Annotated in this window: 58 protein-coding genes (1 of these 58 running past the window's edge); 36 read left to right on the forward strand and 22 right to left on the reverse strand. The window is 60.1% G+C overall.

Annotated elements, in window-relative coordinates:
* Positions 1-29: 29 nt before the first annotated feature.
* Positions 30-1184 carry a succinyl-CoA:mesaconate CoA-transferase gene (gene mct, locus LIX15_RS07665; protein WP_227773153.1) on the reverse strand — a complete coding sequence of 385 codons (1155 nt, stop codon included), beginning with the start codon at positions 1182-1184 and terminating at the stop codon, positions 30-32.
* A gap of 152 nt (positions 1185-1336) precedes the next feature.
* Here mct and glmS point away from each other — a divergent pair, with 152 nt between their 5' ends.
* From glmS to LIX15_RS07725, 12 genes are all read left to right on the forward strand, one after another.
* Positions 1337-1777 (forward strand): methylaspartate mutase subunit S, encoded by a 441-nt coding sequence (gene glmS, locus LIX15_RS07670; protein ID WP_227773154.1) that lies wholly within the window; start codon positions 1337-1339, stop codon positions 1775-1777.
* Positions 1778-1792: 15 nt separating this feature from the next.
* Positions 1793-3256 carry a methylaspartate mutase subunit E gene (locus LIX15_RS07675; RefSeq protein WP_227773155.1) on the forward strand — a complete coding sequence of 488 codons (1464 nt, stop codon included), beginning with the start codon at positions 1793-1795 and terminating at the stop codon, positions 3254-3256.
* Entirely contained in the window at positions 3253-4560 is a 1308-nt protein-coding gene (locus tag LIX15_RS07680) for a methylaspartate ammonia-lyase (protein ID WP_227773156.1), read from the forward strand. The genes LIX15_RS07675 and LIX15_RS07680 overlap by 4 nt, the downstream gene beginning before the upstream one ends.
* A 6-nt stretch (positions 4561-4566) precedes the next feature.
* Entirely contained in the window at positions 4567-5637 is a 1071-nt protein-coding gene (mch, locus tag LIX15_RS07685) for a 2-methylfumaryl-CoA hydratase (RefSeq protein WP_227773157.1), read from the forward strand.
* A gap of 9 nt (positions 5638-5646) precedes the next feature.
* Positions 5647-6669, forward strand: a complete 1023-nt coding sequence (gene citE, locus LIX15_RS07690; protein WP_227773158.1) for an L-malyl-CoA/beta-methylmalyl-CoA lyase — start codon at positions 5647-5649, stop codon at positions 6667-6669.
* Positions 6670-6776: 107 nt separating this feature from the next.
* Positions 6777-8711: an acetate--CoA ligase gene (gene acs, locus LIX15_RS07695; RefSeq protein WP_227773159.1), complete on the forward strand. Its 1935-nt coding sequence runs from the start codon at positions 6777-6779 to the stop codon at positions 8709-8711.
* 136 nt (positions 8712-8847) lie between these two features.
* Entirely contained in the window at positions 8848-10695 is a 1848-nt protein-coding gene (locus LIX15_RS07700) for a bacterio-opsin activator domain-containing protein (protein ID WP_227773160.1), read from the forward strand.
* Positions 10696-10854: 159 nt separating this feature from the next.
* Positions 10855-12846 carry an acetate--CoA ligase gene (gene acs, locus LIX15_RS07705; RefSeq protein WP_227773161.1) on the forward strand — a complete coding sequence of 664 codons (1992 nt, stop codon included), beginning with the start codon at positions 10855-10857 and terminating at the stop codon, positions 12844-12846.
* A 47-nt stretch (positions 12847-12893) separates the two neighbouring features.
* A complete protein-coding gene (locus tag LIX15_RS07710) occupies positions 12894-13322 on the forward strand; it encodes a DUF4212 domain-containing protein (protein ID WP_227773162.1) in 429 nt (142 codons plus the stop codon).
* Positions 13319-14962, forward strand: coding sequence for a VC_2705 family sodium/solute symporter (locus tag LIX15_RS07715; protein ID WP_345411540.1), 1644 nt, complete (start codon positions 13319-13321; stop codon positions 14960-14962). The genes LIX15_RS07710 and LIX15_RS07715 overlap by 4 nt, the downstream gene beginning before the upstream one ends.
* A 28-nt stretch (positions 14963-14990) precedes the next feature.
* Positions 14991-15464 (forward strand): universal stress protein, encoded by a 474-nt coding sequence (locus LIX15_RS07720; RefSeq protein ID WP_227776869.1) that lies wholly within the window; start codon positions 14991-14993, stop codon positions 15462-15464.
* A gap of 1 nt (position 15465) precedes the next feature.
* A complete protein-coding gene (locus LIX15_RS07725; RefSeq protein WP_345411555.1) occupies positions 15466-15684 on the forward strand; it encodes a DUF8119 family protein in 219 nt (72 codons plus the stop codon).
* A gap of 47 nt (positions 15685-15731) precedes the next feature.
* On the opposite strand, the gene LIX15_RS07730 is transcribed toward LIX15_RS07725, so the two are convergent.
* From LIX15_RS07730 to LIX15_RS07745, 4 genes are all read right to left on the reverse strand, one after another.
* Positions 15732-16349: a class I SAM-dependent methyltransferase gene (locus tag LIX15_RS07730; RefSeq protein ID WP_227773163.1), complete on the reverse strand. Its 618-nt coding sequence runs from the start codon at positions 16347-16349 to the stop codon at positions 15732-15734.
* A 240-nt stretch (positions 16350-16589) separates the two neighbouring features.
* The gene (locus tag LIX15_RS07735) at positions 16590-18782 is read right to left on the reverse strand and encodes an APC family permease (RefSeq protein WP_345411553.1); all 2193 of its coding nucleotides are present in this window, start codon (positions 18780-18782) and stop codon (positions 16590-16592) included.
* Positions 18783-18855: 73 nt separating this feature from the next.
* A complete protein-coding gene (locus tag LIX15_RS07740) occupies positions 18856-19287 on the reverse strand; it encodes an NAD-binding protein (RefSeq protein ID WP_227773165.1) in 432 nt (143 codons plus the stop codon).
* 140 nt (positions 19288-19427) lie between these two features.
* Positions 19428-19889: an Lrp/AsnC family transcriptional regulator gene (locus tag LIX15_RS07745; protein WP_227773166.1), complete on the reverse strand. Its 462-nt coding sequence runs from the start codon at positions 19887-19889 to the stop codon at positions 19428-19430.
* 313 nt (positions 19890-20202) lie between these two features.
* On the opposite strand from LIX15_RS07745, the gene LIX15_RS07750 reads away from it, so the two are divergent.
* Genes LIX15_RS07750 through LIX15_RS07790 form a run of 9 tightly spaced genes read left to right on the forward strand, consistent with a single transcriptional unit; the run spans position 20203 to position 28131 of the window.
* Positions 20203-21243, forward strand: a complete 1041-nt coding sequence (locus tag LIX15_RS07750; RefSeq protein ID WP_227776870.1) for a monovalent cation/H+ antiporter subunit E — start codon at positions 20203-20205, stop codon at positions 21241-21243.
* Entirely contained in the window at positions 21240-21515 is a 276-nt protein-coding gene (locus LIX15_RS07755) for a cation:proton antiporter (protein WP_227773167.1), read from the forward strand. The genes LIX15_RS07750 and LIX15_RS07755 overlap by 4 nt, the downstream gene beginning before the upstream one ends.
* Complete coding sequence (gene mnhG / locus LIX15_RS07760) at positions 21515-21829, forward strand: monovalent cation/H(+) antiporter subunit G (protein WP_227773168.1); 315 nt, start codon at positions 21515-21517, stop codon at positions 21827-21829. The genes LIX15_RS07755 and mnhG overlap by 1 nt, the downstream gene beginning before the upstream one ends.
* Entirely contained in the window at positions 21826-22359 is a 534-nt protein-coding gene (locus tag LIX15_RS07765) for a DUF4040 domain-containing protein (RefSeq protein WP_227773169.1), read from the forward strand. Before mnhG ends, LIX15_RS07765 begins: the two co-directional genes overlap by 4 nt.
* Positions 22356-22835, forward strand: a complete 480-nt coding sequence (locus tag LIX15_RS07770; protein ID WP_227773170.1) for an MnhB domain-containing protein — start codon at positions 22356-22358, stop codon at positions 22833-22835. The genes LIX15_RS07765 and LIX15_RS07770 overlap by 4 nt, the downstream gene beginning before the upstream one ends.
* The gene (locus LIX15_RS07775; protein WP_227773171.1) at positions 22832-23188 is read left to right on the forward strand and encodes a cation:proton antiporter subunit C; all 357 of its coding nucleotides are present in this window, start codon (positions 22832-22834) and stop codon (positions 23186-23188) included. The genes LIX15_RS07770 and LIX15_RS07775 overlap by 4 nt, the downstream gene beginning before the upstream one ends.
* A complete protein-coding gene (locus LIX15_RS07780) occupies positions 23181-24704 on the forward strand; it encodes a monovalent cation/H+ antiporter subunit D family protein (RefSeq protein WP_227773172.1) in 1524 nt (507 codons plus the stop codon). Before LIX15_RS07775 ends, LIX15_RS07780 begins: the two co-directional genes overlap by 8 nt.
* Positions 24701-26419 (forward strand): cation:proton antiporter, encoded by a 1719-nt coding sequence (locus LIX15_RS07785; RefSeq protein ID WP_227773173.1) that lies wholly within the window; start codon positions 24701-24703, stop codon positions 26417-26419. Before LIX15_RS07780 ends, LIX15_RS07785 begins: the two co-directional genes overlap by 4 nt.
* On the forward strand, positions 26419-28131 hold the full coding sequence (locus LIX15_RS07790; protein WP_227773174.1) for a Na(+)/H(+) antiporter subunit D: 1713 nt from the start codon (positions 26419-26421) through the stop codon (positions 28129-28131). The genes LIX15_RS07785 and LIX15_RS07790 overlap by 1 nt, the downstream gene beginning before the upstream one ends.
* 53 nt (positions 28132-28184) lie before the next feature.
* Here LIX15_RS07790 and LIX15_RS07795 read toward each other — a convergent pair whose 3' ends face one another.
* On the reverse strand, positions 28185-28970 hold the full coding sequence (locus LIX15_RS07795; protein ID WP_227773175.1) for an HAD-IIA family hydrolase: 786 nt from the start codon (positions 28968-28970) through the stop codon (positions 28185-28187).
* A 205-nt stretch (positions 28971-29175) separates the two neighbouring features.
* Here LIX15_RS07795 and LIX15_RS07800 point away from each other — a divergent pair, with 205 nt between their 5' ends.
* On the forward strand, positions 29176-30642 hold the full coding sequence (locus LIX15_RS07800; RefSeq protein WP_227773176.1) for an extracellular solute-binding protein: 1467 nt from the start codon (positions 29176-29178) through the stop codon (positions 30640-30642).
* A 134-nt stretch (positions 30643-30776) separates the two neighbouring features.
* Positions 30777-32411: a potassium channel family protein gene (locus tag LIX15_RS07805; RefSeq protein WP_227773177.1), complete on the forward strand. Its 1635-nt coding sequence runs from the start codon at positions 30777-30779 to the stop codon at positions 32409-32411.
* A 64-nt stretch (positions 32412-32475) separates the two neighbouring features.
* On the opposite strand, the gene LIX15_RS07810 is transcribed toward LIX15_RS07805, so the two are convergent.
* Both LIX15_RS07810 and LIX15_RS32735 read right to left on the reverse strand, forming a co-directional pair.
* On the reverse strand, positions 32476-33948 hold the full coding sequence (locus LIX15_RS07810; RefSeq protein ID WP_227773178.1) for a stage II sporulation protein M: 1473 nt from the start codon (positions 33946-33948) through the stop codon (positions 32476-32478).
* Positions 33949-33960: 12 nt separating this feature from the next.
* A complete protein-coding gene (locus LIX15_RS32735; RefSeq protein WP_265338365.1) occupies positions 33961-34092 on the reverse strand; it encodes a hypothetical protein in 132 nt (43 codons plus the stop codon).
* 200 nt (positions 34093-34292) lie between these two features.
* On the opposite strand from LIX15_RS32735, the gene LIX15_RS07815 reads away from it, so the two are divergent.
* The 4 genes from LIX15_RS07815 to LIX15_RS07830 all read left to right on the forward strand — a co-directional run bounded on the left by LIX15_RS07815 (position 34293) and on the right by LIX15_RS07830 (position 37558).
* Positions 34293-34430: a hypothetical protein gene (locus LIX15_RS07815; RefSeq protein WP_227773179.1), complete on the forward strand. Its 138-nt coding sequence runs from the start codon at positions 34293-34295 to the stop codon at positions 34428-34430.
* 504 nt (positions 34431-34934) lie between these two features.
* On the forward strand, positions 34935-36278 hold the full coding sequence (locus LIX15_RS07820) for an MmgE/PrpD family protein (RefSeq protein WP_227773180.1): 1344 nt from the start codon (positions 34935-34937) through the stop codon (positions 36276-36278).
* A 329-nt stretch (positions 36279-36607) separates the two neighbouring features.
* A complete protein-coding gene (locus tag LIX15_RS07825) occupies positions 36608-36943 on the forward strand; it encodes a hypothetical protein (RefSeq protein WP_227773181.1) in 336 nt (111 codons plus the stop codon).
* A 318-nt stretch (positions 36944-37261) separates the two neighbouring features.
* Positions 37262-37558, forward strand: coding sequence for a hypothetical protein (locus tag LIX15_RS07830; protein ID WP_227773182.1), 297 nt, complete (start codon positions 37262-37264; stop codon positions 37556-37558).
* Positions 37559-37606: 48 nt separating this feature from the next.
* On the opposite strand, the gene LIX15_RS07835 is transcribed toward LIX15_RS07830, so the two are convergent.
* A complete protein-coding gene (locus LIX15_RS07835; protein WP_227773183.1) occupies positions 37607-37756 on the reverse strand; it encodes a hypothetical protein in 150 nt (49 codons plus the stop codon).
* On the opposite strand from LIX15_RS07835, the gene LIX15_RS07840 reads away from it, so the two are divergent.
* The 5 genes from LIX15_RS07840 to LIX15_RS07860 all read left to right on the forward strand — a co-directional run bounded on the left by LIX15_RS07840 (position 37741) and on the right by LIX15_RS07860 (position 39772).
* Complete coding sequence (locus tag LIX15_RS07840; protein WP_227773184.1) at positions 37741-38568, forward strand: phosphosulfolactate synthase; 828 nt, start codon at positions 37741-37743, stop codon at positions 38566-38568. The two genes, LIX15_RS07835 and LIX15_RS07840, sit on opposite strands and share 16 nt — an antisense overlap.
* Positions 38569-38710: 142 nt before the next feature.
* Positions 38711-39214, forward strand: a complete 504-nt coding sequence (locus tag LIX15_RS07845) for an MBL fold metallo-hydrolase (protein WP_227773185.1) — start codon at positions 38711-38713, stop codon at positions 39212-39214.
* Entirely contained in the window at positions 39201-39473 is a 273-nt protein-coding gene (locus LIX15_RS07850; protein ID WP_227773186.1) for a hypothetical protein, read from the forward strand. The genes LIX15_RS07845 and LIX15_RS07850 overlap by 14 nt, the downstream gene beginning before the upstream one ends.
* Positions 39474-39501: 28 nt before the next feature.
* Positions 39502-39654 carry a hypothetical protein gene (locus LIX15_RS07855; protein WP_227773187.1) on the forward strand — a complete coding sequence of 51 codons (153 nt, stop codon included), beginning with the start codon at positions 39502-39504 and terminating at the stop codon, positions 39652-39654.
* Positions 39614-39772 (forward strand): hypothetical protein, encoded by a 159-nt coding sequence (locus LIX15_RS07860; RefSeq protein WP_227773188.1) that lies wholly within the window; start codon positions 39614-39616, stop codon positions 39770-39772. The genes LIX15_RS07855 and LIX15_RS07860 overlap by 41 nt, the downstream gene beginning before the upstream one ends.
* Positions 39773-39957: 185 nt before the next feature.
* On the opposite strand, the gene LIX15_RS07865 is transcribed toward LIX15_RS07860, so the two are convergent.
* Complete coding sequence (locus LIX15_RS07865; RefSeq protein WP_227773189.1) at positions 39958-41532, reverse strand: acetolactate synthase large subunit; 1575 nt, start codon at positions 41530-41532, stop codon at positions 39958-39960.
* A gap of 315 nt (positions 41533-41847) precedes the next feature.
* Between LIX15_RS07865 and LIX15_RS07870 the strand changes: the two genes are divergently transcribed.
* A complete protein-coding gene (locus tag LIX15_RS07870) occupies positions 41848-42645 on the forward strand; it encodes a succinate dehydrogenase/fumarate reductase iron-sulfur subunit (protein ID WP_390185053.1) in 798 nt (265 codons plus the stop codon).
* 379 nt (positions 42646-43024) lie between these two features.
* Here the strand turns inward: LIX15_RS07870 and LIX15_RS07875 are convergent, their stop codons facing one another.
* The gene (locus tag LIX15_RS07875; RefSeq protein WP_227773190.1) at positions 43025-43303 is read right to left on the reverse strand and encodes a hypothetical protein; all 279 of its coding nucleotides are present in this window, start codon (positions 43301-43303) and stop codon (positions 43025-43027) included.
* Between the two features lie 642 nt (positions 43304-43945).
* Between LIX15_RS07875 and ctaD the strand changes: the two genes are divergently transcribed.
* Together ctaD and LIX15_RS07885 are read left to right on the forward strand one after the other, a co-directional pair.
* Positions 43946-45691: a cytochrome c oxidase subunit I gene (gene ctaD / locus LIX15_RS07880; protein WP_227776872.1), complete on the forward strand. Its 1746-nt coding sequence runs from the start codon at positions 43946-43948 to the stop codon at positions 45689-45691.
* Entirely contained in the window at positions 45691-45927 is a 237-nt protein-coding gene (locus tag LIX15_RS07885; protein ID WP_227773191.1) for a DUF6684 family protein, read from the forward strand. Before ctaD ends, LIX15_RS07885 begins: the two co-directional genes overlap by 1 nt.
* A gap of 41 nt (positions 45928-45968) precedes the next feature.
* Here the strand turns inward: LIX15_RS07885 and LIX15_RS07890 are convergent, their stop codons facing one another.
* From LIX15_RS07890 to LIX15_RS07920, 7 genes are all read right to left on the reverse strand, one after another.
* On the reverse strand, positions 45969-46991 hold the full coding sequence (locus tag LIX15_RS07890) for a Gfo/Idh/MocA family protein (protein WP_227773192.1): 1023 nt from the start codon (positions 46989-46991) through the stop codon (positions 45969-45971).
* 114 nt (positions 46992-47105) lie between these two features.
* Positions 47106-48347 (reverse strand): outer membrane protein assembly factor BamB family protein, encoded by a 1242-nt coding sequence (locus tag LIX15_RS07895; RefSeq protein ID WP_227773193.1) that lies wholly within the window; start codon positions 48345-48347, stop codon positions 47106-47108.
* A gap of 93 nt (positions 48348-48440) precedes the next feature.
* Positions 48441-50069, reverse strand: coding sequence for a putative glycosyltransferase family protein (locus tag LIX15_RS07900; protein ID WP_227773194.1), 1629 nt, complete (start codon positions 50067-50069; stop codon positions 48441-48443).
* A 207-nt stretch (positions 50070-50276) separates the two neighbouring features.
* The gene (locus LIX15_RS07905; protein ID WP_227773195.1) at positions 50277-51536 is read right to left on the reverse strand and encodes an ABC transporter permease; all 1260 of its coding nucleotides are present in this window, start codon (positions 51534-51536) and stop codon (positions 50277-50279) included.
* 132 nt (positions 51537-51668) lie between these two features.
* A complete protein-coding gene (locus tag LIX15_RS07910; protein WP_227773196.1) occupies positions 51669-52100 on the reverse strand; it encodes a universal stress protein in 432 nt (143 codons plus the stop codon).
* A gap of 113 nt (positions 52101-52213) precedes the next feature.
* Positions 52214-53512 (reverse strand): MFS transporter, encoded by a 1299-nt coding sequence (locus LIX15_RS07915; RefSeq protein ID WP_227773197.1) that lies wholly within the window; start codon positions 53510-53512, stop codon positions 52214-52216.
* Entirely contained in the window at positions 53512-53949 is a 438-nt protein-coding gene (locus LIX15_RS07920; protein WP_227773198.1) for a CopD family protein, read from the reverse strand. The genes LIX15_RS07915 and LIX15_RS07920 overlap by 1 nt, the downstream gene beginning before the upstream one ends.
* A 75-nt stretch (positions 53950-54024) precedes the next feature.
* Between LIX15_RS07920 and LIX15_RS07925 the strand changes: the two genes are divergently transcribed.
* Complete coding sequence (locus tag LIX15_RS07925) at positions 54025-54660, forward strand: DUF8102 family protein (protein WP_227773199.1); 636 nt, start codon at positions 54025-54027, stop codon at positions 54658-54660.
* A gap of 69 nt (positions 54661-54729) precedes the next feature.
* Here the strand turns inward: LIX15_RS07925 and LIX15_RS07930 are convergent, their stop codons facing one another.
* The 4 genes from LIX15_RS07930 to LIX15_RS07945 all read right to left on the reverse strand — a co-directional run.
* On the reverse strand, positions 54730-55128 hold the full coding sequence (locus LIX15_RS07930) for a helix-turn-helix domain-containing protein (RefSeq protein ID WP_227773200.1): 399 nt from the start codon (positions 55126-55128) through the stop codon (positions 54730-54732).
* 97 nt (positions 55129-55225) lie between these two features.
* Positions 55226-55708 carry a DUF6691 family protein gene (locus tag LIX15_RS07935; protein ID WP_227773201.1) on the reverse strand — a complete coding sequence of 161 codons (483 nt, stop codon included), beginning with the start codon at positions 55706-55708 and terminating at the stop codon, positions 55226-55228.
* Positions 55705-56223 (reverse strand): YeeE/YedE family protein, encoded by a 519-nt coding sequence (locus LIX15_RS07940; protein WP_227773202.1) that lies wholly within the window; start codon positions 56221-56223, stop codon positions 55705-55707. The genes LIX15_RS07935 and LIX15_RS07940 overlap by 4 nt, the downstream gene beginning before the upstream one ends.
* An 18-nt stretch (positions 56224-56241) precedes the next feature.
* Positions 56242-56687 carry the end of an MBL fold metallo-hydrolase gene (locus LIX15_RS07945; RefSeq protein WP_227773203.1) on the reverse strand. It continues 760 nt past the right edge of the window, so 446 of the gene's 1206 nt are visible here — the last part of the coding sequence; its start codon lies off the right edge, out of view; its stop codon occupies positions 56242-56244.

The raw sequence follows: 56687 nt of genomic DNA on the forward strand, positions 1-56687 counted from the left end.
TTCTCACCCTGCGACCGTCGCTTCCGACTTCAGACGGATTTTTCCTCGCCGAGCAGTTCATCGCGGTGTTCGTCTAGCAATGGTGCGCGCGTACCGGGTTCAGGCGGTGTTTCGCTCATCTTGATGGGCGACCCCGCGATGGTCACCGACTCGTCCGTTCCCGGTTGCTCGACGTCCACGAGCATTTCGCGGGCATCGACGTGGTCGTCTTCGAACACGTCTGCCACGTCCTGCACCGGGGCACAGGGAACCGAGCCTTCGAGGACGGCACACACCTCGTCGTCGGTTCGCTCGCGCGTCCATGCGCCGAGTTCCTCGCGAAGCAACTCGCGGTTTCGCAGTCGATCGGCTGTCGTGGGATAGTCCGCGGCGAGGTCGGGGCGTCCCATCGCTTCGCAGAGCGCAGTCCAGTGATTGTCGCCGAATGCGGCGATGACAACGTGGCCGTCTGCGGTTTCGAAGGCGTTGTAGGGAAACAGCGTCGGATGGGAGTTTCCGCGTCGATTCGGAACCTCGCCCGTGTAGGAGTACTGATAGACGGTTCGCTCGCACAGCGAAACCATCGAATCGTACATTGCGGTATCGACGTACTGTCCCTCGCCGGTTCGGTCGCGGTGGTGGAGCGCGGCGAGGATGCCGATAGCGTTCAAAGTGGCGGTGAACACGTCGCCGATTCCGGGGCCGACCTTCGTCGGCGGGCCGTCTTCGTCGCCGGTAATCTGCATCACGCCGCCGAGGGCTTGGGCGATGAGGTCGAAGGACGGTTGCCCTTGTCGGTTCGTTTCGCCCGTACGCGGGTCGCCGAACCCACGGATGGACGCGTAGACGAGTTCGGGGTTACGTTCACGGAGGGTTTCGTATTCGAGGTCGAACTTCTCCATCGTCCCTGCGCGGAAGTTTTCGACGACTACGTCGGCATCGTCGGCCAACCGGAGGAAGTCCGCGCGGTCATTCTCGTCGGTCAGGTCGAGTTCGAGGCTTCGCTTGCCACGATTGATGCTCTGGAAGTAGCCGCCGTAGGCGTCGCCCTCGCCGACGAACGGCGGATTCGGTCTGATGAGGTCGCCGCCGGGACGTTCGATTTTCACGACGTCGGCCCCTAAGTCTGCGAGGAGCATCGTGCAGTACGGTCCGGCGAGCACCTGTGTGAGGTCGAGAACGCGCAGGTCATCGAGCGCTGGCATCGCTCCACTCGTCGCCAACCCGAAACAAAAACCTTCGCAATTAATAATGTGGTTTGTGAATTAGGCACACACTAGTCCCCTAAATGGCCTTAACGGCATTAATCATGAAAGAACATTATCTTTAAGTTCTGTCCATTGTATGTACCAGTGCGATGTCTGCTACAATAATCCTCGGTGTTATCGGGTCCGACGCGCACGCCGTCGGCATCACGATACTCGACCAAGCGCTTTCGACGGCTGGTTTCGATGTCGTCAACATCGGCGTCCAGTCCAGCCAAGAAGACTTCATCAGCGCGGTGGAAGCACACGAGGGTGATGCGGTACTCATCTCCTCGCTGTACGGCCACGCCGAACAGGATTGTCGTGGCTTTCACGAGGCCATCGAGGCCGCCGGTCTCGACCTCATAACTTACATCGGCGGCAACCTCGCTGTCGGTCAGGACGACTTCGAGCAGACGAGAGCTCGTTTCCGCGCGATGGGGTTCGACCGCGTTTTCGACTCCGAAACGGAGCCGATGGAGGCCATCGCCGCCCTCAAAGCGGACATGAATATCACCGAGTCCGAAGCCGAACGAACGAGGCTCACGTCCTGAGTTTTCCTCTTCCACATGTTACGTGATACACGACTTTCCGCGGAGAACCTGTCGCGAATCGACGACCAGATACGGGAGGATTGGCCGACCGAAGCGGTCGATTTCGAGGAAGCGGTCGCCTACCACGACTCGCTCCCCGAGGAAAAACGGTTCGCGAGCGTCCTCCAGAGCGCCGACCGACCGCTCCTCCAACCTCGCGCTGGCGTCCCGAGACTGGACGACCAAATCGCCCTCCTTCGCCATCTCGAAGGCGCGGGGGGCGCGGATTTGCTCCCGACGACCATCGACTCGTACACGAGGGACAACGAGTACGAGAAAGCCCAACAGGGCCTCGAAAACGCCCGCGAAAGCGACACCGACACCCTCAACGGCTTTCCAGCCGTCAACCACGGCGTCGAAGGCTGTCGCAAACTCATCGAGGGGGTGGATGCTCCAATCGAAGTGCGCCACGGGACTCCCGACGCTCGCCTCCTCGCGGCCGTCACCTTCGCCGGCGGCTTCCAGAGCTTCGAGGGCGGCCCCATCTCGTACAACATCCCGTACACGAAAGAACGAGACCTCGCACAGACCATCGAACACTGGCAGTATGTTGACCGCCTTGCCGGTGCCTACACCGCACGCGGCGTCGAAATCAACCGCGAACCGTTCGGGCCGCTAACCGGCACGCTCGTTCCGCCGTGCATCGCCATCGCCATCGGCGTGGTCGAAGGGCTGCTCGCCGCCACACAGGGCGTTCGAAGCATCACGCTCGGCTACGGACAGGTCGGCAATCTCGTGCAGGACATCGCCGCCCTGCGAGCGCTCCGCGAACTCGGCGAGGAGTACCTTCCCGACGACGTGACCGTCACCACCGTTTTCCACGAGTGGATGGGCGGATTTCCGCCCGACGAGGCCCGCGCAAACGGCGTCATCGCACTCGGCGCGGCCACCGCAGCGATTGCGAAACCGGACAAGGTCATCACCAAATCACCGCAGGAGTTCGGCGGGGTTCCGACCAAGGAGGCCAACGCCGCGGGTCTCCGAACTACGAGGCAGATAATCGATATGATGTGCGAGCAGGACATCGACGTGGACGGCATCGAAGAGGAACGGGAGTTCATCGAAGCCTCAGTGCGGTCGCTGATGGAGACGGTTCTCGAACTCGGTGACGAAGACGTTGCGCGAGGAATCGTCGCGGCCTTCGAGACGGGCAACATCGACGTTCCGTTCGCCCCGAGCGAGAGCGCACAGAGCGCGGTGTTACCTGCCCGCGACGACGACGGTCGGGTTCGTATCCTCGAATTCGGCGACCTCGCGCTCGAATCGGAACTCATGTCGGTTCACACTAACCGACTCGACCGCCGCGCACGGGCGGAGAACCGAACCACCTCGTTTCAGATGGTCGCCGACGACGTGGACGCCATCAGCGACGGCCGACTCATCGGCCGTCGCGGGGAGACCGGGAGCAAAAGCAACCAGCGCGGAGGTGACCGAGCGTGACGTCCGTCGAATCAGGCCGCACGAAAATCATCGAATCGGTTCGCGCGGTGCCCGCCGTCTCCGGATTCTTCTTCGACGACCAACGGGCCATCAAAGCGGGCGCGGAACAGGACGGATTCGCCTATCGCGGCGACCCGGTGACGCCCGGATTCGACCGCGTTCGACAGGCCGGAGAGGCGGTCAGCGTCCTGCTTGAACTCTCCGACGGCACGGTCGCTCGCGGCGACTGTGCCGCGGTTCAGTATTCGGGCGCGGGCGGCCGCGATTCGCTGTTCCGCGCCGAGGAGTTCGCGCCGGTGGTCGAAGGAACCGTCGCGGACGCGCTCGTCGGACGCTCCGCGGAACGGTTCCGCGACAACACGGACGTCCTCGAAGGACTCACCACCGACGGCGAACGGCTTCACACCGCGCTCCGGTACGGCGTCTCACAGGCACTGCTCGACGCCGCCGCGAGCGCCCGCCGCGGTACTAAAACCGACGTACTCGCCGACGCGTACGGAACCGTTCCCGCAACCGACCCGGTTCCCGTCTTCGGACAGTCGGGCGACGATAGGCGCGGCAACGCCGAAAAAATGCTGTTGAAGGGCGTGCCGGTTCTCCCGCACGGTCTGTTCAACAGCGTCGAGAAGGTCGGTTCGGACGGTGGACGGTTGGTCGCCTACCTGGACTGGCTTTCGAAGCGGGCGGTCGAACTCGGCCCGGAGGGTTACACCCCGCGATTCCACGTTGACGTGTACGGCGTCCTCGGCGAGGTCTTTGGGCCCCCATACGACCGTGCGGAATTTACGGACTACTTCGCCGACCTTCGGGAGGCCGCGGCCCCGTTCCCGCTACAGGTCGAGGGGCCGATGGACGAAGGCGGTCGGGAAGAACAGATTTACGCCATGGTCGAACTCCGCGACGGACTCGCCGACGCGGGCGTCGGCGTGGACATCGTGGCCGATGAGTGGTGCAACACGTTCGCGGACGTGCGGGCGTTCGTGGATACGGGCGCGGCCGATCTCGTCCAAATCAAGACGCCCGACCTCGGCGGTATCGGGCGGAGCGCCGAAGCGGTGCTGTATTGTGACGGCACCGACACCCGTGCGTACCTCGGCGGGACGTGCAACGAAACGGTCACGTCAGCGCGAGCGTGCGCGCACGTCGCGCTCGCCACCGACGCGGCCCAGACGCTCGCCAAACCCGGTATGGGTTTCGACGAGGGGTACATGGTGATGGAAAACGAGATGCGGCGGGCGATTTCGCGCCTCGAATCACGAACGACGGTGAGAGAAAATGAAAGACGGCGACAGGAACAACGGTAACCAACAATGACCGACTGGACAGACTCAAGGACGTTTTCGAACGCGCTGGAGCGAGCGGTGACGCTGGAAAAGGGGAACTGCTTCGAAGACTTCAGCGATGGACAGACTATCGAACACGCGCCGGGACTCACGCTCTCGGCGCACGCGAACGAACTGTGGATGAGTCAGACGCTCAATCACGACCCGGCGTACTGGCGGTCTGACGCCGCGCAAGCGGTCGGATACGACGACTGTCCCGTTCATCCCGATTACCTGCTCGCCTGCGTGATGGGACCGAGTGTTGAGGATTTGAGCGAGAAAGGCGGCTACTTCCTGGGCAGGGACGCCGTGTCGCTTCACGACCCGGCGGTCGCGCCGGGTACCGAGGTTCGCGTCGAATCGACGGTCGAAGCCAAACGCGAATCGAGTTCTCGGCCCGACTACGGCATCGTGACGTGGGAGACGGCCGGATTCGACGCCAAGACGGGCGACCGCCTCCTGTCGTACACCCGGACGAACATGATTCCGCGTCGGGAACCCATGGCCGCGGACGGCGGTTCCGCGAGTCCGGGGGAATCTCGTCCGTCCGCGGAAACGGACGGTTCGGGCCTTCCGAGCGAATTCGTCGCTCCCGACGGCCCCTACTTCGAGGATTTCCGCGACGCTCACGAGCGGACGGCGAACCGCGATGCGGCGGTCGCCTATCGCCACGAACGCGGGCGGACGATGGACGACGTGATGGTAGCGACGCTTCCACTCGTGACGCTCAACACCGCGAAACAGCACCACAACGACGATTACATGGCCGACTCGCCCTCCGGCGAAATCGTCGCCTACGGCGACGTGACCCGGTCGGTCGCCCTCGGCCACGCTCGCTCGGACGAGCGAACGTATCGCGAAATCGAGTACGGTGACGAACGGTTCCACGACTTCGTAACCGTCGGCGACACTGTGTACGGATTCACGCGCGTCCTCGATATCGAAGAGACGGACGACCCGGAGGCGGGTACAGTCACGTTCGAGCACTACGCGTTCAACCAGTGCGACGAACCGGTGTACTCCGGCACCCGAACCGCATTGATTCAGAAACGAACTTAGATCTTACCAATGACGAAAACGAGACTCTGCCGAACGTTCCAGACCGCGCCCGCTGCCGTCCCCCGGGACGACAGCGCGAAATACCTCCGCTCCGGCCTCACCGCCGAGGGCTTTGCAGCACCGGACTGGTTGGTGCCCGACCTCGAAGACGGCACCGCGCCGGACATGAAGGACGAGGCGCTCGAAAACGTCCGGGAGTTGCTTCCGGAGTACGCACCCGAATTCCCCGGCGAAATCTGGCCGCGCGTCGAGTGGGGGTACGACAGCGAATCGCTCCGCGAGCGCGGCGTCGAGCAGATCGAGACGCTCTCCGAAACCGTCGGCGAACACGTTGACGGATTCGTCGTTCCGAAGGTCGGGCGGCTCGAAGATGTAAGAGCCGCCGAATCGGCGGTCGCCGCCGCGGCGCGCGAAACTGGCGCAGATATCGAACTGGCCGTCATCGTCGAATCCGCACGAGCCCGTTCCGACCTCCGCGAAATTTCTGGGTTTGGGCACGAATCGCTCCTCACCGCGCTCGTGTTCGGGCCGGTCGATTACACCGCGGAACTCGGCGGGCGCGAAGTCGGCCAGCGCCCTCAGTGGTCGGGACTCTACGAAGCCCTGTCGAACGAAGCGAGTGCGAACGGCCTGCTCTCGATTGGCGGGCCGTTCGACCGCCTGTTTCGCGAGCGCGCAGGGGTTACGTTCTACAACGGCGACGGCTACGCAGACCACGTCGAGCGCGAAGCGCGGGTCGGTCTCGACGGCAGTTGGTCGCTCCACCCCAACCAGACCGCGCAGGCGAATCGCATCCACCTGCCGACTGACGACGAACTCCGTACTGCGGTGTCGAAAATCGAGACGTTCGTCGAAGCGAAAGGAACCGGTACGGGTGCGGTTGCAATCGACGGACAGATGGTGGACGAAGCGACGTTAAAGAACTTCGAAAACACGGTCGAGACGGTTAGTATCGTCCACGAAACGAACGACGAGCAGACGACGGAACGCTACGATGAGGAGCTGCTCGACCGGGCGCTCGCACTCCGGTAACCCGAACCGACGGAAACGCGATTATTCTTCCATTTTTTCACTTTTCACGCCCGCCGACCCCCGAGTAGGCGAACGATTTTTGTCTTTTTGCACGAACCTCGAAACGAATGGTTCACGGCAGTAGAAAGGAGACGCCCCGCGAACGTAGATGGAAAACGCCGCCTCCGCCGTTCGTCAGCGGGGCGAACGTCACCACAGCCGACCGCAACGCACTTCGCGACGCAGGCTGGCCGACGTGTTGGTCGGGTGCCGCCGAACTACTGGATTGGTGTCGTCCGTTCGACGCGGTGCTCGATACCGACGGCACGACGCGCTGGTTCCCCGGCGGTCGGTTGAACGCCTCGTACAACTGCATCGACCGCCACGTCGAAGGCGGTCGCGGCGACGAAGCTGCCATTATTTGGGAAGGGAAACTCGGGGAGACGCGAGCCTACACCTACCGACAGCTCGAAGACGAGGTAAACGCGTTCGCGGCGGCCCTCCGCGACCTCGGCGTTGGCGAGGACGACGTCGTCACCCTCTACATGCCGATGGTGCCGGAACTTCCCATCGCCATGTTGGCCTGCGCACGCATCGGCGCACCGCACAGCGTCGTCTTCGCCGGATTCTCCGCAGATGCGCTCGCCACCCGACTGACTGGCGCGAATTCGGAGTACCTCGTCACCTGCGACGGCTACTATCGACGTGGTACCGCGCTCCACCTCAAGAGCATGGCCGATAACGCCTGTCTCTCCGTCGAACAGGACGTCGAACAGATAGTCGTCAATCGTCTCGACGACGGTCGTTCGACCGGCGACCACCACTCCTACGCAGACCTCGTTTCCGACCACGATGGAGCCGAAATCGACCCCGTCGAGCGCGATTCCGACGATTTACTCTTTCTCATCTACACCTCGGGAACGACCGGGGAACCGACGCTGGTCGGCCACACGACCGGTGGATATCTCGCACACGTCGCGTGGACGAGTTACGCGGTGTTCGACCTCGGACCGGACGACACGCACTGGTGTTCCGCCGACGTCGGCTGGATCACCGGCCATTCGTACGCCGTCTACGGCCCTCTCGCGCTCGGGGCAGCGACCGTCCTGTACGAAGGGACGCCCGACCACCCCGAAAAGAACCGTCTCTGGGAGGTTATCGAGCGCAACGAGGTCGATGTCTTTTACACCGCGCCGACATCCATCCGGGCGTTCATGAAGTGGGGAAGCGAGTATCCGGAGCAACACGACCTCTCCAGCCTTCGACTGCTTGGTACCGTCGGCGAACCCATCGACGAAACGGCGTGGCGCTGGTACCGCGAACACGTCGGCGGGGGCGAGTGTCCAATCGTGGACACGTGGTGGCAGACCGAAACCGGCGGCGTCGTTCTTTCGACGCTCCCCGGTGCGGACCGAATGCGCCCCGGTGCCGTCGGTCGGGAGCTCCCCGGAATCGATGCGGCAGTCGTCAACGAAGTCGGTGAAGAGGTCGCCCCCGGTGAATCGGGGCGCTTGGTTCTCACCCGTCCGTGGCCGGGAATGGCCCGGTCGCTCTGCGACGGCTCCGGCTGGGGCGCCCGTCGAACGAGCACCGTCAGGAATCAGTGGCAGTACGACACCGGCGACAACGCCGTCCGCGACGTGGACGGCTATCTTCACCTTCTCGGCCGGGCCGACGACGTGCTCAACGTTTCGGGTCGTCGGTTGAGTACGGCGGAAATCGAATCGGCCATCGTCGGTGTCGAAGGCGTCGCGGAAGCCGCCGTCGTCGGCGGGACGGACACGATGAAAGGGTCGAAAGTCCACGCGTTCGTCAGCCCCGAGTCGAACGTTGCGGGCGACGAGGCGCTTCGAACGCGCGTCCGGTCGGCCGTCGAATCGGCCATCGGGTCGATTGCGGCACCCGATTCCGTTACGTTCACGCCGTCCTTACCGAAAACGCGGTCGGGCAAAGTCGTCCGGCGATACCTGAAAGCCATCGCGAACGGAGAGACCCTCGGCGACACGAGCGCGCTCCGAAATCCGGAGGTCGTCGGCGAACTCGAATCGCTCCTCGACGAGTAGATTTCACCTTTTCGTGCAAAGACGAAATCGCGACCACCCGATTTCACGCGGTGATATTCACCTTCATCGAATAGCGAGGCGATAGACCCCCCGCTGCTCCCGAAGATTTATTCGTCTTTCCATAGAAATACGAAATATGCGCGGCGAGGAAACGACGGAACACTTGACGACGACGGAGTACGAGCACCTCCGTCGTGGGACCGAAACCTACCGCGAAGACCTCGTCGTGGCGCTGGCTGGACGGGTTGGACTCCGACCCTCGGAACTAACTCGAATTTGCCCCGCCGACCTGCGGGAGCGCGAACGCGACGGGAAACGGTTCTATTTCCTCTCCGTTCCCGACGGAGACGGCGAAACGAGGGAGGCATACGTTCCGCCCGACGTCGCCCACGACCTCCGCAAATTCGCCAAAGCGAACGACGTCTCCCGCCACGACCAGTTTATCGCGGTGTCGCCCCGCCGGGTTCAAATGATGGTTAGCGACGTGGCAGACCGGGTTGACGGTCTTCGTGACGTGACTTGCCGCGACCTTCGAAAATATTTCGCGTGGCGGTGCCTCGTCGAGGAAGAAATCGACCCGCGGGTGGTGCAGACCGTCGGCGGGTGGAAAAGTCTCGAAAGCCTCGCCCCGTATCTCGACGCGCCGACCACGAACGCAATCATCGACGCCTTCGAAAGTCGAAATCAGCAGTCGAGACGTGACGGCGGTCGATCCGACCGCCGCCACGGTCACAGGAGAGACGACGGCTGCGCGGGTTCCCGCCGTCCCGAACTTCTTCGATGCATGAACGAGTTGGGGGAAACGCTCGCGGAGGCGTCCACGACGGAAGATGTAGAACGCATCGTTTGCGACCATCTCTCCGGCATCTACCGCGCCGTTTGGATTTGTGATGCGGACGGTTCCTCACGGACGAGCGCCGTGCCCGCGGGAATCGATAGCGACGGCGATGTTCCCGGTGTCGTCCTCGATGGTGTCGATGTGTTCGATGAAGAGATACCCGACGTGACGATAGTCGGCGGAGGGCTAACCGACGACCCGTCGATCGACGGGTCGTCGGTCAGTAGGTCTGTCGATGCGCCGGTCGGTGGGTCGATTGATAGCCCGCTCATCGGGCCGCTGTCCCGGTGCTCGTTCGCCGTCGCGCCGCTCCAGTCGAACGAAACCGTCCACGGATTGCTCTGCGTCGCTACTGACTCCTTTCGGCCGACGGATCGGACGCTGCTCGCGGATATCGGCCGACGAGTCGGTCGAACTCTCACGTCGATTGCGCGCAAACGCCTGTTGTTGGCAGATACCGGTGTGGTGCTCTCCCTGCGGAGTACCGACAGCGACGTTTTTCTCGTCTCGGCCTCCGAGGAACTCGGCTGTCAGTTCGCGCTCGAAGGGGTGGTACCGACGGCGAACCATTCGTTGCTCTACTTCGTCACGGCCAGCGGGGCCACCGTCGGCGATGTCCTCGATAGGGTAACCGCCGCGGACGCCGTGCAGGATGCCCGTCTCATCCGCGACTACGAGGACGACGCGCTTTTCGAGTTCGTCGTTTCCGGCGACTCGCTCGCGACGACTCTCGTCGAACGCGGCGGCACCGTCCGCGAACTGTCGGTCGAATCCGGCGTCCTCGACGTTTCCGGCGTTTTCTCGGAACACGTCGATATCCGCCGCGTCGTGGAGACCGTAGAAAAGTCGTTTCCGGCGACGGACTTGCGCTCGAAGCGCAAAGTTTCCGAACCCGCGCGGAGTACGGTCGATGTCCAACGGACGGTACACGACCGGCTGACCGAACGCCAGCAAACGGTTCTCCGGGCCGCCTATCTCGCGGGATACTTCGAGTGGCCTCGCGGGAGTACCGCCGAGGAGCTTGCGGCCTCGATGGACGTCTCGTCGCCGACGCTCCACAACCACCTCCGAAAAGCCCAGCAAAAGGTGTTCGATACGGTGTTCGAGGACGTAGACCGTCAGGAAACCGACGCCAGCGGACACTAACTGTTTAATTCCGTCCGCGCGCTGGTGTCGGAGGAACATTTCCTCGCCGGTTGCGAATTCTTGTACACCCCAAGGAACGCCTCTGTGTTGGAAAATCGACCGTTTTGTATAGTTAGCTCCACCACTTATATAATATCGTGAGTCTTGTGAACCTGGCCCATGACGGAAGATAACGATGTCGAACTCGAAGCGCGTCTCGAAAACCGAGAGCGGTTCGAACCCCCTCAGTCGTTCGTTGCGCAGGCGAACCTCGTGGACGACACCATCTACGATGAGTTCGAGCGGAACTGGCCGGAGTGTTGGAAACAAGCGGCCGATTTGCTCGATTGGGAAAACGAGTACGAAACGGTTCTCGATGATTCGGATCCACCGTTTTACGAGTGGTTCACGGGCGGTTCGCTGAACGCGTCGGCGAACTGCCTCGACCGCCATCTCGACGACCGGGGCGACGAGGTCGCAATCGAGTGGGTTGGGGAACCCACCGACGAGGACGACCGGGCGTACACCTACGAAGCTCTCCACCGCGAGGTCAACGAGTTCGCGGCGGCCCTCCGCGAGCAGGGTGTCAAGGAGGACGACGTCGTCACCCTCTACATGCCGATGGTGCCGGAACTTCCCATCGCGATGCTAGCGTGTGCGCGCATCGGCGCACCGCACAGCGTCGTCTTCGCCGGATTCTCCGCTGACGCGCTCGCCACCCGTATGAACAGCGCGGACTCCGAACATCTCGTCACCTGTGATGGCTACTACCGCCGGGGCGACCCGCTTCAGCACAAAGAGAAGGCCGACGAGGGGCTCTCGGGGGTAGACCACGACGTAGAGAGCGTCGTCGTGGTAGACCGACTTGGCGATGAGTACGACCACCCGATGGAGAACGGGGAGTTGGATTACGCCGACCTCGTGGCCGAGCAGGAAGGTGCGGAGGTCGAACCGGTGTCGCGGGACGCCGAGGATATGCTCTTTTTGATGTACACGTCCGGAACGACCGGACAACCCAAGGGCGTCAAACACACTACGGCGGGCTACCTGTCCTATGCGGCGTGGACGACGCAGTCGGTGCTGGACGTCAAGCCGGAGGACACGTACTGGTGTTCGGCCGATATCGGCTGGATTACGGGCCATTCCTACATCGTCTATGGCCCGCTCGCGCTGGGAACGACGAGTGTGATGTACGAGGGGACGCCGGATTATCCCGACCGCGACCGCCTTTGGGAAATCGTCGAAGAATACGCGGTAGACCAACTGTACACCGCGCCGACGGCGATTCGCGCGTTCATGAAGTGGGGGAGTCGATATCCGGAGCGACACGATCTCTCCTCACTCCGATTGCTCGGGACGGTCGGCGAACCCATCAACCCGCGCGCGTGGAAGTGGTACTATAAACACATCGGGCAGGAAGAGTGTCCAATCGTGGATACGTGGTGGCAGACCGAAACCGGCGGCATGATGGTCACCACCCTACCCGGAATCGGGACGATGAAGCCCGGCAGTGCTGGCCCACCACTCCCCGGCATCGACATTCGGGTTGTCGATACGCGCGGCGAGGAAGTCGAACCCGGAAAGGCCGGATACCTCACCGTCGACAAGCCGTGGCCGGGGATGCTGAGAACGCTCTACAACAACGACGAGCGCTTCGTCGCAGAGTACTGGGCCGAATACTCGGACACCGAGAGCGACGACCCGGACGACTGGGTGTACTTCCCCGAAGACGGTGCAAAGCTCGACGAGGACGGCTACATCACCGTCCTCGGACGTGTAGACGACGTGCTCAACGTTTCGGGCCATCGCCTCGGAACGATGGAAATCGAATCGGCCATCGTCGGTGTCGAAGGCGTCGCCGAGTCCGCAGTCGTCGGTGGTCACCACGATATCAAAGGTGAAGCAGTGTACGCCTACGTCATCACCGAGGAGGATTCCGAGGGAGACGAAGACCTGCACGACCGAATCGTCGAAGGCGTCGAGGACGCTATCGGTCCGATTGCGCGCCCCGAAGAAATCGTGTTCACGCCGGAACTGCCGAAGACGCGCTCCGGGAAAATCATGCGTCGGTTATTGGAGGATATCGCCAACGACGAGGAGTTGGGCGACACTTCGACCCTGCGCAATCCGGAGGTCGTTGAGGATATCGCTCAAACGGTCGGAGACGCCTGAACGCCGCTCGAATCGGGACGACCACAACTCATCGAAATTAGTCAACAATGACAGACAATAACGCACAATCAGACGGAACAGCTCCCGACATCGAGACGGACGGCGGCGTCCAGACCGGTCGGCGGAACGTCAACTATCTCGATGCGCAAATCAACATCTTCAAACCGGCGACTCCGTTCATGCGCGACCACCTCAAAATCGTCTGGACGATGTTCGTCGCGTGGGCCGTCATCGTTTTCGGGCCGGTAACGGCGACGTTTCTCGCACCCGACGTCATGACGAGCATCACCGTCCTTGGCTTCCCACTGCACTATCTTCTGACCGCGATGGGCGCGCCGAGTGGTGCCCTCATCCTCTCGTTCATCTACGCGCGCAAGCGAGACCAACTGGACGAGAAGTACGGCATCGACCACTCCACCAAACAAGCCGCGCCGGATACCGACACCGTGGCACCTGACGGAGGCGTCGAGCAATGATTCTCACGCCCCTTCAACTGCTGCCGGACGCGCTCAACGCTTCGTTCAAAATTATTCCGGCTGCTATCGTTTCGGCAATGCTGTTGCTCTTTTTGGGCATCGGATACGCGTTCCGCGTGGCCGATACAGAGGACCTGTGGGTCGCCGGTCGTTCGATCGGTAACGTCGAAAACGGGATGGCAATCGGCTCCAACTGGATGTCGGCGGCATCGTACCTCGGCATGGCAGCGCTCATCGCGCTGTCTGGCTACTACGGACTCGCATTCGTGGTCGGCTGGTCGACCGGCTACTTCGTCCTGCTCATCTTCATGGCCGCGCAGATGCGCCGGTTCGGAAAGTACACCGCGCCCGACTTCGTCGGCGACCGGTTTAATTCGGACACCGCGCGAGCAATCGGCGCACTGACAACGATTCTCATCGGGTTCGTCTACTCGGTCGGACAGGCACGCGGCATGGGACTGGTCGGCATCTACGTGTTCGGCGGCGACTACGCAACCATGGTGATTCTCATGATGGGAATCACCGTCGGCTACCTCGCGCTGTCGGGGATGCTCGGCGCGACGAAAAACATGGCCGTCCAATACGTCATCCTCATCGTGGCGTTTCTGGCGGGCTTGTACGCCGTCGGCTACACTCAGGGCTATTCGACCTTCCTGCCGCAAATCGAGTACGGCGCGCTGTTGGGGTCGCTCAACGCCGAGTTCACCGAACCGTTCAGCGGAACCAGCTACTTCCTGTGGATCGCGACGGCGTTCTCGCTCATCGTCGGCACCTGCGGGCTTCCGCACGTGTTAGTTCGATTCTACACGGTCGAGAGTGAGCGAACCGCCCGCTGGTCGACCGTCTGGGGTCTGTTTTTCATCTGCTTGCTGTACCTGAGCGCCCCCGCGTTCGCGGCGTTCGGAACCGATTTGTACGCAAACGAGGTCGGTCCCGTGTACGGAGCCAACGGAATGAGCGGCGCGGAAGGTGACGTTATCGTCGTCCTCGCGTCGCAACTCGCGAATCTCCCGACGTGGTTCGTGGGCCTCGTCGCGGCGGGCGGTATCGCCGCGGCAATCGCGACGACCGCGGGACTGTTCATCGCCGCCTCGTCGGCCGCAGCGCACGACATCTACACGAACATCATCAATCCCGACGCGACACAGCGCCAACAGCTGCTCATCGGTCGCACCACCATCATCGTGCTGGGTGCCATCGTGACGGTTACCGCACTCGACCCGCCGGCGTTGGTCGGCGAACTCGTCGCGCTCGCCTTCTCGCTGGCCGGACTCGTGCTGTTCCCGATGTTCTTCCTCGGCTTGTGGTGGGAGAACGCCAACCGACAGGGTGCCCTCGCCGGGATGACGACTGGACTCCTCATCTGGACCGCCGCGGTGTTCAACGAACTCATCCTCGCCACCGAATCCGGGCCACTCGTGCCTGCCTATGCCGAGGTGTTCCCCGCAGTCGGGGCCGCACTCGTCGGAACGCCCATCGTGTTCGCCGTCACCATCGGCGTCTCGATGGCGACCAGCGAACCGCCGGAACGCATCAAACGAATCGTTCGGCAGTGCCACAGCCCTGAACCGATGGGGCAACAGCAGAGCGCAGAGGACATCGTCGATGCGAAGGGCGGACACCGCCCGGCGGACGATTGACCACCAACGAATCCCAAACTATCAACCAATGTACGAACGCATCCTCATTCCCACGGACGGGAGCAAAACTGCGGAACTGGCGGTCGAATCGGCGCTCGAGATTGCCGAAAAGTTCGATACCGACGTTTACACGCTCTACGTCGTCGATACCGACGCCATGGACGTGAGCCTCGGCACTGAGCAAATCGACCGCATTCGAGCCGGTCGGTTCGGCGAAATGGACGACCTCGAAGACCGAGCGGGAGAGGCAACTCGGTACGTCGTCGAGCAGGGTCGACGCCGAAATATCTCCGTCGAAGAGCATTTCCGCGCCGGACAACCCCATCGAGTTATCGCCGACTTCGCCGACGATTACGACATCGACCTCATCGTGATGGGAAGCCACGGTCGGAGCGGCGTCCGACGGATGCTCCTCGGAAGCGTCACCGAGCGCGTCCTCCGCTCGACCCATCGGTCGGTGTTGGTCGTGGACGAACGGGAAAAAGTGGAGGAAGGTGAGTAACGTGCAGTTCGCCGGAACCGTCCTCGACCACGTCAAAGAACACCGGTCGGGTATGGTCGCGGATCTCGCCTTTGCCGTGATTTGGGTCGCGGTCGTCACCGCCCTGTTCGACGTGCTTCAGGGGCCAACCTGGGCGTACCACCTGACACTGTTCGCCGGCGTCGTCGGTTACTTCGCCTTCTTCATGTCGCTGGAGTCCGCGCTCGACGCCGAATCGTAGCCTGCGGTCGGTATCTCTTCGGTTGCTATTCTCTCGGTCAATACCTATCAGAGCGCCCGGAAGACGCGAACCGTATCGCGACTACCCGGTTCGCAGACGAGTTGGGCGAGGCCGAGGTCGGAGAACACTCGCTTCCAATCGCGGTGATAGAGCGGGAAATCGTCGTGAACGTAGCTTACTTCGAACCCGTCCCGGCCGCGATGTGGGCTGTTCCCTTCGTTTTCGGCGGTTATTAGCAGGTCGCTCGTGACGCGAATCAACTCCTCGAACACCCACTCGTTTTCGGGATGGATGTGTTGGAGCGTTTCCACGGAGTAGACCACGTCGAAGGCATCGTCGGGGTATTCTGGAAGTACATCCTCTATCGCGCCGGTTCGGAACGTCCCCGTCTCCGCGAGTCGCGGATACCGGTCGTCCATCACGTCGAACGACTCGTCGTTGATGTCGATTCCGGTGAGGTTCGTAAAGCCGTCGTCGCGGAGGTGGGCGAGGTGGCGGCCGGAGCTACAGCCGACTTCGAGGATTTCTGCGTCTTCTTCCACGTAGTACTCGAACACGTTGGTGAGAGTTTCGCTCACCTCGTTCGAACCGATTTGGGCGTAGTACGCGGGCGAAAACTCCCCCGAACGTTCGGCCCAACTGCGATGGTTGTCGTCCGGTTCCATACCGTCCGTCTCGTGGCCGGAAAGTTAAGAGTCACCGTCTCGTGTGTCGCAGGACTCCTCCCGACTTTGGAGGGCGATTGGCATCGAGGACGTATTGATTTCAGCCGCTTTGTCGCTCTGCGAAATCATGGTTGATACACCCGCGAAGAAGGTGGTGGGCGTATTTCAACCGGACGGGAAACTTCGTTCTCCGGTCCCTCCTTATCCAAATTTGAACCCAAAACCGGAAAACCGCGACGGTTAGAAGACGAGGCGGTCAATCAGCCGACGCACGAGTCCGGGACGACGGGACTCGTTCGGATAAACCGTCACCTCGGTGCAGTCAACCGTGGTGCGCTGCTGTGAATCCCTTCCCCCCCAGATTCGGGTGGTGGCGCCGCGACGAATGACGACATCCGGATTCGGTAGGGAGTCGCCGCCGTCGAACCGGACGACGTTCGCGGACACCGAGGCAGAGAGCAGTTCGGCGAGTTCGGTTTGGTACTCCTCTATCGTTCGCCGTCGCTGATTCGATTGTCCGTCCGCCATGTTGAACTGGAGGGTGACCTGACCGCCGGTCTCACGGGCGATGGCGTCGGCCACCGCGACCGTCGTCGGGTCGTACGGCCCGCCCTCGCTGGCGAGAACGACCTGCTGTGGTCGGTCGTAGCCGCGGTTTTCGACCAACAACACGTCGCACGGGGCGTGTCGGACGACCCAATCGATTGGGTCGGCCAGTAGCCGCGACCGAAGACGCAGTCGTTCGTGTTCGGCGACGACTGCGGACACGTCGCGCTGGGTCGCGAAATTGACGATTGCGCGCTTCGTGTCGTGACTGACGATTTCACCGTAATCGACGTCCACGTCTAGTTCGTCAACGAGCGTGTCGGTTTGCTCCTCGAATCGGACGTCCGCCGGTGATTGGACTTCCGCCGCGTGGTTGAGCGGCGCTTGGTCGGGAACCTCGTCGAATCGAACGACGACCAAACGACCGTTGTTCGGTCTGGCGAGGTCGGCGGCGAGTCGCAGGAGTGCCCGCTCGCGGTCCAAACTCACGTCGCGCGTGAGCGCGACCAGCACTTCGTTTCCGTTCCGTTCAGTGACTGATTCCGCCGTCATCAGCGTCTCGGTCTCCGCGAGTACGTTTTTGCCGACTCGGCGGCGGACAACGTCGGTGGCGACTCCCTCGCGCTGGATGCGCGGGCGTGCGTAGACGACGTACCAGACGATACTTCCGACGATGATGACGACCGCCCCCGCGAGGGCGATTGTCCCCATCTGCGTGAGCAATAGGAGACCGCTGAGTACGCCGAAGCCCTGCATCCACGGATAGAGCGGTGACTCGAACACCGGTTCGTAATCGGCGGCCCCCTGACGGAAAGCGAAGACTGCGAGGTTCACCAGTACGAACACGAGAATCTGGAACGCGCTCGCCAGTTTGGCGATCTCGAGGATTGGAACGAAGGCGATGAGCAGGAGTACGACGACTCCCGTCAGCGTGATTGACGAAGTCGGGGTGCCGAACCGGTCGCTTATCGTCGCAAACGAGGGTGGGACGAGTTTGTCGCGACTCATCGCAAACGGGTAACGCGACGAGGAAAGGATACCAGCGTTCGCGGTCGAGACGAGCGCGAGAATCGCTGCGCCGATGACCGCCCACACGCCGGTCCGTCCAAGCGTCGCTTCCGCGGCGACTGCCACCGGCGTGAGTGAACCTGCGATACTGCCTGCCTCGGTTACGCCGACCATCACCGCGACGATTGCGACGTACAGCAACGTCGTGAACGCCAGCGACCCGAGAATCCCCAACGGAATGTTCTTCCCCGGATTTTCGACTTCCTCCGCGACGCTAGCGACTTTCGTGACCCCGGCGTACGAGACGAACACGAGTCCGGTTGCGGCCAGCAGACCACTCCAGCCTCCGACGAAAAACGGCTCGTAGTTCACCGTCTGAGTGCTTCCGACACTTCCCGCGACGAACCAGCCGAGCGCCGCGAGCATGACAACGACGATGCCGACTTGGAGTCGCCCGGTCTGTTTCGCGCCGAGCATATTCACGACAATGAGAAACGCGGCCAATCCGATGGCGACCGGTTTCACCGGCAGATCGAACAGCAGTACGAGATACGGTACTCCGCCGACGAGTGCGAGCGCACTTTTGAACGAGAGGGAAAACCACGTTCCGACACCCGCAATCGTCCCTAAAATAGGGCCCATTCCGCGTTCGATGTAGATGTACGTGCCGCCCGCTTCGGGCATTGCAGTCGCCATCTCGGATTTTGAGAGGGCGGCCGGAACGACCAACACCCCTGCGAGCAAGTACGCGAGAATCACCGCGGGACCTGCTATTTTGAGTGCGAGTGCGGGAAGGATGAAGATACCGCTCCCGATCATCGCGCCGATACTGATAGCGAACACCGCACCGATTCCGAGGTCTCGTTCGAGTGTTTTCACCATTGTGTCTAAAACCTATTAATATATTCAAAAGTGACAACGTACGGTGGCACCTGCACGGCATTTCGAGCCATTACCATCGCTCCGTAATCAGACGGCCGAGGGCGGCCGCGGCGTCAACTGTCTCGATATTGAGGTCTTTGAATGCGGTCACACGGCGCGGGTCGTTCACCCGTGCGATAACACGGTCTACGCCGAACTGTGTCCGGGCTAATTGTGCCATCAACAAATTTACGCCATCTTCCGGACAGACCGACAGAATCGTCGTCCCTTCGTGGATATTCACGCGACGTAGTTCGGTTAAACCGAGCGATGCGCCGCAGTGAACCGTCAGTTCAGGGGGCGGGTCGCTCGGAGGCATCGTATCGACGAGCGCAACTGACACCCCCTTGTTGACGAGTCTATTTGCAATCTCGTGACCGACGTAATCTCCCCCGATGATGCATGTGTCGGGATTTCCGGTCTGCCGTGCGTCGTTTATCGTGTCCTTCCATGGTTGACTCATAGGTATCATACTCCGATGCTTCTCGCTTGCTTGGCTACGAGAAGCACCTTAGACTGTTTTGAGAGATGGATGAATATAAAGTTAGCTTATTTTCTGCGTCTATCGGAAAAATACGGGGAAAATTTACTATTATGTCCTCGTCAGCATCTGAAATCAGCGGACGGGCTGGTATATTCGTTCCTGATGAGGTCTTCGTCCACCACCTCCAATCCGAGTTCGTCGAGCTCGCGACCGATGCGACTCAAATCGTCGCTATCGTTCCCTACGACGCTGACGTGAACGTTATTCTCCCCGGTCATCACTTCCGTGACCCGAACGACGCCGGGAACGTCGAGCGCGGCTTCGGCGAGTTCTTCGCGATTACGGACGGACGCGCTACAGATGATGAGCGTGTAAAGCTGATAGCCAGCCTGTTCGTAGTTGACGTCGGCGTCGTACCCCTGCAGAATCCCGTTTTCCTCCAGTCGTTCGATGCGGTTCCGAACTGTGCTCGCAGAAACGCCCGCGGCTTCGGCGATGTCGTTAGAGGTAGTTTTCCGTGCGTCGCACTGGAGCATATAAAGAATCGTTTGATCCAGTTCGTCGATGCCTTCGAGTGTCATGTACCTGTTCTCGAATCCGCGGAATATATGCCTGTTGAATGCGTGAATAGGTGTAGACAGCGATGTGCCGACTTCGTCTGCGAGTCGGCGCGTCGTTCACCGCACTGACGAAAGTAGGAATTAATTCTCCATTTCACCGCGGTCTCGTCGAAGAATGTGGTAATTATTTGACTAGCCCGCAGATTATTCCGCGAGAATTGGCGAAATCAACTCGATAAAGAAACCCTTTAAACTGTGTGGTCAAATTGTTACGCGAAGCATCGATGACACCTACTCTCGTTCGGACGACAACCTCTCCTGCGGGGTGGTCACGCTGACCAGCTCGCGGCTGCTGGTTCCGGTTTCGGAATCGTTTTCCCTCCGGAATACGGTTGCGTATGTCGTTCAGCAGGCTCTCGAACGTGCCAGAGAAACCGGTTCATCGGCGACTATCCACTTCGTCTACCCGCTTTCGGAGCGTCTCACATTCGACACGGAGACGAAAGAGACTAAGACGGCTCACACGCTTCTCGACCGAGTGGCCGTTTGGGCTGAAGAAGACCTTGGTGACGACGCTGACGCCGTGACGATAGAAACCACGATGGTCGGCACTCGCGAATATTTGTTCAGCCCCGCAGATTACGCCGATGTTTTCGTCCGGTACGCTCGCGATCACGACCTCGAACGTGCGGTGTTCGATCCCGGATTCAACCCGCTCGGAACGACGCCGCTACTACCGCCGCTGGAGGCCGAAGTTCGTAGAGCCGGTCTCGACCTTACCGAAGCGCCTGTCCAGCGAGAACGGCGGAGTCCGCTGCTAGTGAAACGCGGGACGGTCGCTCAGTTCTTTTCCCTGTTCAGCGTCTCGTACTTCTTTTACCTCCTGCTCGCGGGCTCCGTCGCTCCGTTCGAACTCGCTACGGGCGCAATCACCGCGAGTATCGTCGCGGTGTCGCTGTGGGGAGTGTCGCTTACGACCCCGGTTCACCCCATCCGGACGACCAAACACCTCGGACGGTTCGCGCTGTACGTGCCGTATCTGCTGTGGCAAATCGCGAAAGCGAACGTCGAAATCGCTCGCGTCGTTCTCCATCCGGATCTCCCGATTGACCCGAAGATGGTGGAGTTCGACGCCGCCGTGTGGTCGGCGCTGCCAGTTACGACGCTCGCGAACAGTATCACTCTCACCCCCGGTACTCTTACCGTAGACGTTTCTCGACGACATTTTACCGTTCACACGCTCACCGGTAGTTCGCGCGACGATTTGTTCGATGGCTCCCTCGAACGAGCAGTCCGATTCGTTTTTTACGGACTGGCAGCCGCACGAATTCCCAGTCCAATTGAGCGCAGGAAGAAGGAGGAGGATAGTTCGTGACGCTCGTCAACGATATCCTGATGGCGGCCGCCGCGGGATTCGTGTTTACCTCACTGGTCGGCGTCTACCGCATCGTCAGCGGTCCGACGATGCCCGACCGCGTCATCGCCATCAACGTTATCGGTTCGAACGTCGTCATCGTCATCGCACTGTTGGCGGCGGCTATCGGTGAACCCGGCGCGCTCGACATCGCACTCGTGTACGCGCTGTTGAACTTCCTGTTGAGCATCGCCATCTCGAAGTTCACCGTCGAACGCGGGGGTGTTCTGTGATGACGCCACGAGAAATTGCGGTTCTCGTACTGGCCGCTGGCGGTGTCTTTTTCGCCGTCGTCGCCGTCGTCGGACTCGTTCGTCTTCCGGACCTCTACACGCGCGCGCATAGTACCTCAAAGAGCGAGACGCTCGGTGCGATTCTGACGCTCTCTGCAGTCGCAATCTCGTTCGGCATCGACCTCTCGACGCTGAAAGTCGTCCTGCTCCTGTTGTTCATGTTCATCACGAACCCAACCGCTGCACACGCCATCACCCGTGCCGCAACCGAACAGGGTATCGAACCGTGGACCGTGGACGAGGAGGAATCATGAGTGCGATAGAAATCGGGCTACTGGTGTTCGTCCTCTCCTGCGCGCTCGCGACGGCACTCCTTCGGGACGTTCTCGGTTCGATTATCGCGTTCAGCGCGTACAGCCTCGGCATCGCAATCGTCTGGGTGTTCCTTCGGGCACCCGACGTGGGTCTCACGGAGGCCGCAGTCGGTGCCGGTGTCATGACGGTGTTGTTCTTGTTGACCATTGCGAAAACCGTCCGTCCGTCCGACGAACGGGCCCTCGAAAACGTCGATTTCCGCGCGTTGGGGGTCGCGGTCGCGCTCGTCGCGGTGCTTTCGACGACGCTATTCGCGCTCCCGCCGGTCGGTGCCGCCGATTCGGCGGTCGCCACCGACGACGTGACGAAGTATTATCTCGACAACGCCTACGAGGAAACGGAGGTAAAAAACAGCGTAACCGCCGTCCTCGCGGCCTACCGTGGGTTTGACACCCTCGGCGAGGCCGTCGTCGTCTATTCGGCGGGCGTCGGTCTCTTGTTGGTACTTCATAAGGAGGCGTTCGAATGAACGACGATACGAACGAGGTCACGACGAACGAGTCACAAACGCCGTACGTCGAAAGTCCCATCATCATGGCGACTGTCCGGATCATCACGCCGTTCGTGTTCACGTTCGGGCTGTTCATTATGTTCCACGGTGCGGACACATCGGGTGGCGGCTTCCAAGGCGGCGTCATCGTCGGTACGGTCGTCCTCATGCTTGGCATCGCGTTCGGCATCGGGACGACGCGCGACTGGGTCGGCCCGAAGCTTCCCGTCGCACTCATCAGTATCGGCGTGCTCGCGTTCTTGTTGACCGGCGTCGGTTCGGTGATACTCGGCGGTGGATTTTTGGAATATTCCGCCTACGGCATCCACCACGCCACCAAATACGGCATCGAGTTTGTCGAGTTAGCCATCGGTCTCATCGTGTCCGGAATCGTCACCGGCCTCTTTTTCGTCATCGCGGCCGGGATGCGGAACAGCGGAGGTGAGACGGTATGATAGAGCTACTTGCGTCTCGAATCTACTACCTCGTCGCGTTCTCCCTGTTAGGTGTTGGAACGTACATGATGATCGGAAATCAGAACCTCGTGAAGAAAGTTATCGGCATGAACATCTTCCAGACAGGGATTTTCCTCTTCTTCATCGTCACCGCGTTCGTCAAGGGAGGAAGCCCCCCGCTGCTGACCGCCGCGGAACCGCACGTCAGCCCGCTCCCGCACGTGCTGATACTCACCGCCATCGTCGTCGGCGTGAGCCTCACGGCCGTCGCGCTCGGACTCATCGTTCGCATCTACAACGAGTACGGGACTCTGAATGAGGAGGCCATCCGGAAGGTGACCGCCGATGAATGACCTCGCTCCGCTGTTGGTTTCGATTCCAATCTTCGGATCCATCATGGTGTTTCTCGCCGGACTCGTCCGGTCGAAATCCGGCTGGTCGATTGCCGCGCTCGCATCGCTCGTCCAAGTCGGTGCCGCGGTGGCGCTCGCGGTTCGAGCGTTCGGCGAACAGCCAGTCCGGTACGTCGTCGGCGGATTCACCGCCCCGTACGGCATCGAACTCGTCATCGACGGCCTCTCCGCGACGATGGCGGTTCTCGTCGCGGTGGTCGCGCTCGGCGTCCTTGGCTACGCGCGAGTTGCGGGGCCGCGTTCGAATTCGTTTTACGCGACGTACCTGCTCCTCGTCGCCGGTCTGACCGGAATGAGTATCACCGGCGACGTGTTCAACATGTACGTTTTCCTCGAAATTACGGGGCTGGCGGCGTACGCACTGGTCGCGAGCGGCAGAGGCGGAAAGTCCGCTCTCGCGGCGCTGAAATATCTCCTCGTCGGCACCGTCGGCGCGTCGCTGTTCCTGTTGGGAATCGGCTACGCGTACGTCGCAACGGGGACGCTGAACATGGTCGATCTCTCCAATCAGCTCGCGGCGGTCGGTTACACGTCGCCGCTCGTGCAGGCGTCCTTCGGCCTCCTCGTAGCTGGCCTCTTCGTCAAGGTCGCCGTCTTCCCGGTTCACACGTGGCAACCGGCCGCGTACGCTGGTGCACCGGATTCGGTGAGCGCGCTCATCTCCGCGCTCGTCTCGACAGTCGCGGCCTACGCGCTGATGCGAATCGTCTTCACGGTTTTCACCGTGGATTTCTTGCTCGAAAACTCGCTCGCTCGCACCGTCCTCGTAGCCGGTGCGGTGGTGAGCATCATCCTCGGGAGTGTTCTCGCGGTCACGCAGACCGACATCAAACGGATGCTCGCGTACTCGTCGGTTTCGCAGTTCGGCCTCGTCGTCGGTGCCATCGCGGTGGCAAACGTCTCCGCGCTAACCGGTGCGATGATTCATCTCGTCGGGCACGCCATCATGAAAGGCGGCCTGTTCCTGACAACCGGATTGGTTGCGAACTCGACCGGCGACCGAACCATCGACAGTTACGAAGGACTCGCCGAGCGCTCGCCCGTGGGCGCGGGGGTGTTCGGCGTTCTCGCGCTCGCGATGGTCGGCGTTCCCCCGGCGGTCGGATTCGTCGGGAAGTGGTACATCGCGGTGGGTGCGGTCGAGGCGGAGGCGTGGCCGCTCGCGGTGGTTATCCTCGCGAGCACGCTCCTGACGCTGGCCTACTTCGTCCGGATTATCGAGCGGATGTACTTCCGCGAACCCGCAAAGCCGTCCTCACCCGTCGAAACGGCGGAAACCGAATCGGCCGCCAGCATCGTCGCGGACGGAAACGGAACCGATGCCGAACTAGCACCGGTCTCGATGGGGATGCGGGCGACGGTTCTGACGGCGGCGGTGCTGGCCATCGCTCTCGGTCTCGCCGCTTTCGGGTATGGAGAGCTCCTCGAACCAACGATTGAACGCCTTCTCGCATGATAGAAATACCATCTTACAGACCGGTCGCGGCAGTGCTCGTATCGGCAGTCGTTATCGTCCCGATTCTCGCATCGCGAGGACGGCCAAACGTTCGGGAGTTTTGGACCATCCTCGCGGCCGTCGCGAACCTCGGGATCGTGGCGAGCATGGTTCCGGGCGTCCTCGACGGGAACGTGTACGTTACCGACTTCGGGACGTTCGTTCCCGGCGTGCAATTTTCCCTTCAGGCCGACGCCCTCGGCATCCTCTTCGGCCTGTTGGCGAGTTTGTTGTGGTTGGTGACGAGCTTTTACAGCATCGGCTATATGCGCGGGTTGGACGAGCACAACCAGACGCGGTACTTCGCGGCGTTCGCGGCCAGCGTTTCGGCGGCGATGGGAATCGCGTTCGCCTCCAACATCCTCGTCCTGTTCGTCTTCTACGAACTGCTCACGGTGGCGACCTATCCCCTCGTCGCGCACGACGAAACCGAAGAGGCGCGCGCCGCCGGGAGAAAGTATCTCGCATACACCTTTAGCGGCGGCGTCGCGGTGCTCTCCGGCGCGATTCTTGTGTTCTGGATGACCGGAACGACGACGTTTACCCCCGGTGGAATCGCCGATTTGGCGACCGCCGACCCGATGTTCGCCCGCGCTGCGTTCGCGCTGTTGATGACCGGATTCGGCGTCAAGGCTGCGCTCATGCCACTTCATTCGTGGCTTCCCGACGCGATGGTCGCCCCGACGCCGGTGTCCGGACTCCTGCACGCCGTCGCGGTCGTCAAATCCGGCGTCTTCGGAATCGCACGCGTCATCCTCGACGTGTACGGACCCGATTTGGTCGCAGACCTCGGCCTCGGTCTGCTGCTGGCGAGCGTCGCGGCATTCACGCTCGTCACCGCGAGCATCATCGCGCTCAGACAGGACAACTTAAAACGCCGACTCGCGTTTTCTACGGTGAGCCAGCTTTCGTACATCGTCCTCGGACTGGCGGTGCTCAACCCGATGTCGCTCGTCGGCGGTCTCCTTCACATCCCCGCGCACGCGTTCATGAAACTCACGCTGTTCTTCTGCGCCGGTGCAATCCACGTCGAGACGCACACCGACGACATCAGCAACATGGCGGGTATCGGCAGGCGAATGCCGCTGACGATGTCTGCCTTCGCGATTGCGTCGTTGGGTATGGCCGGGATTCCGCTGGTTGCGGGCTTCGTCAGCAAATACTACCTGCTTATCGGAACCGTTACCGCCGGAGACGTCGTGTTCACCGGCGCACTGCTCGTTTCGGGCGTTCTCAACATCGCGTACTTCTGGCCGGTCGTCTACACCGCATTCTTCGAATCACCCGGAAAAGCCGACCCGAAACCGGTCGTCGAGAACGTTTTGGGCGGTCGGTACGGCGAACGCGACGCAACCACCGACACGGCCACCGACGGCGGTCGTTCCCCCGACGACGACGTTGAGAGAGACGACCATGGATACGCCCCCGACCACGAGGGGCAAGGAGCGATCGACCGTAGCGAGGCCGCAGTACACATTCGGCCGGAACACGGCCACGACGATAGCCTCGCGTGGGAACATCGCAGATGGAACGGCGACGAATCCACGTGGTTCATGCTGGGACCGATTCTCTTCGCGGCGGCGGGGTCTATCGTTCTCGGTATCGTTCCCGACGCCGCCGTCTTCCTTCGAATTGTTAGGCTCGTCGTTTCCGGCGTGACGGGGGTGACCGTCTAATGGTCGATCCCGTCGTTCCGCCGTTCTTGCCCGTCCTGCTCGCGGCCGTACTGCTACCGTTCGTCGGTCGGAAAATTGGCCACGCGCTTGGTATCCTCGCCACGGCCGCCGTCGTTCCGTACGTCTGGCTGTCGCCGGAGGGCCAACATCTCCCCGTGTCGCTGTTCGGGTTCGACGCGGTTCTCTACAACGTGGATGGGTTTTCCACGTTGATGGGCCTCATCTTCGGCTTTATCGGCGCGGTCGCCGTCCTCTACTCGTTGTACTCGAACGCGGATTCGATTCAGACCGCGTTCGCGCTCTCCTACGTCGGCACGAGCCTCGGAGCGGTGTTCGGCGGAGACTGGCTCACGCTCATCGTCTTCTGGGAGCTGATGGCGGTTACGAGCACCCTGCTCGTCTGGTACTACGGCGGTCGCGCGGTGCGCGCCGGATTCCGGTACGCGCTGTTGCACGGCGTCGGCGGAACGCTACTGCTCGGCGCCGTGGTGTGGCATTACGTCGAGGCCGGGTCGTTCCTATTCTCGGCGACCAGCGGCGGAATGGCGGGCGAAATCGCACCCATCCTCGCCGCCATCGGTATCGGCGTCAACGTCGGATTCGTTGGCCTCCACGCGTGGCTTCCGGACACGTACCCCCGACCGCACATCGCCGCGAGCGTTTTCCTCTGCGTCTACACGACCAAAACCGGCGTGTACGGGATGTATCGGGTGTTCCCGGACGGTGAACTCGCCATCGCGTACATGGGTGCGCTCATGGCCGTCTTCGGCGCGAGCATGGCGCTGCTGCAGAGCGATATGCGCCGACTGCTCTCCTACCACATCCAGTCGCAGGTCGGATACATGGTCGCCGGCGTCGGTATCGGCGGTGCGCTCGCGACCGGCGGTGCGTTCGGCCACGTTTTCAACCACATCCTCTACAAAAGTCTGCTGTTCATGACCGTCGGCGTGATTATTTTCCGGACAGGTGAAGAGAATCTCAAAAAGGTCGGCGGCCTCGCACGGGAGATGCCGATTACCACCATCACGTTCACCATCGCGGCGCTCTCCATCGCCGGATTCCCCGGATTCAACGGCTTCGTTTCGAAAGGAATGGTTCTCAGCGCAGCGCACAAGAAACATCTCGATGTTCTCTGGTATCTCCTGCTGGCGGGCGGTGTTGGGACGTTCCTCTCGTTCATCAAGTTGGGCTACGGCGCGTTCGTCGAGGGCGAGTACGACAGTTCGGTAAAAGACGCAAATCGGGGGCAGTCGGTCGGAATGATTCTCGTCGCCGGTCTGTGCGTGTTCTACGGACTGTTCCCATCGGCGCTGTTCGCCATTCTTCCTACCGAAGGGTTCCATTACACGACCTACACCCTCGGCCACATCGAAGAAGGACTTGCGCTGGCGGCTATCGCCGCCGTCGGTTACGTGTTCTTAAAGAAGCCGCTCAAGAAAGTCGGCCGCGTTCCGGACATCGACAGCCTGTACAATCCGGTCGCGTTGTACGGAACTCGCGCGGTAGTCGTCGGCACCACGAATCTGTACGCTGGCGTTGACCGCGCAGTGGTGAAGGTGTCGCGCGTCTCGACCGACGTCGTCACACACCCAGACTCCGCGCTCGGGCGGCTCACCGGCCACGACCACGTTCGGCTCAGCGCGGGTATCGGAATGAGCGTCGTCCTCGTGGTGCTCGTTCTGGTAAGTATACTGACTCTGATGCTGGTTTAACCACTGTTCGGACCGATTTTGGATATCCGTTTTTGGCGTTCGTATCAAGACGTTCAGTTCTCGAGCAGTTCACCAATCTCCCCGATAGTATCGAGGATATAATCCGGCTGAATCGGCGATTCTTCGAGTATATCCGGTGTTGTCACTCTTGACCGGACGAGTACCGTCGTCGCCCCGATGTGCTCTCCGAGCGCGATGTCGGTGTCCAATCGGTCGCCGATGACGAGACAATCCTCAGCCGGGACGCTGAGGCGTTCGAGCGCCGCCGCCCCCGCCTGAGGTGCCGGCTTTCCGAGTATGTGCGCTGGTTCCCTTCCCGCGACGCCCGCGATGGCGTTGATGATGGCCCCCGACCCGGGGACGAGGCGTTCCGGGGCCGGTATCGTCACGTCCGGGTCGGTGCCGATAAACGGGGAACCGTCTTCGAGCGCCCAGAGAGCGCGCGCGAGTTCGTCGTAATCGAACTCGCGGTCTATGGAACCGACGACCAGTTCCGCCGAATCTGGGTCGTTCCGCACCGTAAATCCTCGTTCGCGCAGCAGGTCGCGGAGATACGTTTCACCGACGACGAACGCGTCGCGTTCGTCGTACTCGGCCTCGAGGAACTCGGCGGTGACGAGCGCCGACGTAAGCACTCGCTCCTCGTCGATACTGATGCCATGTGCGCCGAGTCGCTCGACGTAGCGCTCGGGTGGCTGTGTCGGGTTGTTCGAAAAGAGGAGAAGGCTTATCCCGTTCTCTCGGAGCGCCCGCACACCCGCTTCCGTACCGGAAAGGAGTTCGTCGCCTCGAACTAACGTTCCGTCCATATCCACGATTGCACCACGATAGGTCGCCATTGCACCGAAAAACGTCCCGAGGGGAGTTTAGTAGTCCGCATGTGCGCGAGCTAAAACGCATCCCGGTTGCGTTTCCGTCCGTTCTCCCGTCCGGGACGGAATGTTGAGGTGATCGCGAGCAGTCTTCGGATAACGAGTCGGCGATGCGGAAAATCGCCCTCTTATTGATATTCGTTCGGGAGTATTCGGTATTGGGGGGAGAAAAATGAGTTCATACGACTCGAACAGTGACAACAGTTCAGCACGCGCCGTAACGCGACGAGAATTTGCACGATGGACGGGCGCGCTGGGCGGACTCGGGGTCGCCGGTAGTTCTGTATCGGTCAGTAGCGCTCAGGGGAGAACGACGATACAGTGGGCGTCGAATCGAGATTTCTGGGAGCTGACGGATACGTTTCAGAACGCACTTTGGGAGGCGGGATTGGACAAAAACATCTCGCTCGAAATCATCCCGGGACCGGCCGAAACCGACGAAGTACAACAACAGTACACACGATGGCTCTCGGCCGATTTGAACGAACCCGACCTCCTCATGACGGATAGCGGGTGGACGCTCGACCTCGTCATCCAAAGACAGTTGCTCAATTTGAGCGAACACCTCCCGAACGAACTGCTACGACGAATCGAATCCGACTACTTTCAAACGAGTCTCTCGACGGCTAAAGGGCCAAACGATGACCTCTACGCGGTGCCGCTCTACCCCGACTTTCCGTCGATGCTGTATCGGAAGGACTTGGTCGAGGAGGCCGGATACGACCCCGACGGCGAAAATTGGGCGACGGATTCCATCGAGTGGAGACAGTTCTCCCGAGTGACGCGAGACGTACTCGACCGCAACGGAGACATTCAGTACGGATTCACGTTCCAGGGCAGTCAGTACGAGGGCCTTCCGTGTTGTACCTTCAACGAGTTCATGTCCAGTTGGGGTGGTGCGTACTTCGGCGGACGGGAACATCTCTTCGGACCTGTCGGAAAGCGACCGATAACCGTGAACACGCGAGCAACGATAGATTCGATTCGGATGATTCGGGCGTTCATGTACGGACAGGGGGACGAGTCTGCACTCGAGGGATACGCGGGTGAAATCGTTCCCCGTGCGGTCTTATCTTGGATAGAGGATACGTCGCTCGCACCGTTTCTCAACGGCGACGCCGTGATGCATCGGAATTGGCCGTACGCGATTCTCAGCGCCGGTGACGAAGGTGCGTTCGGCACCGACCTCGGGGTGATGCCGATTCCGTACGCGGTGACCAAGCAACAGGCGAAATATCCCGGGACGGGGGGACCGACTGCTTCGCTCGGCGGGTGGCACGTCGCCGTCAATCCGAACACTAACAAATTAAATGAAACGTTACAAGTGATCGAAGCGATGACGCAGGAACGCTTTCAGCTCACGCTTCTTCGAAACCTCGGTCTGTTGCCGCCGGACAGAACCCTCTTCGATTCGGAACGGGCAAAGCAGGTGCCGGTGATGGGTCGGTATCTGGATTCGCTTCGCGTTGCGGGCGAAAACGCGCTTCCGCGCCCCGTCACCATCGCGTGGGTACAGGAATCGCAGAAAACCGCCCAAAACGTCTTTTCCGCGTATTCGAGGGTATCGACACCGGAGCAGGCGATGGCCGAGTTGGAATCACAGTTTCGGCTCATCGAAAATTACAACGAAGTCGAGTAGCGACCGACTATTTTTATAGTAATTTTCGATGAATTGAAAATCGATTGTGTTCAACTGAGTACGTACCACTCGCTTTCGGAACCGATCTCTGTCGGCAGGATAAAGACGCCAGGATGACAGCACAAAAAATGAGGATGAAACGACAACGGCGACGAGCGCTACTCTACATTAGTGCATTCATCACGGTTCTCGTCGCGTACACATTTGCTTACTCGTGGGCGATGGCGACCTTCGAAGGTATTGATAAAAGTCTCCTTAAATCGTTCGCCATCGTCATTGAGACGTTCACGACGACCGGATTCGGGACGGACGCCGGACAGTGGGACTCGCCGCAGATGATCGTGCTGATAATCGTGATGCAGATGACGGGGGTAGTGCTTATCTTCATGGCCCTCCCGTTGTTCGTCGCGCCGTGGATTCAGGAAATGATACGCACGAGTCCACCGACCTCGATAGACGAAATCGACGACCACATCGTCATCTGTGGCTACTCACCGCGCGCGGAGACGCTCATCGACGAACTCCAGTCGTGGAACCGCGACTATGTTATCGTCGTCAGCGACCGCGAGGAAGCCCTCGACTTGTACGAACGAAACGTCAACGTCGTCCACGGCGACCCCGAATCTGCCGAGACGCTAGAATTGGTTCACGTCCAACGGGCGGATACGGTCATCGCGGATGCAACCGATGAACAAAACGCCAGCATCGCGTTGGCAGTTCGGGAAGTCTCCTCCGACGTGCAGGTTATCACCCTCGTAGAGGAGGCGAACTTGACCAGCTATCTCCAATACGCGGGGGCAGACCAAGTGTTTTCGCCGCGTCATCTGCTTGGACACAGCCTCGCGGAGAAAGTGACCGCATCTGTCTCCACCGACCTCGGCGAAACAGTCACCATCGGTGAGGATTTCGAAATCGTCGAGATATCGATTCAGGGCGGCAGTGAGGTCTCGAAAACGAAACTTGCGGAGAGCGGTATCCGTGAACGAACTGGGGCGAACATTATCGGCCTCTGGCGGCGCGGCGAGTTTCAGAGCTCCCCATCTCCCGATACCCCGTTGGACGAAAGCACGATTTTGCTTGCGGCAGGTCGAGAAGCCCAACTCGAACGGCTGAAGGAGATGACCCTTTCCGATAAATTCGACACGGAACGCAGGTCAGTCATCGTCGCGGGATATGGAGAAGTCGGTTTGACGGTGGAAAACGAACTACAATCGACGGCCATGCGACTCGTCGTGGTCGACATCGAGGACAAACCAGGCGTCGATGTGGTTGGGGATGTATCAGAGGAAAACATTCTACGCGATGCTGGCGTCGAACGTGCAAACGCACTCATTCTTTCGCTTGGCGACGATACGATGACGATTTTTACTACCCTCGTTGCGCGTGAACTCGCTCCCGGCATCGAAATCGTCGCCCGGGCGAACGAGACTGATAACATCGGGAAACTGTACAGCGCGGGTGCGGACTACGTACTCGCGCTCGAAACGGTCAGCGGTCGGATGCTCGCCTCGACGATTCTCGATGAAGAGGAGATAATGTCTCCGAACAAACAAGTGGAAGTCGTCCGAACGACTGCGCCGCGCCTCGCGGGACGGAACCTCAGGGACGCCGCAATTCGTTCTCGAACGGGATGTACCGTCATCGCCGTCCAACGAAACGGCAAGGTTATCACCGACCTCGGCCCGACGTTTACTGTTCGGTCGGACGACCAACTCATCATCGCCGGAACCGACGAGGATACGAACCGGTTCGCCGAACTCGCGCAATGAAACAGTACGCCGACGAGTGAGATTCTTGAGTAGTCGTTTCGACAGTTGAACCGAAACTAGCCGTTTACGTGAGGGCAGCGGCGAACCACCACGTCACGAACGCTTCGATGAACGCCGCGACAATGAACACCGGGAGGAGTCCGAGCAGGATGTAGTACGCCCGGCTGAGTTCGCCTGCAAGGTCGGTTGCAGTCGCGGAACTGCGGATGTACGACCACGCGGTACCGCCGAGATGGAGACCGAGCGCGCCTGCAATCGACAGTGCGGGAATTTCTATTATGCCGTGCGGTGCGATGAGAGCGACGGCGATCGACGTGTCCGGGAGGAGTCCGACGACAGCGCCGACGATGAGCCCATTGAACAGGAGCGCGACGACCGTCGGCGCGCCGAACGCGAGGCCGGAAAACGCGGCGGAGATGGAGACAAGCCAGTTGTTCGCCGTCAGCATGACGAATGTATCGACGGGGATGGCACCGAACACGTTCTGGGACACGTCCGTCTGGAGGCTTTCGAGCGCGAACTGGCTGGTTGCGAACCAGCCGCCAGCGGTTCCGGCGGCGAACAGGGCAGTTGAAGCAATGACGAGTTCGAAGCGACCAAAGACGAACGATTTGAGTTCGCCGAGTCCGCGTCTGAATGCGCCGCGAACCGACCCGCGCGCTCCGTGTTCGAGGGGCTGTTCGTCGAGATAGAGCGCCGTCTTCAACAGGCCGAGCGTCGGTATTAGGAAAAAGGCGACGGCAATTCCGAGGAGCTGACCGACGCCGAGGAGTTGGAAGAAGAACGAGACGAAGCCGAGTACTCCGACGAGACCGATTACGATGACGAGGTAGGCTCCGACCCGGGCTTTGTTGTTCCACACGAAACTTCCGCTCCGGCGGATTCCGGTGCGAACGCCGACGTCGTCGATGACGATGGCCTGCGGAACGAACATGAAGAGAAGGTAAACGACGAACCCGACCGGGATCAACAGGAAACCGCCGAGGAAGACCAGCAAGATAAGCATTGAGTTGACTGTTGTGGCAAAGTACGCCAACAGTCCGATGGGAGACAGCAGTAGGAGGAAAGTGAGTGCACGAACGACTGAGAGTTTGATAAACGTCCACCAGTCGTTGTTCGCACCGGCGACTCCCGACGGGAGTGCCGGTTCGTTTCGAAGCGCCGCCGTCGTCGTGTGAACTTGCGCCGCTTCCGCGATGGCGCGGGCGATGAGTCCGACGACGAGTGCGCCGATAACGGAGAGAACGAGAATGGCGATTGTTTTGGGCGTGAACAACTGCATAAGCGCTTCTGCGATTCGTTCGGTCTCCGCCTCGGTCGGGTTCGATTGGCTGAAATCGACGCCTTGAATCGCGGCGAAAACCGATTCTATTCGATCGGTTCCGAGAAGGAGCAGGTAGGCCAACACGACGCCGACGATCGGGACCGACTGTGCGACCATGCTGGCGCTTGTCCCGGCTAGAAATACCGGGAGTATCGTTGCAGGTCGGGAGAGGAGGATTGCCCGAACCGAAGAACTCGCGTCACTGAACTTCATACTGTTTACATTTCACTCGGGCAAGATATGTGTGGTGATGTTCAATCCGGTGAAACCGCCGACCTTCCGGGTAAATTTCGTCAGCGTCGAAATCGCTCCGGGCATCGTTCGCCACGGCGTCCATCCCGTTGGAGTGAGGTTCATCGGTGGAGATGCTGCGGCGCTGAAAATAGTCCGCACCTACTCGTCGCCCCGCGACGAGCGACCCGATGATGAGCCTTCGAAATCATCCCATTGGAACGTTCGTATTAACCGATTAGTCGGCTCGGTATCTCAATTCATACGCACCCTGTCGGTGGTTATTCTACTCATAATAAAGTACGATGAGATGTTTTGTACACGTGATGATAGACACGGAAAAGAAAACGGCTGAGACGAAACCGACCGAGGTGACTCGCGACGAGGCGGGCGAAAAATCCCGTCGTCGGTCGTTTTCGCTCCGCGCCCTGCTTCCCGGTCCGTACGTCCGGTACCCGAAATAACCACTGAAGCGTCCCCTCGATTTTCTATCTTCTCTCTCGTATTGCCCGACTACGAACGTCGCGCAGGTGATTCGGCGCGACGCCATCCCAAGCGTAGCTATCCCGAATTCGGGTTCGAATAGGACGCCGTCGAATTCGACGGCAAAGCGGTCGGATTCATTCTTCCGCCAGCGACTTGGACTCGCGGAATCGTCACGACGGTCAGCGCAATGGACGGTCATTGTTTCGGAATCGAGGATTCACGTCTACGAGAACCTGAATACAATTTCAAACGCGAGAGGAACCGTACGTTTCCGCCGACGGAACGCGACGGTACGGCGCGGCGGGAAAATAGAGGACGGACCAAACTGACGCGACTTCCGGCCCGCAAACCGTTCACTTTCGCGTGGCAGGGCGACCACGGTGAGAACAGTTTCTGGCCACTCCGGTAACGGCGACTTTCCGCCGCGAACCGCGCTGAACACCCGCGGGTGCTTTTGGTCGTCCCGGTTGCAGGGGTGTCGTATGACGACGACAGCAGAAATAGCGGCGTTTGTCGCTGAAATGGAGTTCGACGACCTCTCGGGGGAGTCCGTCGATGAACTGAAAAAGCGCGTTCTCGATTCGATTGGCATCGCGGTGGGCGCGATGGGAGAAGAACCGGTTGAAGCAGTTCGGGCGACGGTCGAGGAGATGAACGGCGAGGGGTGTACGCTCTGGGGCGGTGGAACGGCGTCGCCACCGGATGCGGCCATGCTGAACGCCGCGTACGTACGGTATCTCGATTACATGGATTCGTTTCTCGCGCCGGGGGAAACGCCGCATCCGAGCGACAACATCGCGGGGATAATCGCCGCCGGAGAGTACGAAGGACGTTCGGGGAAAGACCTGCTCACCGCGGTTGGAATCGCCTACGAAGTACAGGCCGAACTCGCGTGGAACGCGCCGGTTCGTGACCGAGGGTGGGACCACGTCACCCACACCGTCATTTCGGCGACCGCGGGGGCGGCGAAACTGCTGGGACTCACCCACGACGAAATCCAGTCCGCAATCGGTATCGCGGGAACCGCACACAACGCCCTTCGGGTGACGCGAACTGAGGGAATTTCGGAGTGGAAAGGGCTCGCTTCCGCGAACGCCGCCAGAAACGGCGTCTACTCGGCCATGTTGGCGAAAAACGGCGTCGAAGGACCGACGAACCTGTTTGAAGGCCGGAAAGGGTGGAAACAAATCGTCTCCGGCGATTTCGAGGTTGATTTTTCGCCGGGGGAGCACGTCCACGACGTGATGACGAAACAGTACGTTGCCGAGACATACGCTCAATCCGCCGTCGAGGGAATCATCGAGTTGGCTGAAGCTGAGGAGATCGACCCCGAGGACGTAGATTCGATTCACCTGGACACCTTCGCTGGCGCGAAACTCATCATCGGCGGGGGCGAGGGAAGTCGGTACGAAGTGGAGACGAAGGCGCAAGCCGACCACTCACTACCGTACATGCTGGCCGCGGCGCTCATCGACCGAGAGATGACGAACGCGCAGTACGACCCCGAGCGAATCAAGCGAGACGACGTGCAAGAACTGCTTCGCACTGTAGGGGTGGCGGAGGACGACGAGCTGACCGACCGGTTCGAGGCGGGCGAGATGCCTGCAGTCATCGAGATAACGATGGCGGATGGGACGACGCACCGCGTCGAAAAGGATGATTTCGAGGGCCATCCGAACAACTCGATGTCGTGGGAGCAGGTAGAAGCGAAGTTCGGACGGATGGCCGAGGGGAGATACGACCACTCTCGACGGGAGCGAATCGTGGAAACCGTGCTCCAACTTGAACATAACGATATTGCTGACCTCGTGGCGCTACTCGACTGATTTCGTCGCCAATCTCTCGTTAACCCCGAATAGTCACTGTCATATGATATCAGATGACAGTGCGGATGGGTTGACAATGCTGACATCTGAGTGTCATTACATCGGATAGTAGAACGACCATATTCGGTAAGCGTTTCCAAATCCTCCCCGTTTTATTCTCCGAAATTGGTCGCTTTGAGCGTTTTGGTTGCTTATACGTGGTTAGCCCCACCCGTCACCGCTGACGGCTGAATTGAACGGTATTGTGGGTTGAAATACAGTCGCGGCAACACGAGTAATTGGCTGACGCAGGGCGCGAAGATGTCCCGGTGTCGGCCGAGGTTAGAACTATGAAGAAAGCACTCAGGCTACTCATCGCACTGTCTATCGTCGGCGCGCTGTTCACCGCAGGATTCGCCGGCTCGGCCGCAGCAAACGACTACCACAAGGACAAACACGATAAGAAAGTTACTTATCAAAAAGCCGACGCTACGGTTTATCAGGGTCAGGACGTCGAACAGGCGAACGTGAACTATCAGGAGGACAACTACGCGATCTCGGCGGCCGTAGGATGGAATGATGGCGAAGCTGAATCCGGAGACGCCATCGCCGTCCAGTACAACGACCAGAACAACGACAACGTGCAGTACGGTGAAGCGGAAGCAGAAAACGAACACGAGCACTAACTGCAACTTCGGTGCGCGCTCGTCACCGAATTAGCGGGGGTAACTTCCCCCATCGCATCGCGTTTTTATTCGCGCCTTTCGCCGAAGAGCGACGGCTTTCCGTGTCGAAAGGTACGTAACTCGTTTCCGCGGTCACTTTCTCACGCATTCGGCTTCGTCAACGGTGTCCCCATCGAACACCCGTAATCAAGCGTACCGGTTTCGTGGTCGCCGAATAACAAAGGGCGAGTGCTGCTTCTATGCGCGTATGACCGACCGGGGGTCAGCGTCAGATAGTCAAACGATGCGTTCCGGGGCTACGCGAGGAGGAACGGAGCGATGAACTGGTTCGTCGGTGCAGGACTGCTAGTCGTGTTGGTGTTCGCCGTCGTGCTGGGTACGGCCGTGGGAACGACGGCCGAGAGTCCCCCGACGACAGAACCATCGATAGCCGTAACGGATAGAACGAATGTCGGTGGAGGCAACGCGAACCGCGCGATCGGCACTTCGGCAGTCGATACGCCGAGCGAATCCGTGGATTCCTGTGTCCCCGAGACGGGTAACAGCCTCCGGTGGCATCTCGAGCGATACGGCACTGGGTGTTCAAGCGAGCGAAGCAGTAGACGTCCCGTCTAGACGAATTCGCGCTCACAGGGTTCGTGAGCTGGAGCCGATGACTTCGGTTCAATTCGGATAGTCCGTACTGCCGTCAGCAGTCATCACCGCTTCTCGAGGATAAAAAACGGTCTGTACCGCGAGAATGAGCGTCCGCCCCAACTCCTTTTGTAGCTGTTCGTCGTACCGAAATCGGGGGTTCCATGACCGACAGAGCATTCGACTTTCTGCACGTAAACGAGCGCGAATCGAAACCACGCGAAAAGGGAATCACGGAGATGCGCGGACCGTACTACGACCCGATGGGACCGCGAGAGTTGCAGGATATCCTCGACACGATGGGCGAGTACGTGGACATCTACAAGTTTTCGGGTGGGTCGTTCGCCTTGATGCCCGAAGACGTGGTAGAAGAACTCATCTCAGTGTGTCACGACTACGATGTCCAAGTCTCCACGGGCGGGTTCATCGAAAACGTCCTCGTGCGCGACAACGACAAAGTTGAACAGTACGTAGAGGAGGCCGGAAACCTCGGCTTCGACATTGTCGAAATCTCCTCGGGATTCATTGCCATCAACACCGACGACCTCGTGGCGCTGACTGAACTGGTGCAAGATCACGGCCTGAAGGCGAAACCCGAAATCAACGTCCAGTTCGGCGCTGGCGGAGCTTCGGCGGTGGAGGAGTTGGAAAGCGAGGAGGCGATCGACCCGGCGAGCGCGATTCGGGAAGCCAATCGGCACCTCGACGCAGGGGCGTACAAAATCATGGTCGAATCGGAGGGCATCACTGAACAGGTGCGCGAGTGGCGCACCGACGTGGCCTTCGCAATCGCCAACGAGGTCGGCATCGAAAACTGCGTGTTCGAGGCCGCAGACCCCGAGGTGTTCGAGTGGTACATCAAGAACTTCGGGCCGGATGTGAACCTGTTCGTGGATAATTCCCAAATCGTGGAGTTGGAGTGCATGCGCTCCGGTCTGTGGGGGAAGAAGAGTTCGTGGGGCCGAGTGGTGTCCTACGAGGACGGCGAGTAAAGTCACACGGGTAACATAAAGTGGATGCGTATCAGTCCCGGCTGACAATTTCCCACATTTCTAGAAATTAGTAGATAATACACTATTCATCGTGGGAAAATAGTTTACGTAACGGACGCGAATTCTTATTACGACTGTTATATTGCAATTCAGCTTTCAACGCGCGAACCCATCGAAAGGGGGCGGATCTACACTCCTGCGCTTCGACGACGACCGAACTGCCTGTATCCTCGTCGATTCGGGTAACGGCGTTAATCTCGATACGCTTCTCGGCGCGAACGATTATTTCGATGCAATCGTCCTCACGCACGCCCACGTCGCCCTCTATCTGTCACTCGGCGACACCCTCCGCGACGGCGTGCCGATATACGCGTCACCGGCGACCGCATCGACGCTCGAAAGCGTTCTGGGAGATGGGCAGAAAAACTACCGCCTCGGTGGAATCGAAGACGTTTTCGATGCGGTCACCGGAATCGACAACTGGGTCGCCGTCACGAGCAAAATCGAACTTCCTCCGATTTCGGCGGGCCACGTTCTGGGTGCTGCTGGCTTCGCGATTCGATTTTCCGACGGCGACGCCCGGTCAACTCCTCGGCGGTGCGATTTCCCCGGTCGAAACCGCCTCCTGTACCGTGTACGACTATGAATTCCGAAATCACCCCGCCGAGGAAACCATCGATGAATTGATCGACCAACTGAACCTGACGAACGTCATTCCGGTGCACGCCAGTCGTCGGAGACTCAAACGATATCGAGGAAAGTACGATTCGACGTTCGTCTGGGCAAACGATGATGCCGAGGAGTACACGCTGTACGAGGGCGGCCAATGGTCCGCTCCGCCGTGGTTGAGCAAAGGTGCGGTGAGGGCGGTTCGGGCACAAGAGTGGCAGGCGAACGGGGGGTAGTCTCTTCGAGAATTTCGGTGGGCACAATTTGGATGCCGTGTCGCTCGAACGCAACGATTACGTTAACCTCAGGGCGGAGGGTATCGATGTAGAGCGATTCGACCGACGGTTCGACTCACGGCCGGCGATTCGCGAGAGTAATGATGCGGAGAGAGACGGCGGTGGAGGATGGGACGAATAGCGTCGAAACTGAGCTCTCACCCGAATCCACCGATGCCGATTTCCGATGGAACGTCATCGACCGACTCGACGACATCAAAGCGGCAGTTTCTAGCTCGCCGGTTCGCGCGGTTTCGTGAATGCTGGCGTGAGCGTGACGCTTCTCTGCCTCCCCGGAGACTCCGACCTCAAACACGGCGACGAAGTGGAATTGCGACTAATCGACAAATAGGGGTACCGATTCGTCGTTCAGCGCGCGAGAGTGACGGGCGGATTCGGATAGTCGTTCCGCCAGCGGATTCGTCGTTCTTCCCTTCTACCTCCTCTACATCGGGATTTCGACCAGCGTCATCTCGTCGCTTTCGACCGCTGAATTCAGGGTGTCGCCAATTTCGTCCCACGATTCCGCGCGAACCGCGTCGATACCGAAGCTTTCGGCGAATGCCACGAAATCCGGATTCGTCAGTTCAGTGCCGTAGTGTTCCTTGCGGTCTTCTTCCTGCTCTTCGGTGATGAGTCGGTATTCGGAGTCGTTGAACACGACTATCGTGTACCCACAGCCGAGTCGCGTCGCCGTCTCGATTTCCGCTGCGTTCATCAGAAATCCGCCGTCTCCAGTCGCGACCACGACGTTCGAATCGACCGCGAGGTCCGCCGAAATCCCGCCCGGAACCGCGATTCCCATACTGGCGAGTCCGTTCGAGATGATGACCGAATTCGGCTCGTAGGTCGGGAACGCCTGTGCGATGGCCATCTTGTGACTTCCGACGTCGGAGATGAGCACGTCCTCGTCGGCCATCGCTTCACGGAGGACAGGCATGATGTTCCGAACCGTCACTGGGTCAGATTCGTCCGGCGTGCTCGTCGTCTGTTCGACCAATGCCTCGCGCTGGTCGCGGTACCACGCATCGGGACAGGAAAATTCGACTTCGCCGAGCAGTGCGTCGAGTCCAGCGGAAACGTCGCAGACAATTTCCACGTCCGGATTGTAATGCTCGTACACTTCGGCCGGTTCGTGGTCGAGGTGGATGATTTTCTTATCGAGGTTCGGATTCCATTTTTCCGGGTCGTGTTCCGCGATGTCGTAGCCGACGGCGAGGACGCAGTCTGCCCGCGAGAGTGCGTCCGCCGATTCGCCGTTTTCGCCCGAATCGAGCGTAAACAACGAGTGGTCGTTCTCGTCCGAGAGTGCCCCTTTCCCCATGTAGGTTCCCGCGACCGGAACCGCGGTTTCGGACACGAACTCGCGGAGGCTGTTCGCGGAGCGCGTTCGAACCGCGCCGTTGCCCGCGATGACGAGCGGATGCTCTGCGTTTTCCAACAGTTCAGTCGCGCGCTCGACGGATTTTTGGTCGGGAGCGGGACGCCGAACTTGCTCCCGCGGTTCGAGCGGTTGGGAGTCCGTTTCCTCGCCCGCCACGTTTTCCGGAAATTCGAGGTGGGTCGCCCCGGGTTTCTCGTATTCTGCGAGCTTGAAGGCTTTGCGAACCGATTCGTTGATGATTTCCGGGTCACTCAACTGCGCGTTCCACTTCGTCACCGACCGGTAGGTGTGGACGATGTCGAGCGTCTGATGACTCTCCTTGTGGAGCCGTTCGAGACCGGCCTGTCCCGTGATTGCGACGAGTGGGCTTTTATCGAGATGGGCGTCGGCAACCCCGGTGAGGAGGTTCGTCGCGCCCGGCCCGAGCGTCGAGAGACAGACCCCCGCACGACCGGTCACGCGCCCATGAACGTCGGCCATAAACGCCGCGCCCTGTTCGTGGCGCACGGGAATGAACTCGATGTCGGAGTCGCGAATCGAAAACAGCACGTCTTCGAGTTCCTCGCCGGGGATGCCGAACACGTACTCGACTCCCTCGTTTTCGAGACACTCGACGAGTAAATCGGATGCTTTCATCGTCCGAAATACGTTGGAGGACGATTAGTTCTTGTTGGCACCTCGACCACGAGGCAGACTGTGATGGAGACCTAAGCAACTTGTTCGCGTCGTTTCCTCCCTTTGTACAGTTTCACGCTCGAAATTCGTCAAAAATGTGTATTACGGTGAAGATGTTTATTGCCGTCGAGCCCAAGATACACGCGGAAAGGGTTTCCAGTGAGTCACCAGGAACAGGAAACGGAGCAGTCCGAGGGACAGATGCGGGCGGAGGAACCGACGGAGGATGCGCAGGCAGAGGAGTTTCGGGCCAGTCAATCACCGCAGGAACGCCGCATGGCCGAAAAACGGCAACGACGGCGGGAAGCGCGCGAAGCCGAAATTCGGACGGAAGAGGAGACGTCGGCCGATACGGTTCACCTCAAGGTGTTCCGGTACGACCCGGAAGTTCCCGAGAAGCAAAAGCCGCGATTCGACCACTTTCATGTCCCATACGAGCGCGGACTGACCGTTTTGGATGCGCTCATCTACGCCCGCGACACGTTCGATTCGACGTTGACGGTGCGCCACTCCTGTCGGCAGGCCATCTGCGGGAGCGACGCCGTGTTCATCAACGGTCGACAGCAACTCGCTTGCAAAACGCAGGTTACCGAACTGGACGAACCGATACAGGTCGAACCGCTTCCGCATCAGGACGTCATCAAAGACCTCGTCGTGGATATGGAACACTTTTTTGACCAGATGCACGCGATAGAGCCGTTTTTCCAGACCGACTCGCTCCCTGACGATGAACTGAAAGAACAGCGCCAGTCGCGCGAAAATCGGGAGGAAATCAAAATGGCTACGCGCTGTATCTGGTGCGGTGCTTGTATGTCCTCGTGTAATATCGCCGCGGGGGACAACCAGTACCTCGGTCCGGCGGCCATCAGCACGGCCTACCGGTTCGCCATGGACGAGCGCGAGGACGAGGCGACGACCGAACACCGTATCAACCTCATGGACCAAGAACACGGCGTCTGGCGCTGTCAGACCCAGTTTTCCTGTACCGAGGTGTGCCCGAAGGATATTCCCCTGACTCAGCACATTCAGGAACTCAAGCGCGAGGCGGTGAAGCGAAACCTCAAATTTTGGTAGTCCGACGAAGTGAGTTTATTACCTCTTAAATCGTAGCTAACTGATATGAACGTCGAATCTCGTGGATGGGACGAACATATCGCCCGAAACTCGAAATTGTGGGCGATGGTGTTCGTCACTCTCTCGTCCGCACTGACGGGTCTTCTGTAGAGCGCCGAAGAGGCGGCATGGCTGGGAGTTCTTAGCGGGGCAGGCGTGACGCTGTATCTGTTCGCCGCCGCGAAGATGAACGAGTGGGCTTCCAGCGGAGACGACCACATCACTGCTTGTCCTGTTTATCGGCGCGAACATCACCATTGGCCTGTTCCTTGTCGCCGCTGTGAATCAGGTACTTTTCTCGCGGTGATTGGTTCAGTTTGTGTTCGTGGTGAGTGTAAACTCACGGAGCGACTGTCGCCTCTCCATATAGGGGAATCGTGATCAGAAGCAGTGCGATTGTACCGAGGGAAACAGCTCCGACGACTCGCAATCGCACGTTCGAGGGATTCGAATGGATGCTGTAGCCAGCGAGAACGAGGAATGAAACTTGGAAGAGAAATTCGAGATAGGAAGCATTGAGCCCGAGAACACCCCGAAGCACCAGTATAATTGCCGAAAGAACGGTCAGAACCGTCGCTACGACCGTAGAGCGCGACGTGGGACTGCTGGACTTGACCACAATCGCCGTCAGTGCTATATTGAGAAAAACGCGCACCCCGACAAGCGCAGTCAGAAACGCAAGATGTGATCAATTCGGAAACTGCCATTCGAACATGATGAGTACTTTTTCTAACAATTTATTGCTACTTTCACATGCTAAATCTGTCGGAAGGTTGCGCCAGCGCGTTCGCACGAGGGGAGCGAAGCGAATACCGTTTGTGCAGTCCCACGCTGGCGGGGGAGGAGCAGGGAGACTGGCGGTGGGGAGTCGTGATTTGCTACAGCACGATATAATCAAACAGGAGTAAGCGGATCACGACTCCAATGAAACCGCCCCGCACCGCGACTGCAGGCCCCACACATCCCCAACCGATTCGTTCATTCGTTGTCGCTCGTTCTCATCCCTCGCATGCTATCAGCACAGACCTTCGGAGGTGAACTCCTCAGGCCTGTATCAGCGCACGCCATCGTAGCTCGCTGGAATTCTGTAACTCGGCTCCCAGTCTGGATTTTGCACGCGTATTATCGCATTCAAGTCAGGTAATTGATTGGACGATACTTGTCTCGAAACAAATGACAAATGACCGAAAGGAATTACCCTGTTCCACCCAACTACTGTACGATGGCAGCGCTACCAATGGACTTGGTGCTTACCGTCCTGATGGGTGGGTTCTTACTCGCCGTTCTGTTCTTCGTCCTCCGGGTCGAAGACTGGCGGTCGTACACACCTGCGGGAGGGGGGCTGGGGCAAGTAGAAGAGCGACGCGTCGAATACGCGGAGAAACCGAGTGGAATCCTCCGCTGGCTAACGACGGTTGATCACAAGGACATCGGCATGCTGTACGGCCTGTACGCGCTCATCGCGTTCATCTGGGCCGGACTGGGCGTCGTCCTGATGCGCGTCGAGTTAGTCGCGCCCGACATTGACCTCATGCAGGCCGGATTCTATAACGCTCTTCTCACCACACACGGCCTCACGATGCTGTTTCTGTTCACGACGCCGATGATAGCCGCGTTCGCGAACTACTTCATCCCGCTCCTCATCGGCGCGGACGACATGGCGTTCCCGCGCATCAACGCCATCGCGTTCTGGCTCCTCCCGCCCGCGGCGATTCTCATCTGGATCGGGTTTCCGCTCGCATCGATAGCGGACATCCCGGCACCGCAGACGGCGTGGACGATGTACACGCCACTCTCGGCGGAGCAGCCGAGTCCGGCGACCGACCTGATGCTCCTCGGCCTGCACCTCTCGGGCATCAGCACGACGATGGGGGCGATCAACTTCATCGCCACTATCTTCACCGAACGCGACATCGAATGGCCCGAACTCGACCTGTTTTCGTGGACGATGCTCACGCAGTCGGGGCTTATCCTGTTCGCGTTCCCGCTGCTCGGCAGTGCCCTCATCATGCTCCTGCTCGACCGCAACTTCGGCACCACCTTCTTCGCACCGGAAGGTGGCGGCGGGCCGATTCTGTGGCAACACCTGTTCTGGTTCTTCGGCCACCCCGAGGTGTATATCATCGTCCTCCCGCCGATGGGGCTGGTCAGCCTCATTCTCCCCCGTTTCGCGGGCCGAAAATTGTTCGGCTACAAGTTCGTCGTCTACTCGACGCTCGCCATCGGCGTCCTCTCGTTCGGCGTCTGGGCCCACCACATGTTCTCCACCGGCATCGACCCGCGGCTTCGGGTTAGTTTCATGGCGGTGTCCATGGCAATCGCGATTCCGAGCGCGGTGAAGGTGTTCAACTGGATTACGACGATGTGGAACGGCAACCTCCGGATGACCGCGCCGATGCTCTTTAGCGTCGGGTTCATTCAGAACTTCATCATCGGTGGGGTCACCGGGGTTTTTCTGGCGGCGATTCCCGTCAATTTGGTGCTTCACGACACCTACTACGTCGTGGGTCACTTCCACTTCATCGTCATGGGTGCGATCGCGGTGGCCCTGTTCGCCGGGTTCTACTACTGGTTCCCGATTTACTCCGGGAAGATGTACCAGAAAAAGCTCGCTCACTGGCATTTCTGGCTGACGATGATCGGTTCGAACGTCACCTTCTTCGCCATGATATTCCTCGGTTACGGCGGCATGCCGCGACGGTACGCGACCTACCTCCCACAGTTCACGACGTGGCATCAGGTCGCGACCCTCGGGGCTGTTATCCTCGCGGTCGGTCAACTCATCTTCGTTTGGAACATCGTCCAGTCGTGGCTCGAAGGGCCGGTCGTCGAAGACAGCGACCCGTGGAATCTCAAAGCTGAAGGGATGGGGTCGCCCGAGTGGACGTGGTTCGAGAAGAAGCGCGAGACGGCGCTGGCCGACGGTGGCGGGGCGGACAGTCGAGAATCCGATGCCGGTGAGCGCGATCGGAGCGAGCGCGAACGTAAACCGGAGGATGATGTCTGATGGCCGAGACTGAAGCGGACGCGGATTCCGACCCAATCTTCGACCGCGAAACCCTGCTCGACATTTCGGTGAACCTCGTCCCGATGTTCATCCTCCTCTTCTTCATCGTTCTGTTCGCCGTCTGGACGCCGTGGGAGGGTCAACCGTTGATTTTCGCGATGTCCCACCTGCTGACCATCATCCCCTTCGTCCTGCTCGGTCTTCTGACGTGGATTGCGGCCCACTACGTCAGATAGCGACTGGTGAACCGGTCGAACGCAAAATTTCGTTCGCTCTTTCAATCCAAATCTATCGAAATTCGTTCCCCAGTTCGCGCCGATTCGTAGGCCGCCTCGGTCAGCGCGGTCACGGCGAACGCATCGCGGGCGGTCGCCGGAGGTTCCTTGCCGCTCTCGATGCAGTCGATGAACGACCCGGCTTTGCTCTCGTGGCGTCGGTTGTCCATGAACGGAACGACGGTCGTGCTGTCTGCCTCTATCTCCGTCAGCTGGCGCGGTTCCCACTGTCTTCCTTCGAGATAGAGCGCTCCATCGTCGTCCCAGATGTGGATGTGTTCACGCACGCAGGGCGCATCGCTGTAAACTGCAATGCTGGCAGATGCCCCACCTTCGAACTCAACGACGAGTTGCGCTCGTTCGTCCACCCGGTTTTCCTCGTCGGCGAACTTCATGTCTGCTTGCACCGAGGTCGGCTTTAGTCCGGTCGTCCACAGAACCGCGTCGATGAGGTGGCTCCCGGTGTCGTAGAGGTTGCCGCCGCCGGAGAGGTCGGGGTCGGTTCGCCACGTCTCCTCGAATCGGGAAATCCAGTTCTGCGTAATTTCGGCGCTGATGAACCGCGGCGTTAGATTCGTCTCGTCCCACCGCTCCCGCGCTCGGATGAACGCCTGATTGAGGTGTCGCTGGTAGCCGACCATCAGCAGTTGGTCTTCCTGTTCGCTTCGCTCGGCGAGCTCGCGCGCTTTCTCGCGGTCGGTCGTAAGCGGCTTGTCACAAAGGACGTGAAGCCCCTCGTCCAGCGCGGCCATCGTTTGCTCGTAGTGAAAAACGTGCGGAGTTCCGATGAGAACGGCGTCCAACTCCTCCGCGTCTAGCATCTCGGCATAATCTTCGTACCGCGATCCTTGGCCGACGTAGAGGGTATCTCCGGCCTCGTCTCGCGGCGGTTCGCTCACGTCCGCAATCGCGACGACCGTCGAACGTGGGTCTTCTTCGAACTGTCTTCCGACTGTCGTTCCGATGTAGCCGCCACCGATAACGCCGACGCGGAGTTTTTCGGGATTTGTGGTCGTTCCTGACATAATTTTCACCGTGCGAGGACAAAAATCCGTCCAAGCGTACAGCGGGGAGGGGCTTAATTCATGCCCTCGTGGCAACCGTTACGATTCGGATGAAATTGCAAACCGGCTCGACGTTCAGGATTCGTACGAGAGTGAGACGACCCGCCCGTCGCCGTAGATGACGTATATCTCCTCGGCACCGTCCCCGTTCAAATCCGCGAGTGTCGGATGGGTGTAAATAGTCACCGACCGCTCGTAGGTCGCCAGCACGTTGCCGGAATCCGGCCCGATGACGGTCACTTTCCCGTCGTTCGTGGCGGCCACGATTTCCGTCTCGTCGTCGCCGTCTACGTCGCCAACGATTGGCGGCGGGGTCATCTGTGTTTTCGTCGTCAACGACGTTTCCCACTCGACGCTCCCGTCGGTCGCGTCGAGCGCGAACAACGTTCCTTCTTTCGAGACGGCGTACACTTCCGGATTTCCATCCTCATCTCCGTCAGAAATATCGCCTACTGCGGCGAGCTCGCCGACCGACCGACGCCATTCGACGCTTCCGTCAGCTCCGTCGAGAACGACGATTTCGCCGCCCGAGGTGGCGACCGATATTTCGATTGGCTGGTCGCCGTCAGCCTGTCCGGAACCCATCCAAAGGATGGAGTCATCGATGTCGTCGTTCTGCCACACCGTTTCGTTGTTCCCGTCGGTGAGGACGACTCGGCCACCGTCCAAGGTGCCGATTCCAACTGCTAGTTCGGCGTCGCCGTCGGTATCGAAATCGGCGGCGGTCGGTTGGGCTAACACGCGTCCGCCGAGAGCGCGGCTCCACGCTTCGGTTCCGTTCCCCCGAACGACCGAGAGCTTTCCGTTCACGTCCACGACGGCGATTTCACGACCAGAGTCCGGTGATAGGTTCGCAACCACCGGTTGTGTGTAGCCGTAGTCTTCGAGTTCGTGACGCATCGCCTCGTCTCCCGAGCGAGCGTCGTAGGCCGTCACTCTCTCTTCCGTGCTCGCGGCGAGAACTTCCGGCGTGCCGTCGCCGTCGAAATCAGAAACTGTCGGGTCGGCGACGGCGTGAATCGTGCAGTTCGCGGGCGGAACCTGATGTCTCCAGACGGTGTTTCCGGTTTCGCTATCGAGTGCAAACAGGCCGCATCCGGTTCCGTTTCCTCGGTCGCTAATCGGCGCGAAAACGAACGACCGGTCCCCTATCGTGGCCGCCGCCGGTGCGTGGTGGTTTCCTTTCATGTCACGGCCGGTGTCGCTAACCCAGCGTTCCGAGAGGTTTCCGCCGTCATCTCCCGTGAACGCGACGGCGCCAAGGCCCGCGAGGACGGCGACGATGACGAGGAGGACTGCTCCGGTTGCGAAGCGCATCGGTTACGGTTGGCAGTCGCCGGGCAAAAGCCCTCCTCATCGGTGGCCGGATTCGAGACGTGAACCACGGTCGACGATCGGTTCCCGCCGCAGTTACATCGGTATCGGTCCCATCGTCCCCGACCGCGACGGATGCCAGCCGTCGGCCAGTTTGAAGATGGCGACCTCCTCGTTTTCGAAGGCGAGGTGATACTGTGACGATGTCATCATCCTCGACATCATTTCCTTCGGCTGTTCGCGTTGCATCCCGCGAACCGTGTAGGTGCCCTTCGGGATGTAGACGTAATCCGGATGCACGTCCATCTGCATCAGTCGCACCGTCAGGCAGTTCGAACTGTGACATCGCGATAGTTGGCGGAACTGCCGTAACTGGGTGCTGTACTGCTGATGCCCCTTCCATTCGACGCCCCACGGTGCTACCACCATCGTTCTGTCCGTCTGCTGTGGGAACCATTCGGCGGCATCGCCGAGAACGACGAACTCCGCCGACGGTTCGGTGTTCTTTTTCGTCCACTCCATCGCTTCGACGTCCCCGTCGTTCACGAACTGCGGGAGGGACGGACTTCCCGCGTGAGCGTTCATCCCGCCCGTCGCGTACAACGCGCCGCCGCTGAGGCTGACGGTCACCAGCAGTGCGACCGAGAACGTCACCACCGCCTCTCTGTCGAGTATCCTGAACGGTTCACGACGAAGCCACGGAATGAGTCCAACGAAGACGAACCGGGCGCTCACGAACGCCGCGATGAGGAATACGAAGCGGGCTTCCTCGATCGTCACGGCGATGAGCAACAGCCACGCCGGGAGGAAATATTCGCGCTTCAATAGAAGCCAGATACAGCCGACGACGGCGGTCAGATGCCATATCGACAGCAACGGCGATTCGTTGAACTGCTGTTCGACCAACCGCTCCAGCGTCGGAATCGTGTTGCCGATTCCGCCGTGAGTTCCCGCCGCGGAGGTGAACACGGTCGAACCGTGCGCGATCAGTACCGAACTCCACCACGGCGTCGTGAGCAGGACTGCTCCGAGACCGACGAACAAGCCCCGAAGTAATCCGTCGAACGACCGGTCGAACCGAACGTACAGCAGGAGATAGCTCATCACGAAGAAAATCGTGTACATCGGGTGGGTGAGAATCGTCAGCGTGAACGCGACGAGCGCGGGAACGAGCCATCTCGTGTCCGCCTCCCGGAACAGTTGTAATCCGGCGTAGATTCCGACGAGCGAAAACAGGAGAGCGGGGGCGCGAACGATGCCTCCAGCCGAGATGTGCCACTGCAAAACCGGCGGACTGACAGCGACGAGGAGCGTCGCCAACGATGCCTGTGGTCGTGACCCTAGCAAATCGCGCGTGAAAAAGTACAGCGGAATCAGGTACGCGATGCTGACCAGTCCGGGGAGATACTGCGCGATGGTGAACGGGTCGAGTCCGGTTACGTCGAGCAGCACGGCAGAAACGTAAAACATGAACGGCGGATACGCGAACGGCACCCCTTCCGCGGTGTAGCCAGGAATCGTTTCTGGAAGGACGTAGCCGTTTTCGCTGATGCGTTCCGCGATGTGGAGGTACAGCCCCGCACCGAACGACGGATATGAATGCGAACTCACGTAAAAATAGAAGATGCAAATTCCGGCAAGGAGTCCCGGAACGAGCCATGGCAGTTCGTATCCGAGTCCCCGCGATTCCTGCGTCGTTTTTGAATCCGTTTGATGACTAGCCATGGGTAAAATCGACTGGCCGCTCAAGAGCGCCTGGCGGCGGTGTTCTCGTTCGAAAAAACCATCGCAGGATTCACTCTTTGTTATCCAGTGGCTATTGGTGGGATACCGACGAATACTGACCGCAGAGTGATGGTAGGTGTCCGTTCACGCCGCGGTAACGGTGGCTTGCGGCGACCGTCGCGATCCGAAATCACAAAAAAGCGATAGTTACTCGTATCGCAGCGCATCGATGGGGTCCGTCTGCGCGGCATCCCACGCGGGATAGATTCCTGCGAGGACGCCGACCAGCACGCCCACTGCGACCGCGATACCGAACCATTCAGGGCGGAACGCGAGCGGCAGGCCGATAATCTCGGCGGCGACGTACCCACCGGCCAGTCCGACGAGTGCGCCGACCGCCGATCCGAAAAGGCCGAGCAGAATCGCTTCGAGCAGGAACAACTGGAGAACGTCGTTGTTTCGCGCCCCGACGGCTTTCATGATGCCGATTTCTTTGGTTCGCTCCGTGACGCTGACGAGCATGATGTTGGCGATGCCGATGGCACCGACGACCAGCGAGATGAGTGCGATGCCGGTGATGTACGCGGTGAACGTGTTGCTCACCTGCCTGACCTGATTGACGAGTTCGTCCTGCGTCGTGACCTTGAACCGGTAGCTCTCGGATTTTAGCTCCCGTGCGTCGGACTGTTCGCCGAGATACGTGTATACGCGACCCTGCACCGAATCAACCTGCGACGGACTTTCCGCAAGCACCAGCGCCCGTCCGTAGACGCGCTGGTTCTCGTTCGCCGAAGGACTGTACACCGTCCGCTGGTAGAACGGGTCGGTCGGCGCGTAAATTTGCGGCGACGCCTCGTCGCTGATACCGAGTGCCGACTGTTCTGTCGGTTCGACGATGCCGACTACCGTCGCGTTCACCTGTTCCCCTCCCGATGCGCGCGTGACGGAGACGGTGTCCCCGACGGTGACGTTTTCTTCCCCAAACATCCTCGTCGCCGGGCGATTCAGGACGACTTCCCGTTCGCCGCTCTGAAACGACCCGCCCGCGACGAACTCTTGATTTCTCACGTCGAAATACGGCGGGGTCGTCACCACGACCCACTGCCGCCCGATCGTCGAGTTGTTGAACTCGACGGCCGAAGCCGCGACGCCGCTCTCCGGGACGGCGGCCTCGACGCCCTGTAGCGACCGAATTTCGTCCATATCGTGTTCGGTGAAAACGGTTTGTCCTCCGCTTCCGAGGTCCGGAAGTCCGGTTTCGCTCTGCGACTGCGCTGATACGTACATCGTCGCCGCGTTCCCTCCCGCGACGGTGCTGATGATGTCCGCTTGTAGACTCGCGCCGAGCGTGACGAACGTGATGACCGCGGCCACGCCGATGATGACGCCGAGCGTCGTCAGCGTTGAGCGAAGTTTGTGTTCGCGAATGTTTCGCCAACTGATTCGAAGGCTCTCGAAGAGGTTCATCCGCCCCAATCGTTCATCGTGTCTTTCATTCTCTCGACTACCCGTCACGACCTACGATAGCATCCGTCAAAAGTCTATGACTGGAAACGCTAGCTTAAACGCTTGAAACGCGAGATTATCGGCGATTCGGGTTTACGACGGCTCGTCCATTCGAACCGTCAGCACCGGTCGTTCGGAAAGTCGAACGATTTTCTCCGTTACGCTCCCGAGGAGGTAGCGATCGATGCCCCGTCTGCCGTGCGTCCCCATCACGATGAGGTCGATGTCGTGGTCGTCGGCGAAATCGAGGATGGTCCTGTACGGCGTTCCGCGGGGAATCGACGTTCGAACGTCGATTCCCGCATCTCTCGCCCGCCGTTCGATGTCGTCCACCGCTTGCTCGCCCTCCTGCTGGAGTTCCTCGTACAGCATGTCCGCCCGAACGTCCGGCGGGATTGCGGTTTGGTCAACTATCGAGATGACGTACAGTCGCGCGTCGTAGGTGTCCGCGAGATTGATGGCCTGTTCGACGGCTCTGTCCGCCGCGTCGCTCCCGTCCGTGGGCAGGAGGATTCGATCGTACATCGCATCTATTTCACGTTCCCTATCGGCAAATGATTACTGGCGGCGTTCACGGAGCCCGGATTGGTCCGTCCCCGCACATAAAACCACGCCGGTTAGCGACAGTAATCTGTACCTCAGTCAGCGGGAGTCGTGCGTCTACCCACCTGCACAGCAGTCAAGAGTATGTAGCAGATGGGAACCATCAGTAGCCCACCGAGAACGAACGGAACCCAGTACGCCACCGCGGCGTACAGTCCGCCCGCCGCGACGGGACCGACCGCTCTGGCGATACTCCCCCCGCTCTGCGTGAGTCCGAACGCGCCGCCCTGTTCGTCCGCGGACGCGCTCTTCGAGACCAGCGTGTTGAGCGATACGTTTGCAAATCCGTTGCCGACCGCGAGGGGCGTGAGGACGAACAACAGCGCGAGCAGTCCGCCGGAAAGCGGACCGATGGTCGGAAATAGCCGTCCGATTTCGGGTGAAAACGGAATGGCGGCCAGCGTCACGAGTTCGAGCGAAACGCCGATCAGCGCGATGGTTCGCTCGCCGAATCGGTCGGTGAGCCGCCCGATGAGCCCCCCTTGTACGATGGCGATGACGACGCCGACGTACGCGAGGACGTAGCCGTTCATCGTCGTGCCGTAGCCGTACTTCTGCTCCGTGAACAGCACGAACATGCTCTCCATCCCCGAGAAGGCGAGCGAGAGGAGGAAAAACGAGACGACGAGTCCCGACAGCGCCGGGTCGGAAAGCGAATCGAACAAACGTGCGAGTCTGGGTGTTTCGAGCATTCCGGACGGTTCCCTCTCCGCGGAGCGCTTGGTTCGCGTCTCCGGAAGGACGAAAAACGCGACGGCGAGGTTTAGCGCGCAGATTCCCGCGGCGAGGAAACTCGGGAGCGAGAACCGATTTATCGGAACCATTTCGGGCGACAACCCGCGAACGAATGCGATTGCGGCGTCGCTCGAAGCGAGTCCGCCGAGCGCCGGGCCGAACACGAACCCCAATCCGAACGCCGCACCGATGAGGCCCAATCCCTTCGCGCGGTCTTCCGGCGGCGTGACGTCCGCGATGTAGGCCTGTGCGGTTGCGATGTTGCCGCCCATCGCGCCCGCGAAGAGTCGCGCGAGAAAGAGGACGGCGAGACTTTCGGCCAATCCGAACAGCGTCCACGCGAGGACGCTTCCGAACAGCGATAGGAGGAGAATGGGTCGTCTGCCACTTTCGTCGGAGAGTCGTCCGAGAATCGGTGCAAAGACGAACTGCGTAATCGAGTAGGAGGCGAGAAGGAGGCCGACGACGAGTTCGTTCGCGCCGAACTGCGTGGCGTACAGCGGGATGATGGGAATCAGGATACCGAACCCGAGTAGGTCGACGAAGACGATCGCGAACACCGTCGCCAGCGCGTGATTCGAACCGGTTCCCTCGGCCATTACAATCTTCCGGCGACGATGAGGAGGCCGACGGCCACGACGCCCGCGGCGTAAAACCACGTCGCGTAGGCGGAGGCAGCGCGCATCGCGCCGTCGTCCAGATTTTTCATCAGGCGACTACTCGCGGCGTGGCTCAGGCCGGTCAGGACGAACCAGAGCGCGACCATGGTGAGGACGAGGTGACCCCGCGAACTCCCGCCGAGGAGTTCGACGGTGTACCGCGTCCCGGCGAGATGTCCGCCGGTGGTAAACAGGACGAGTGAAGCTAGCATGGAAAACCGCGAGAACCGTTTGGTGAGCCATCTGAGGCCGTCGGTGCCGAGATGGCCTTTCCGGGCCGCGGGAATTACGAGGACCGCCATGAACAGCGTCCACCCGGCCCAGACGCCAGCGAAAACGGTGTGTAAAACCTGCATCAGTACGTCGATTAGTGCCATTTTCCGGAGGTTGTCACAGACTCCTCAAATAGCTTCGGATGGAAGTCGATACTGTATAATCCGATTCCGATTATGATGTCGAAAACAGACAGAGGGCGTGAGGTCTTATCGCCCGCTGACAGAGCGTATCTGCTCGGCGAGGCGGAGATGGAACACGATCAATCGAAGCGCAACGTGGAGGCGCGAATCCGTCAACGCGTTACCGATGGTATCCTCGATTTTTCCATCCTCGTTCACCATCTGAAGAAGAAAGACCGAAGACAGATTTTCCGCAGTGCGGAAGACGACGCGTTCATGAACGGTTTGATGGCGATGTTCTCGTTTACGTACATTGGAATGCGAGAAAGTAGCGTCGAGTTCGCGCACACGCTGGAGCCGGCGGTTCGCAAAGCGGAGGAGGTTCACGCCGCGGACACGCTCGGACAGACGGTTTCCGTTGACGTGCAGTTCGACGTCGAAACGGAAATTGAAACTGTAGTGGCCGACGTGGTGGACTCCATCGACGCCGGAAAGCCGGTAACGCCTGCGGAACTGTTCTCGGCGATGGTCGGCAGTACCGTGCTCGACGACGCAGACGAAGTGCTCCTTCAATTGGGCACTGACGACGGTCTGTTCAAAGAAGAGGATTTCGTGACCCACTTCGCAACCTATCACGATGCCGAACTGCGATGGCTTCCATACTATCGCGTCAAAGCCGTGATAGAAGAGTAGACGATAGAATCCGTCGTATTGCAGCAGTTAAGCCGTCGATTCCGAACAGTGGCGGCGGTTCGAATCGGGCTAAACGGGTTTTCCGGGTCGTTCGGTTTCGTCGTACTTGTCCTCGAACTCCTGAATCAGTTGTCCCATCTTCGCGTACCACTCGTTCAGCATCCGCTGCATCTCGTGTGACACTTCGCCGGGGTTGGTCGGTCGGTAGACGTGATAGTAGCCGCCTTGATCGTAGTTTACCTGCTCTTTCTGGATAAAACCGGCCTGAAGGAGACGCTGGATGGAGCGGTAGGCGGTCGAACGCTCGCGCTCGATTCGCTCCGCGATGTCGTCGATGGTCAGCGACTCTTCGCTCTCCACGACGACCTGATAGCAATGCCTGTCGAGTTCTTTCAATCCGTGTATACACTCCAACAGACCTTCACACTCCATATCCTGCTGAAGATACTCCGCCATCGAGTTTGCCATTGTCTACGCGAAAGTTGGTCGCTGAGACGTAAAAGGATTTTGCAAGGTTTTCACAACACTCTATCGATGGGGGTTCCACGGACGCGCTCTGGTTCGATTAGTCTCCGCTGGTTATCGAGTTCACGGCCGTTGAACGGCGTTTTCGCCACAACCCTTGGAGATACGCACCGACGAACATCCCGCTGATTCCGAACAGGATGCGGTAGTTCCCTAACCCGACGCTGGCGTAGGCTGCTCCTGGACAGATGCCCGAGATACCCCACCCGACGCCGAAGATGGCGCCGCCGCCGAGCACGTTTTTGTCGAACGATTTCAGTCGTCTGGCGTACGGTTTACCGGTTAGTGGCGCTCGTCTCGACAGGCGGGTTGCGGCGGCGAACGTCGTGCCGGTGACGAACGCCGCACCGCCCATGACGAACAGCAGGCCGAAATCGTCGAACTGGAGGAACTGGAGGACGACTTCGGGTTTGGCCATCTGGCTGAAGCCGAGTCCGAATCCGAAGATGCCGCCGCCGCCCAGTATCAGGAGCATGAACAGCGGCCCGCGTTCGTTCCGTCCCGTGCTTTTCGTCCCGCTCATGGCGACACCCCCATTCCAACCGCCTGCATCAGCTGTGCGGTTCCAATTGCAATCGTCATGAACGTCGCCACGTTGACGATGGAGGTGGACGACGCCGACCCGACGCCGCAGACGCCGTGGCCGGACGTGCAGCCCTTTCCGATACGCGTTCCGATGCCGACGAGGACACCCCCGCCGAGGAGACGCCACCACACCACGTCGGTCGTCCAGATTTCGCCGTGGAAGGCGGCCTGATAGATGACCGCGCCGCCGACCACTCCGAGCGTGAAGACGACGCGCCAATCGCGGGAGGCGAGATATTTCGCCTTCTGAAACCGCGGTACGTCGGAGACGTATGAGAGCGTCGTTTCCAAGAACGTACTCGCTCCGGCGATAATTCCCGAGCCGAGGTAGATGACGGCGACGCCGAGTCCGATGAATACGCCACCGATGGCGTAGTGGGAGACGCCGTTCGGGAACAGCTCTGCGAACGTGAGTGCTGGCATGAGTGCCGATAGTAGTGACGGAATTTCCATCTGTTCTCTCCCGCCGCGTTAGTCGCTCGTGAGCGAGTCGCGACTCGCGGCGCAGTTGTTGGGTCCGAGTTCGAGTTCGAACGCTTCCTCGTCGTCTGTGTCCCGTTCGCCCAAGTTCGTTGCGATGATGTCCTCGTAGTTCGCGGGGCGCGGCGGCATGTCCGAGGTGATGAAATTCACGAACTCGTCGCGGCTCATCGAGAGCGCGTCCATCGACTCGGTCAAATCACCGATCGTCGCGGTGTACGTGCCGTCATCGGCGGAGGTCGCCGAATCGCTGAAATGCGCTGGCGCGACCACGGTTTCGTCGACGAGCGACAGAATCCGCTCTTGCAGCGTTTCGTAGAGCGTTTTCGCGGCCTCCGGCGCACCCTCGTCACCTTCTTCGAGGTCGGGCCGGGCTACGCTCTCGGTGAAGAGGGTATCACCCGTGAACAGTACGTCGCCGACCCGATCGGAGGTCA

The organism is Haladaptatus pallidirubidus, from assembly GCF_020700235.1.
GTDB classification, from domain to species: Archaea; Halobacteriota; Halobacteria; order Halobacteriales; family Haladaptataceae; genus Haladaptatus; species Haladaptatus pallidirubidus.

Excerpts from the sequence above, each read along its gene's own strand:
- mct (WP_227773153.1), bottom strand. The coding sequence starts at position 1,184 with ATGCCAGCGCTCGATGACCTGCGCGTTCTCGACCTCACACAGGTGCTC.
- glmS (WP_227773154.1), top strand. The coding sequence starts at position 1,337 with ATGTCTGCTACAATAATCCTCGGTGTTATCGGGTCCGACGCGCACGCC.
- LIX15_RS07675 (WP_227773155.1), top strand. The coding sequence starts at position 1,793 with ATGTTACGTGATACACGACTTTCCGCGGAGAACCTGTCGCGAATCGAC.
- mch (WP_227773157.1), top strand. The coding sequence starts at position 4,567 with ATGACCGACTGGACAGACTCAAGGACGTTTTCGAACGCGCTGGAGCGA.
- citE (WP_227773158.1), top strand. The coding sequence starts at position 5,647 with ATGACGAAAACGAGACTCTGCCGAACGTTCCAGACCGCGCCCGCTGCC.
- acs (WP_227773159.1), top strand. The coding sequence starts at position 6,777 with ATGGTTCACGGCAGTAGAAAGGAGACGCCCCGCGAACGTAGATGGAAA.
- LIX15_RS07700 (WP_227773160.1), top strand. The coding sequence starts at position 8,848 with ATGCGCGGCGAGGAAACGACGGAACACTTGACGACGACGGAGTACGAG.
- acs (WP_227773161.1), top strand. The coding sequence starts at position 10,855 with ATGACGGAAGATAACGATGTCGAACTCGAAGCGCGTCTCGAAAACCGA.
- LIX15_RS07710 (WP_227773162.1), top strand. The coding sequence starts at position 12,894 with ATGACAGACAATAACGCACAATCAGACGGAACAGCTCCCGACATCGAG.
- LIX15_RS07715 (WP_345411540.1), top strand. The coding sequence starts at position 13,319 with ATGATTCTCACGCCCCTTCAACTGCTGCCGGACGCGCTCAACGCTTCG.
- LIX15_RS07720 (WP_227776869.1), top strand. The coding sequence starts at position 14,991 with ATGTACGAACGCATCCTCATTCCCACGGACGGGAGCAAAACTGCGGAA.
- LIX15_RS07730 (WP_227773163.1), bottom strand. The coding sequence starts at position 16,349 with ATGGAACCGGACGACAACCATCGCAGTTGGGCCGAACGTTCGGGGGAG.
- LIX15_RS07740 (WP_227773165.1), bottom strand. The coding sequence starts at position 19,287 with ATGAGTCAACCATGGAAGGACACGATAAACGACGCACGGCAGACCGGA.
- LIX15_RS07745 (WP_227773166.1), bottom strand. The coding sequence starts at position 19,889 with ATGACACTCGAAGGCATCGACGAACTGGATCAAACGATTCTTTATATG.
- mnhG (WP_227773168.1), top strand. The coding sequence starts at position 21,515 with ATGACGCCACGAGAAATTGCGGTTCTCGTACTGGCCGCTGGCGGTGTC.
- LIX15_RS07765 (WP_227773169.1), top strand. The coding sequence starts at position 21,826 with ATGAGTGCGATAGAAATCGGGCTACTGGTGTTCGTCCTCTCCTGCGCG.
- LIX15_RS07770 (WP_227773170.1), top strand. The coding sequence starts at position 22,356 with ATGAACGACGATACGAACGAGGTCACGACGAACGAGTCACAAACGCCG.
- LIX15_RS07775 (WP_227773171.1), top strand. The coding sequence starts at position 22,832 with ATGATAGAGCTACTTGCGTCTCGAATCTACTACCTCGTCGCGTTCTCC.
- LIX15_RS07780 (WP_227773172.1), top strand. The coding sequence starts at position 23,181 with ATGAATGACCTCGCTCCGCTGTTGGTTTCGATTCCAATCTTCGGATCC.
- LIX15_RS07785 (WP_227773173.1), top strand. The coding sequence starts at position 24,701 with ATGATAGAAATACCATCTTACAGACCGGTCGCGGCAGTGCTCGTATCG.
- LIX15_RS07790 (WP_227773174.1), top strand. The coding sequence starts at position 26,419 with ATGGTCGATCCCGTCGTTCCGCCGTTCTTGCCCGTCCTGCTCGCGGCC.
- LIX15_RS07795 (WP_227773175.1), bottom strand. The coding sequence starts at position 28,970 with ATGGCGACCTATCGTGGTGCAATCGTGGATATGGACGGAACGTTAGTT.
- LIX15_RS07800 (WP_227773176.1), top strand. The coding sequence starts at position 29,176 with ATGAGTTCATACGACTCGAACAGTGACAACAGTTCAGCACGCGCCGTA.
- LIX15_RS07805 (WP_227773177.1), top strand. The coding sequence starts at position 30,777 with ATGAAACGACAACGGCGACGAGCGCTACTCTACATTAGTGCATTCATC.
- LIX15_RS07810 (WP_227773178.1), bottom strand. The coding sequence starts at position 33,948 with ATGAAGTTCAGTGACGCGAGTTCTTCGGTTCGGGCAATCCTCCTCTCC.
- LIX15_RS32735 (WP_265338365.1), bottom strand. The coding sequence starts at position 34,092 with ATGAACCTCACTCCAACGGGATGGACGCCGTGGCGAACGATGCCCGGA.
- LIX15_RS07815 (WP_227773179.1), top strand. The coding sequence starts at position 34,293 with ATGATAGACACGGAAAAGAAAACGGCTGAGACGAAACCGACCGAGGTG.
- LIX15_RS07820 (WP_227773180.1), top strand. The coding sequence starts at position 34,935 with ATGACGACGACAGCAGAAATAGCGGCGTTTGTCGCTGAAATGGAGTTC.
- LIX15_RS07825 (WP_227773181.1), top strand. The coding sequence starts at position 36,608 with ATGAAGAAAGCACTCAGGCTACTCATCGCACTGTCTATCGTCGGCGCG.
- LIX15_RS07830 (WP_227773182.1), top strand. The coding sequence starts at position 37,262 with ATGAACTGGTTCGTCGGTGCAGGACTGCTAGTCGTGTTGGTGTTCGCC.
- LIX15_RS07840 (WP_227773184.1), top strand. The coding sequence starts at position 37,741 with ATGACCGACAGAGCATTCGACTTTCTGCACGTAAACGAGCGCGAATCG.
- LIX15_RS07835 (WP_227773183.1), bottom strand. The coding sequence starts at position 37,756 with ATGCTCTGTCGGTCATGGAACCCCCGATTTCGGTACGACGAACAGCTA.
- LIX15_RS07860 (WP_227773188.1), top strand. The coding sequence starts at position 39,614 with ATGATGCGGAGAGAGACGGCGGTGGAGGATGGGACGAATAGCGTCGAA.
- LIX15_RS07865 (WP_227773189.1), bottom strand. The coding sequence starts at position 41,532 with ATGAAAGCATCCGATTTACTCGTCGAGTGTCTCGAAAACGAGGGAGTC.
- LIX15_RS07870 (WP_390185053.1), top strand. The coding sequence starts at position 41,848 with ATGGCCGAAAAACGGCAACGACGGCGGGAAGCGCGCGAAGCCGAAATT.
- ctaD (WP_227776872.1), top strand. The coding sequence starts at position 43,946 with ATGGGTGGGTTCTTACTCGCCGTTCTGTTCTTCGTCCTCCGGGTCGAA.
- LIX15_RS07885 (WP_227773191.1), top strand. The coding sequence starts at position 45,691 with ATGGCCGAGACTGAAGCGGACGCGGATTCCGACCCAATCTTCGACCGC.
- LIX15_RS07890 (WP_227773192.1), bottom strand. The coding sequence starts at position 46,991 with ATGTCAGGAACGACCACAAATCCCGAAAAACTCCGCGTCGGCGTTATC.
- LIX15_RS07895 (WP_227773193.1), bottom strand. The coding sequence starts at position 48,347 with ATGCGCTTCGCAACCGGAGCAGTCCTCCTCGTCATCGTCGCCGTCCTC.
- LIX15_RS07900 (WP_227773194.1), bottom strand. The coding sequence starts at position 50,069 with ATGGCTAGTCATCAAACGGATTCAAAAACGACGCAGGAATCGCGGGGA.
- LIX15_RS07905 (WP_227773195.1), bottom strand. The coding sequence starts at position 51,536 with ATGAACCTCTTCGAGAGCCTTCGAATCAGTTGGCGAAACATTCGCGAA.
- LIX15_RS07910 (WP_227773196.1), bottom strand. The coding sequence starts at position 52,100 with ATGTACGATCGAATCCTCCTGCCCACGGACGGGAGCGACGCGGCGGAC.
- LIX15_RS07915 (WP_227773197.1), bottom strand. The coding sequence starts at position 53,512 with ATGGCCGAGGGAACCGGTTCGAATCACGCGCTGGCGACGGTGTTCGCG.
- LIX15_RS07920 (WP_227773198.1), bottom strand. The coding sequence starts at position 53,949 with ATGGCACTAATCGACGTACTGATGCAGGTTTTACACACCGTTTTCGCT.
- LIX15_RS07925 (WP_227773199.1), top strand. The coding sequence starts at position 54,025 with ATGTCGAAAACAGACAGAGGGCGTGAGGTCTTATCGCCCGCTGACAGA.
- LIX15_RS07930 (WP_227773200.1), bottom strand. The coding sequence starts at position 55,128 with ATGGCAAACTCGATGGCGGAGTATCTTCAGCAGGATATGGAGTGTGAA.
- LIX15_RS07935 (WP_227773201.1), bottom strand. The coding sequence starts at position 55,708 with ATGAGCGGGACGAAAAGCACGGGACGGAACGAACGCGGGCCGCTGTTC.
- LIX15_RS07940 (WP_227773202.1), bottom strand. The coding sequence starts at position 56,223 with ATGGAAATTCCGTCACTACTATCGGCACTCATGCCAGCACTCACGTTC.